The organism is Pseudomonas sp. lyk4-R2A-10, assembly GCF_030209075.1.
Lineage (GTDB): Bacteria > Pseudomonadota > Gammaproteobacteria > Pseudomonadales > Pseudomonadaceae > Aquipseudomonas > Aquipseudomonas glycinae.
Window position 1 is genome coordinate 115,195 of record NZ_JARVSR010000011.1, and the last position, 57,671, is coordinate 172,865.

At 60.7% G+C, this 57,671-nt stretch carries 46 protein-coding genes (2 of these 46 only partly in view); 20 read left to right on the forward strand and 26 right to left on the reverse strand.

Annotated features, from left to right (window positions below; genetic code table 11):
* Window positions 1-682: the 5' portion of a catabolite repressor/activator gene (gene cra / locus QRN46_RS17630; protein WP_074691885.1), read on the reverse strand. Its footprint begins 314 nt before the window's first position; 682 of the gene's 996 nt are visible here — the first part of the coding sequence; the start codon lies at window positions 680-682; its stop codon lies beyond the left edge, outside the window.
* 305 nt (window positions 683-987) lie between these two features.
* Here cra and ptsP point away from each other — a divergent pair, with 305 nt between their 5' ends.
* Genes ptsP through QRN46_RS17650 form a run of 4 tightly spaced genes read left to right on the forward strand, consistent with a single transcriptional unit; the run spans window position 988 to window position 8,136 of the window.
* Window positions 988-3,849 carry a phosphoenolpyruvate--protein phosphotransferase gene (gene ptsP, locus QRN46_RS17635; protein WP_201818996.1) on the forward strand — a complete coding sequence of 954 codons (2,862 nt, stop codon included), beginning with the start codon at window positions 988-990 and terminating at the stop codon, window positions 3,847-3,849.
* A complete protein-coding gene (gene pfkB, locus QRN46_RS17640; protein ID WP_201818998.1) occupies window positions 3,849-4,790 on the forward strand; it encodes a 1-phosphofructokinase in 942 nt (313 codons plus the stop codon). The genes ptsP and pfkB overlap by 1 nt, the downstream gene beginning before the upstream one ends.
* An 11-nt stretch (window positions 4,791-4,801) precedes the next feature.
* Window positions 4,802-6,535 (forward strand): PTS fructose-like transporter subunit IIB, encoded by a 1,734-nt coding sequence (locus QRN46_RS17645; RefSeq protein ID WP_201819000.1) that lies wholly within the window; start codon window positions 4,802-4,804, stop codon window positions 6,533-6,535.
* 59 nt (window positions 6,536-6,594) lie between these two features.
* A complete protein-coding gene (locus QRN46_RS17650; protein ID WP_201819002.1) occupies window positions 6,595-8,136 on the forward strand; it encodes an alkaline phosphatase D family protein in 1,542 nt (513 codons plus the stop codon).
* Between the two features lie 54 nt (window positions 8,137-8,190).
* Here QRN46_RS17650 and QRN46_RS17655 read toward each other — a convergent pair whose 3' ends face one another.
* Entirely contained in the window at window positions 8,191-10,719 is a 2,529-nt protein-coding gene (locus tag QRN46_RS17655) for a PepSY domain-containing protein (protein WP_201819004.1), read from the reverse strand.
* 132 nt (window positions 10,720-10,851) lie between these two features.
* Window positions 10,852-13,173, reverse strand: a complete 2,322-nt coding sequence (locus tag QRN46_RS17660) for a TonB-dependent receptor (protein WP_011332425.1) — start codon at window positions 13,171-13,173, stop codon at window positions 10,852-10,854.
* Window positions 13,174-13,380: 207 nt separating this feature from the next.
* On the opposite strand from QRN46_RS17660, the gene QRN46_RS17665 reads away from it, so the two are divergent.
* Both QRN46_RS17665 and QRN46_RS17670 read left to right on the forward strand, forming a co-directional pair.
* Window positions 13,381-14,061: a Fe2+-dependent dioxygenase gene (locus QRN46_RS17665; RefSeq protein ID WP_011332426.1), complete on the forward strand. Its 681-nt coding sequence runs from the start codon at window positions 13,381-13,383 to the stop codon at window positions 14,059-14,061.
* Complete coding sequence (locus tag QRN46_RS17670; RefSeq protein ID WP_285356250.1) at window positions 14,062-14,820, forward strand: tetratricopeptide repeat protein; 759 nt, start codon at window positions 14,062-14,064, stop codon at window positions 14,818-14,820.
* A 60-nt stretch (window positions 14,821-14,880) separates the two neighbouring features.
* Here QRN46_RS17670 and QRN46_RS17675 read toward each other — a convergent pair whose 3' ends face one another.
* Window positions 14,881-16,044, reverse strand: a complete 1,164-nt coding sequence (locus QRN46_RS17675) for a type III PLP-dependent enzyme (protein WP_007953693.1) — start codon at window positions 16,042-16,044, stop codon at window positions 14,881-14,883.
* Window positions 16,045-16,922: 878 nt separating this feature from the next.
* Here QRN46_RS17675 and QRN46_RS17680 point away from each other — a divergent pair.
* A complete protein-coding gene (locus QRN46_RS17680; RefSeq protein WP_181457906.1) occupies window positions 16,923-18,029 on the forward strand; it encodes a DUF3472 domain-containing protein in 1,107 nt (368 codons plus the stop codon).
* 156 nt (window positions 18,030-18,185) lie between these two features.
* Here the strand turns inward: QRN46_RS17680 and QRN46_RS17685 are convergent, their stop codons facing one another.
* From QRN46_RS17685 to QRN46_RS17700, 4 genes are read right to left on the reverse strand one after another with little or no spacing between them, the layout of a single operon-like run.
* The gene (locus tag QRN46_RS17685; protein ID WP_011332429.1) at window positions 18,186-19,346 is read right to left on the reverse strand and encodes an osmoprotectant ABC transporter ATP-binding protein OsmV; all 1,161 of its coding nucleotides are present in this window, start codon (window positions 19,344-19,346) and stop codon (window positions 18,186-18,188) included.
* A complete protein-coding gene (locus QRN46_RS17690; RefSeq protein WP_007953690.1) occupies window positions 19,343-19,996 on the reverse strand; it encodes an ABC transporter permease in 654 nt (217 codons plus the stop codon). Before QRN46_RS17690 ends, QRN46_RS17685 begins: the two co-directional genes overlap by 4 nt.
* Window positions 19,997-20,009: 13 nt before the next feature.
* Entirely contained in the window at window positions 20,010-20,903 is an 894-nt protein-coding gene (locus QRN46_RS17695) for a glycine betaine ABC transporter substrate-binding protein (RefSeq protein ID WP_085654604.1), read from the reverse strand.
* Window positions 20,904-20,924: 21 nt separating this feature from the next.
* Complete coding sequence (locus QRN46_RS17700; RefSeq protein WP_172667905.1) at window positions 20,925-21,614, reverse strand: ABC transporter permease; 690 nt, start codon at window positions 21,612-21,614, stop codon at window positions 20,925-20,927.
* Between the two features lie 357 nt (window positions 21,615-21,971).
* Here QRN46_RS17700 and QRN46_RS17705 point away from each other — a divergent pair, with 357 nt between their 5' ends.
* On the forward strand, window positions 21,972-23,555 hold the full coding sequence (locus tag QRN46_RS17705; protein WP_285356258.1) for a peptide chain release factor 3: 1,584 nt from the start codon (window positions 21,972-21,974) through the stop codon (window positions 23,553-23,555).
* 268 nt (window positions 23,556-23,823) lie between these two features.
* The gene (locus QRN46_RS17710; RefSeq protein ID WP_011332432.1) at window positions 23,824-24,084 is read left to right on the forward strand and encodes a hypothetical protein; all 261 of its coding nucleotides are present in this window, start codon (window positions 23,824-23,826) and stop codon (window positions 24,082-24,084) included.
* A 107-nt stretch (window positions 24,085-24,191) separates the two neighbouring features.
* On the opposite strand, the gene QRN46_RS17715 is transcribed toward QRN46_RS17710, so the two are convergent.
* The 9 genes from QRN46_RS17715 to QRN46_RS17755 all read right to left on the reverse strand — a co-directional run bounded on the left by QRN46_RS17715 (window position 24,192) and on the right by QRN46_RS17755 (window position 36,819).
* Complete coding sequence (locus QRN46_RS17715) at window positions 24,192-25,172, reverse strand: peptide ABC transporter ATP-binding protein (RefSeq protein ID WP_007953682.1); 981 nt, start codon at window positions 25,170-25,172, stop codon at window positions 24,192-24,194.
* Entirely contained in the window at window positions 25,172-26,140 is a 969-nt protein-coding gene (locus QRN46_RS17720) for an ABC transporter ATP-binding protein (RefSeq protein ID WP_011332433.1), read from the reverse strand. The genes QRN46_RS17715 and QRN46_RS17720 overlap by 1 nt, the downstream gene beginning before the upstream one ends.
* Before the next feature lie 10 nt (window positions 26,141-26,150).
* Window positions 26,151-27,077 (reverse strand): ABC transporter permease subunit, encoded by a 927-nt coding sequence (locus tag QRN46_RS17725; protein ID WP_011332434.1) that lies wholly within the window; start codon window positions 27,075-27,077, stop codon window positions 26,151-26,153.
* A gap of 11 nt (window positions 27,078-27,088) precedes the next feature.
* Complete coding sequence (locus tag QRN46_RS17730; RefSeq protein ID WP_007953665.1) at window positions 27,089-28,099, reverse strand: ABC transporter permease subunit; 1,011 nt, start codon at window positions 28,097-28,099, stop codon at window positions 27,089-27,091.
* 73 nt (window positions 28,100-28,172) lie between these two features.
* Window positions 28,173-29,768, reverse strand: coding sequence for an ABC transporter substrate-binding protein (locus QRN46_RS17735; protein WP_285356265.1), 1,596 nt, complete (start codon window positions 29,766-29,768; stop codon window positions 28,173-28,175).
* A gap of 78 nt (window positions 29,769-29,846) precedes the next feature.
* A complete protein-coding gene (locus QRN46_RS17740; RefSeq protein ID WP_011332436.1) occupies window positions 29,847-31,262 on the reverse strand; it encodes an OprD family porin in 1,416 nt (471 codons plus the stop codon).
* A gap of 177 nt (window positions 31,263-31,439) precedes the next feature.
* Window positions 31,440-33,038 carry an ABC transporter substrate-binding protein gene (locus QRN46_RS17745; protein WP_201819010.1) on the reverse strand — a complete coding sequence of 533 codons (1,599 nt, stop codon included), beginning with the start codon at window positions 33,036-33,038 and terminating at the stop codon, window positions 31,440-31,442.
* Window positions 33,039-33,331: 293 nt separating this feature from the next.
* On the reverse strand, window positions 33,332-34,957 hold the full coding sequence (locus QRN46_RS17750) for an ABC transporter substrate-binding protein (protein WP_285356270.1): 1,626 nt from the start codon (window positions 34,955-34,957) through the stop codon (window positions 33,332-33,334).
* A gap of 260 nt (window positions 34,958-35,217) precedes the next feature.
* A complete protein-coding gene (locus tag QRN46_RS17755; protein WP_285356272.1) occupies window positions 35,218-36,819 on the reverse strand; it encodes an ABC transporter substrate-binding protein in 1,602 nt (533 codons plus the stop codon).
* 970 nt (window positions 36,820-37,789) lie between these two features.
* Between QRN46_RS17755 and QRN46_RS17760 the strand changes: the two genes are divergently transcribed.
* Window positions 37,790-38,149 carry a DUF6124 family protein gene (locus QRN46_RS17760; RefSeq protein ID WP_011332439.1) on the forward strand — a complete coding sequence of 120 codons (360 nt, stop codon included), beginning with the start codon at window positions 37,790-37,792 and terminating at the stop codon, window positions 38,147-38,149.
* A 184-nt stretch (window positions 38,150-38,333) separates the two neighbouring features.
* Here the strand turns inward: QRN46_RS17760 and QRN46_RS17765 are convergent, their stop codons facing one another.
* Complete coding sequence (locus QRN46_RS17765; RefSeq protein WP_011332440.1) at window positions 38,334-39,050, reverse strand: SIMPL domain-containing protein; 717 nt, start codon at window positions 39,048-39,050, stop codon at window positions 38,334-38,336.
* A gap of 248 nt (window positions 39,051-39,298) precedes the next feature.
* On the opposite strand from QRN46_RS17765, the gene QRN46_RS17770 reads away from it, so the two are divergent.
* The 5 genes from QRN46_RS17770 to QRN46_RS17790 all read left to right on the forward strand — a co-directional run bounded on the left by QRN46_RS17770 (window position 39,299) and on the right by QRN46_RS17790 (window position 44,221).
* Window positions 39,299-39,487, forward strand: a complete 189-nt coding sequence (locus tag QRN46_RS17770) for a hypothetical protein (RefSeq protein ID WP_146615300.1) — start codon at window positions 39,299-39,301, stop codon at window positions 39,485-39,487.
* 216 nt (window positions 39,488-39,703) lie between these two features.
* Window positions 39,704-40,966: an ATP-binding protein gene (locus tag QRN46_RS17775; protein WP_011332442.1), complete on the forward strand. Its 1,263-nt coding sequence runs from the start codon at window positions 39,704-39,706 to the stop codon at window positions 40,964-40,966.
* Window positions 40,959-41,519: a response regulator transcription factor gene (locus QRN46_RS17780; protein ID WP_003221630.1), complete on the forward strand. Its 561-nt coding sequence runs from the start codon at window positions 40,959-40,961 to the stop codon at window positions 41,517-41,519. Before QRN46_RS17775 ends, QRN46_RS17780 begins: the two co-directional genes overlap by 8 nt.
* A gap of 96 nt (window positions 41,520-41,615) precedes the next feature.
* Window positions 41,616-43,343 (forward strand): ABC transporter ATP-binding protein/permease, encoded by a 1,728-nt coding sequence (locus QRN46_RS17785; protein WP_201819016.1) that lies wholly within the window; start codon window positions 41,616-41,618, stop codon window positions 43,341-43,343.
* A 131-nt stretch (window positions 43,344-43,474) separates the two neighbouring features.
* Window positions 43,475-44,221: a FadR/GntR family transcriptional regulator gene (locus QRN46_RS17790; RefSeq protein ID WP_181457905.1), complete on the forward strand. Its 747-nt coding sequence runs from the start codon at window positions 43,475-43,477 to the stop codon at window positions 44,219-44,221.
* Between the two features lie 4 nt (window positions 44,222-44,225).
* Here QRN46_RS17790 and QRN46_RS17795 read toward each other — a convergent pair whose 3' ends face one another.
* The 3 genes from QRN46_RS17795 to QRN46_RS17805 form a co-directional block, all read right to left on the reverse strand.
* Window positions 44,226-44,600: a hypothetical protein gene (locus QRN46_RS17795; protein ID WP_285356277.1), complete on the reverse strand. Its 375-nt coding sequence runs from the start codon at window positions 44,598-44,600 to the stop codon at window positions 44,226-44,228.
* Window positions 44,601-44,702: 102 nt separating this feature from the next.
* The gene (locus tag QRN46_RS17800) at window positions 44,703-44,894 is read right to left on the reverse strand and encodes a hypothetical protein (RefSeq protein ID WP_011332446.1); all 192 of its coding nucleotides are present in this window, start codon (window positions 44,892-44,894) and stop codon (window positions 44,703-44,705) included.
* Window positions 44,895-44,905: 11 nt separating this feature from the next.
* On the reverse strand, window positions 44,906-46,219 hold the full coding sequence (locus QRN46_RS17805; protein ID WP_201819020.1) for a phospholipase: 1,314 nt from the start codon (window positions 46,217-46,219) through the stop codon (window positions 44,906-44,908).
* A 233-nt stretch (window positions 46,220-46,452) separates the two neighbouring features.
* On the opposite strand from QRN46_RS17805, the gene kdgD reads away from it, so the two are divergent.
* The 5 genes from kdgD to QRN46_RS17830 all read left to right on the forward strand — a co-directional run bounded on the left by kdgD (window position 46,453) and on the right by QRN46_RS17830 (window position 52,933).
* Window positions 46,453-47,364, forward strand: a complete 912-nt coding sequence (gene kdgD, locus QRN46_RS17810) for a 5-dehydro-4-deoxyglucarate dehydratase (RefSeq protein ID WP_011332448.1) — start codon at window positions 46,453-46,455, stop codon at window positions 47,362-47,364.
* A 61-nt stretch (window positions 47,365-47,425) separates the two neighbouring features.
* Entirely contained in the window at window positions 47,426-48,865 is a 1,440-nt protein-coding gene (locus QRN46_RS17815) for an aldehyde dehydrogenase family protein (RefSeq protein ID WP_011332449.1), read from the forward strand.
* A gap of 99 nt (window positions 48,866-48,964) precedes the next feature.
* On the forward strand, window positions 48,965-50,329 hold the full coding sequence (locus QRN46_RS17820) for an MFS transporter (protein ID WP_041475503.1): 1,365 nt from the start codon (window positions 48,965-48,967) through the stop codon (window positions 50,327-50,329).
* An 11-nt stretch (window positions 50,330-50,340) separates the two neighbouring features.
* Window positions 50,341-51,894 carry a galactarate dehydratase gene (gene garD, locus QRN46_RS17825; RefSeq protein WP_007953621.1) on the forward strand — a complete coding sequence of 518 codons (1,554 nt, stop codon included), beginning with the start codon at window positions 50,341-50,343 and terminating at the stop codon, window positions 51,892-51,894.
* 97 nt (window positions 51,895-51,991) lie between these two features.
* A complete protein-coding gene (locus QRN46_RS17830; protein WP_011332451.1) occupies window positions 51,992-52,933 on the forward strand; it encodes an AEC family transporter in 942 nt (313 codons plus the stop codon).
* Window positions 52,934-52,942: 9 nt separating this feature from the next.
* On the opposite strand, the gene QRN46_RS17835 is transcribed toward QRN46_RS17830, so the two are convergent.
* From QRN46_RS17835 to gatA, 5 genes are all read right to left on the reverse strand, one after another.
* Window positions 52,943-53,323 (reverse strand): carboxymuconolactone decarboxylase family protein, encoded by a 381-nt coding sequence (locus tag QRN46_RS17835; protein ID WP_011332452.1) that lies wholly within the window; start codon window positions 53,321-53,323, stop codon window positions 52,943-52,945.
* The gene (locus QRN46_RS17840; RefSeq protein ID WP_011332453.1) at window positions 53,320-54,381 is read right to left on the reverse strand and encodes a calcium/sodium antiporter; all 1,062 of its coding nucleotides are present in this window, start codon (window positions 54,379-54,381) and stop codon (window positions 53,320-53,322) included. Before QRN46_RS17840 ends, QRN46_RS17835 begins: the two co-directional genes overlap by 4 nt.
* A 46-nt stretch (window positions 54,382-54,427) precedes the next feature.
* Window positions 54,428-54,802 (reverse strand): septal ring lytic transglycosylase RlpA family protein, encoded by a 375-nt coding sequence (locus QRN46_RS17845; protein ID WP_011332454.1) that lies wholly within the window; start codon window positions 54,800-54,802, stop codon window positions 54,428-54,430.
* A gap of 148 nt (window positions 54,803-54,950) precedes the next feature.
* A complete protein-coding gene (gene gatB, locus QRN46_RS17850) occupies window positions 54,951-56,396 on the reverse strand; it encodes an Asp-tRNA(Asn)/Glu-tRNA(Gln) amidotransferase subunit GatB (protein WP_285356286.1) in 1,446 nt (481 codons plus the stop codon).
* Between the two features lie 10 nt (window positions 56,397-56,406).
* On the reverse strand, window positions 56,407-57,671 hold the 3' portion of the coding sequence (gene gatA / locus QRN46_RS17855) for an Asp-tRNA(Asn)/Glu-tRNA(Gln) amidotransferase subunit GatA (protein ID WP_011332456.1). The gene runs 187 nt beyond the window's last position; the window shows 1,265 of its 1,452 coding nt (coding positions 188-1,452); the start codon falls outside the window, past its right edge; the stop codon is at window positions 56,407-56,409.

Consider the following 57,671-nt stretch of genomic DNA (forward strand, 5'->3'; position numbering starts at 1 on the left):
ACTGCTTGCCGCACTCGCGGCTGAAGGACTCGGCGTGTTCGATCAGCACTTCGCCCTTGAACCCGGCCAGGGCTTGTTTGAAACCGGCGGCACGTTCCTGGCTGATGCTCAGTTCCGGGCGGGCGCCCAGCAGCACGATCTGTTTCGGCTGCGGGTCGAGCAGGCTTTCGGTCAGGTGCAGGCTGGCTTCGCGGTCATCGCTGACCACCGAGCAGAAATGTTCGGCATCCATCACCCGGTCGATGGCAATGATCGGCAGGCCCTTGGCCTGCAACTGACGATAACTGTCGTCACCGGCCGGCAGGCAACTGGCGACGATCAACGCATCGCAGCGCCGGGCGCGGAACAGTTGCAGCAGCTGCCGTTCGCTGTCCGGCGCATCGTCGGAGCTGGCGATCAGCAACTGATAACCTCGCGCACGGGCACCTTGCTCCAGCAGTTTGGCGATTCGCGCGTAACTGGGGTTTTCCAGATCCGGCAGGATAAAACCCAGGGTCCGGGTGTGCCGACTGCGCAGCCCGGCCGCCTGTGGATTGGGGGTAAAGCCGTGCAGATCGACCACCGCCCGGACCCGCTCGACGGTGGCGGTGCTGATGCGTTGCTGTTCGGCCTTGCCGTTGATGACGTAGCTGGCGGTGGTCACGGACACTCCGGCCAACCGCGCGATATCACTGAGTTTCAACCCGGGATTTCCTTGTTTTTTCGAGCTTGCCGCGACATTTTCGCCAATCCTACCCGATTCAGGCAGGCGACCATTGTCTCAGCGCATCCGACAAGTTGGACTTCAAGGATGGGACATTATCGAGTAACGTGCCAATCAATCTAGATTAAACGTTTCAGCAAGCGTATTTTCTACGTTTTAGACGCCTTTGGCCGGTTCTGCCGTGAAACCGCCAAAACTGCCTCCTGAAGGGAAGCTGACAAGCGCCTAAGCTGCAACCATTCAAAACAATACCTGGCGTCACACGACGCCAAAAAGGAGATCGCATGCTCGAGCTCACTGTAGAGCAGATATCCATGGGCCAGTCGGCTGTGGATAAACCCGCCGCTTTGCAATTGCTGGCCAGTCATCTGGTCGCCGATGGTCTGGTCGCCGACGGCTACCTCTCCGGCCTGCAGGCCCGGGAGGCTCAGGGCTCGACCTTCCTCGGCCAAGGCATTGCGATCCCCCACGGCACGCCCGAAACCCGTGATCAGGTGTTCGCCACCGGCGTGCGCCTGATGCAGTTTCCCGACGGCGTGGACTGGGGCGACGGCCAGATCGTTTATCTGGCCATCGGCATCGCCGCCAAATCCGACGAACACTTGCGCTTGCTGCAACTGCTGACCCGCGCCCTCGGCGAGACCGATCTGGGCCAGGCCCTGCGCCGCGCCAGTTCGCCCGAAGCATTGCTGAAACTGCTGCAAGGCGCGCCGCAAGAGCTGGCGCTGGATGCACAGATGATCGGCCTCGGCGTATCGGCCGACGATTTCGAAGAGCTGGTCTGGCGGGGTGCGCGTCTGCTGCGCCAGGCCGATTGCGTGAGCAACGGTTTCGCCGGGGTATTGCAGCAGGTCGAAGCGCTGCCGCTGGGCGATGGCCTGTGGTGGCTGCACAGCGAGCAGACCGTAAAGCGTCCGGGGCTGGCATTCGTCACGCCGGACAAACCGATGCGTTACCTCGGCCAGCCGCTCAGCGGTCTGTTCTGTCTGGCCAGCCTCGGTGAAGCGCATCAGGCGTTGCTCGAGCGTTTGTGCGCGTTGCTGATAGAAGGTCGCGGCCATGAACTGGGCCGTGCCACCAGCAGCCGCAAAGTCCTTGAAGTGCTCGGCGGTGAGTTGCCCGCCGATTGGCCGAGTGCGCGTATCGCACTGGCCAACGCCCATGGTCTGCATGCGCGGCCGGCGAAGATCCTCGCGCAACTGGCGAAAAGTTTTGACGGCGAAATCCGTGTGCGCATCGTCGACGGTCAGGACAGCGCCGTATCGGTGAAAAGCCTGAGCAAATTGCTGAGCCTCGGCGCCCGTCGTGGCCAGGTGCTGGAAATCATCGCCGAGCCGAGCATCGCCGCCGATGCGTTGCCGGCGTTGTTGGCGGCGATCGAGGAAGGCCTCGGTGAAGAAGTCGAACCACTGCCCGCAGTCAGCCAACAGCGCGAAGTCATCGCCGACATCGCCGAAGTCCTGAGCGCCCCGGCCTCCGGCAGCCTGCTGCAAGCGATTCCCGCCGCCCCCGGCATCGCCATCGGCCCGGCGCACATTCAGGTCCAGCAAGCCATCGACTATCCGCTGCGCGGCGAGTCCGCCGCCATCGAGCGCGAGCGTCTCAAGCAAGCGCTGGCCGACGTGCGTCAGGACATTCAGGGCCTGATCGAACGCAGCAAGGCCAAGGCGATCCGCGAGATTTTCATCACCCACCAGGAAATGCTCGACGACCCGGAACTCACCGATGAAGTCGACACTCGCCTCAAGCAGGGTGAAAGCGCCGAAGCAGCCTGGATGGCCGTGATCGAGGCCGCCGCGAAACAACAGGAAGCGTTGCAGGACGCGCTGCTCGCCGAACGTGCCGCCGACCTGCGCGACATTGGTCGTCGGGTGCTGGCGCAACTGTGTGGCGTGCAGACGCCCGCCGAGCCTGAGCAACCGTACATTCTGGTGATGGATGAAGTCGGCCCGTCCGATGTGGCGCGTCTGGAACCGGCGCGGGTCGCGGGGATTCTCACCGCCCGTGGCGGCGCCACCGCGCACAGTGCAATTGTGGCTCGCGCACTGGGGATTCCGGCGCTGGTCGGTGCGGGCGCTGCCGTGTTGCTGTTGAAACCGGGCACGCCGTTGCTGCTCGACGGCCAGCGCGGTCGCCTGCATGTGGACGCGGATGCCGCTACCCTGCAACGCGCCAGCGAAGAGCGTGACACCCGCGAACAACGTCTGAAAGCCGCCGCCGAACAACGCCATCAACCGGCGCACACCACCGACGGCCACGCCGTGGAAGTGTTCGCCAACATCGGTGAAAGCGCCGGTGTGATCAGCGCGGTGGAGCAGGGCGCCGAAGGCATCGGCCTGCTGCGCACCGAACTGATTTTCATGGCCCATCCGCAGGCGCCGGACGAGGCGACTCAGGAAGCCGAATACCGCCGCGTCCTCGACGGCCTCGCCGGTCGGCCGCTGGTGGTGCGCACGCTTGATGTCGGCGGCGACAAACCGCTGCCGTATTGGCCGATCGCCAAGGAAGAAAACCCGTTCCTCGGTGTGCGCGGGATTCGCCTGACCTTGCAGCGTCCGCAGATCATGGAAGCGCAGTTGCGCGCCTTGCTGCGTTCGGCGGACAACCGTCCGTTGCGGATCATGTTCCCGATGGTCGGCAGCGTTGAAGAGTGGCGTCAGGCCCGCGACATGACCGAACGCCTGCGTCTGGAAATCCCGGTTCCCGATCTGCAACTGGGGATCATGATCGAAGTGCCGTCCGCCGCACTGCTGGCGCCGGTGCTGGCCAAAGAGGTGGACTTCTTCAGCGTCGGCACCAACGACCTGACCCAGTACACCCTGGCCATCGACCGGGGTCATCCGACCTTGTCCGCCCAGGCTGACGGCTTGCACCCGGCGGTGCTGCAGCTGATCGACATCACCGTGCGCGCGGCCCATGCCCATGGCAAATGGGTCGGTGTGTGCGGCGAACTGGCGGCGGATCCGCTGGCGGTGCCGGTGCTGGTCGGCCTCGGTGTGGATGAATTGAGCGTCTCCGGGCGCAGCATCGCCGAGGTCAAGGCACGCATCCGCGAACTCAGCCTGACCCAGGCTCAAACCCTTGCTCAACAAGCCCTGGCCGTGGGCAGCGCCAACGAAGTGCGCGCATTAGTGGAGGCCCTGTAATGGCCAAGATTCTCACCCTGACCCTCAACCCGGCGCTGGACCTCACGGTGCAGTTGCCACGCCTTGAGGCCGGTCAGGTCAACCGCAGCGACGAGATGCACACCCACGCCGCCGGCAAGGGCGTCAACGTTGCGCAAGTGCTGGCCGACCTCGGTCATCAACTGACGGTCAGCGGCTTTCTCGGCGAAGACAATCTGCAAGCGTTCGAAACCCTGTTCGCCAAACGCGGTTTCACCGATGCGTTTATCCGGGTGCCCGGCGAGACCCGCAGCAACATCAAGGTCGCTGAGCAGGATGGACGCATCACCGACATCAACGGCCCGGGGCCGGTGGTCGGCGTAGTGGCGCAACAGGCGTTGCTGGAGCGTCTGGTGCAGATCGCGCCGGGGCATGACGCGGTTGTAGTTGCGGGCAGTTTGCCGCGCGGGGTCAGTGCGCAGTGGTTGCGTGAACTGGTCGAGCGCTTGAAGGCGTTGGGCCTGAAAGTCGCCCTGGACACCAGCGGCGATGCCTTGCGTGTGGCGCTCAAGGCCGGCCCGTGGCTGATCAAGCCGAACACTGAAGAGCTGGCCGACGCGCTGGGCTGTGAAGTGCTGTCCCACGCGTCTCAGGCCGAAGCAGCCAATCGGCTGCACGCTCAGGGCATTGAGCATGTGGTGATTTCCCACGGCGCCGACGGTGTGAACTGGTTCAGCGTCGGCTCGGCGCTGCATGCGACACCGCCGAAGGTCAGCGTCGCCAGCACGGTCGGTGCCGGCGATTCGTTGCTGGCCGGCATGCTCCACGGTCTGCTCAGCGCCGACACGCCGGAGCAAACCCTGCGCACTGCTACGGCGATTGCGGCGCAGGCGGTGACCCAGATCGGATTCGGTATTCACGATGCTGCGCAACTGACGCAGCTCGAACAGGGCGTGCGCGTGCGCCCCCTGACAGAACAATAAGAGGGTTTGTCATGAAGTTAGCCATTGTCACGGCCTGCCCGAACGGCATGGTCACCAGTGTGCTGTGCGCCCGGTTGCTGGATGCCGCGGCCCAGCGTCAGGGCTGGAGCACCAGCGTCGAAGTGGTGGATGCGGCGCACCCGGAACGCGAGTTGTCGGCGGCCACCATCGAGGCCGCCGAGTGGGTGTTGCTGGTCGCCACCGGAACTGTGGACATGACCCGGTTCATCGGCAAGAAAGTCTTTCGGATCGCGCCGGCGCAAGCCCTGCAGGATGTCGAAGACGTGCTGCGGCGTGGTGCGGTCGAGTCCGAGGTATATGTCGCTGACGAAACGCCGTCCGTGGCTGCCAGCGCCAATGCGCCGCGTCTGGTCGCTGTCACCGCGTGCCCGACCGGCGTCGCCCACACCTTCATGGCCGCCGAAGCCTTGCAGCAAGCCGCCAAGCGTCTGGGCTACGACCTGCAGATCGAAACCCAGGGCTCGGTCGGCGCGCGAAATCCGTTGAGCGCAACCGCGATTGCCGAGGCTGACGTGGTGCTGCTGGCGGCTGACATCGAAGTCGCCACCGAGCGTTTCGCCGGCAAGAAAATCTATCGCTGTGGCACCGGGATTGCGTTGAAACAGTCCGAAGCCACGCTGAAAAAAGCCCTGGCCGAAGGTGTCGTGGAAAACGCTGCCGGCGACGCAAAAGTCCCGGCCAAGCAAGAGAAAAGCGGCGTCTACAAACACCTGCTGACTGGCGTGTCGTTCATGCTGCCAATGGTGGTGGCGGGCGGTCTGATGATCGCCTTGTCGTTCGTGTTCGGCATCACCGCGTTCAAGGAAGAAGGCACGCTGGCGGCGGCGCTGATGCAGATCGGTGGCGAGACCGCGTTCAAATTGATGGTGCCTTTGCTGGCCGGTTACATTGCCTGGTCGATTGCCGACCGTCCCGGACTCGCGCCGGGGATGATCGGCGGTTTGCTGGCGAGCACCCTGGGCGCCGGTTTCATCGGCGGGATCGTCGCCGGATTTATCGCCGGCTACGCGGCCAAGGCGATCAGTCGGTATGTGGCGCTGCCGCAAAGCCTGGAAGCGCTGAAACCGATTCTGATCATCCCGTTGTTCGCCAGTCTGTTCACCGGGCTGGTGATGATTTACGTGGTCGGCAAACCGGTGGCCGGGATGCTCGCGGCGCTGACGCATTTTCTCGACAGCATGGGCACCACTAACGCAATTCTGCTCGGTGTGCTGCTGGGCGGCATGATGTGCGTCGACCTCGGCGGGCCGATCAACAAGGCTGCCTATGCATTCTCGGTGGGGCTGCTCGCCTCGCAGAGTTACGCACCGATGGCCGCGACCATGGCCGCCGGCATGGTGCCGCCGATCGGTCTGGGCATTGCCACGTTCATCGCCCGACGCAAGTTCGCCCAGACTGAACGCGAGGCGGGTAAAGCGGCGCTGGTGCTGGGACTGTGCTTCATCTCCGAAGGGGCGATTCCGTTTGCGGCGAAAGACCCGTTGCGGGTGATCCCGGCGAGCATTGCCGGCGGTGCGTTGACCGGTGCGTTGTCGATGTATTTCGGCTGCAAACTGATGGCGCCCCACGGTGGCCTGTTCGTGCTGGCGATTCCGAATGCGATCAACCATGCGCTGTTGTACCTGCTGGCGATTGTCGCGGGCAGCCTGCTGACGGCGGTGGTGTACGCGCTGGTCAAACGACCGGAAGCCGTGGAACTGGCGCTGGAGCCCGCGAAGGCGTGAGGTGTCACACCCCTTTCATCTAGCAGTGCTTAAGTTTTCCTTTTTTCAGGGAGAACACCATGAGCGATTTCAATCCCGGTCGCCGGCGCGTGATGCAAGCCGTCGGTGCCGGACTGCTGATGCCGGGGCTGGCGCCGGCCGTGATCGCGTCGGTCAAGGATCGACCGCAACTCACTGACGGCGTGCAATCCGGCGACTTGCAGGGCGACCGGGCGATGATCTGGAGCCGCGCCGACCGCCCGGCGCAGATGGTGGTGGAGTGGGACACCCGCAGCCAGTTCCGTCATCCGCGCCGGGTCGTCTCGGCGCTGGCCGATGCCCGTAGCGATTTCACCGTCCGCGTCGAACTCACCGGGCTGCCCGCCGATCAGGCGATTTTCTACCGCGTGTATTTCAAGGACGCCCGCACCGGCGTCGCCAGTGAACCGTGGCTTGGCCATTTGCGCAGCGCACCGACGGCGCGGCGCAATATCCGTTTTGTCTGGAGCGGCGACACCGTCGGCCAGGGCTTCGGCATCAACCCCGATATCGGCGGCATGCGCATCTATGAAGCGATGCGCATGCGCCTGCCGGACTTCTTTATCCACAGCGGCGACACCATCTACGCCGACGGCCCGGTGCCGGCGCAACTGACCACCGAGGGTGGCCGGATCTGGCGCAACCTCACCACCGAAGCCAAGAGCAAGGTTGCCCAGACCCTCGACGATTATCGCGGCAATTACCGCTACAACCTGATGGACGAAAACGTCCGTCGCTTCAACGCCGAAGTGCCGCAGATCTGGCAGTGGGACGACCATGAAGTGGTCAACAACTGGTCGCCGGGCAAGCAGCTCGACGAGCGTTATCAGGAAAAAAATATCCACACCCTGGTCGGACGTGCGCGTCAGGCCTGGCTCGAATATTCGCCGATGCGTTTGCAGGCCGCCGATGGCGGCGGGCGTATCTATCGCAAGCTGAGTTATGGGCCGATGCTCGATGTGTTCGTGCTCGACATGCGCAGCTATCGCGGGGCCAACGACGACAATCTCGGGGCGGAAAAACCGTTCCTCGGGCGCGAGCAACTGAACTGGCTCAAGCGCGGATTGAAGGCGTCGAAAGCCCAGTGGAAAGTCATCGCCGCCGACATGCCGATCGGTCTCGGTGTGCCGGATGGCGAGGTCAGTCCCGGTGTTGCGCGCTGGGAAGCGGTGGCCAACGGCGATCCTGGCCCGGCTCAGGGGCGCGAACTGGAAGTGGCCGAATTGCTCGGGTTCCTGCGGGCACATCAGGTGCGCAATTTCGTGTTCCTGACGGCGGATGTGCATTACTGCGCGGCGCATCATTACCACCCGGATCGAGCGGCATTCCAGGATTTCGAACCGTTCTGGGAGTTTGTCGCAGGACCGTTGAACGCCGGCAGTTTCGGCCCCAACCCGCTGGACAAGACCTTCGGCCCGCAAGTGGTGTTTCAGAAAGCGCCACCGACGCAAAACGCTTCACCGTTTGCCGGTTTTCAGTTTTTCGGCGAGGTGAACATCGAGGGGCAGAGCGGGGAGATGAGCGTGGTGTTGCGGGATCTGGAGGGTGTTGCGGTGTTCGAGCAGAAACTGCAGCCCGTCTGAATCCAGTGCTGAACCTGTGGGAGCTTGGTTGCTCCCACAGGGGATTCAGGTGGATCAATAAACGTCGCGACGATAGCGACCCTGTTCGATCAGACGTTCGACTTCGGCGGCGCCCAGCACTTCATTGAGCACCTGACCCACGCCCGACGCCATGCCTTGAAGGCTGCCGCAGATGTAGATCACTGCACCGTCCGCCAGCCATTTCTTCAACTCGCCGGCCGATTCGCGCAGGCGATCCTGGACGTAAATCTTTTCGGCCTGATCCCTTGAGAACGCCAGATCCAGTCGTTCCAGATCGCCATTGATCAACCACTCTTCCAGCTCCGCACGACAGAGGAAATCGTGCTCGCGATTGCGCTCGCCAAACAGCAGCCAGTGACGCTGCTGATTGTCGGCGATCCGCGCCTTGAGCAAGCTGCGCAGCCCGGCAAGGCCGGTGCCGTTGCCCAGCAGGATCATCGGCACCGCAGCGTTCGGCAGATGGAAACCGCTGTTGCGGCGGACCCGCAGGCTGATGCTGCCGCCGACCGGAGCATGCTCGGTCAGCCAGCCGGAGCCAATGCCGAGGCTGCCGTCGGCATGCTGTTCCTGACGCACGATCAGTTCCAGCACGCCGTCGGCGGCAATCGAGGCGATCGAGTATTCGCGCATGGCCAGCGGCACCATCGCATCGACCAGCGCTTGAGCATGCAGGCCGACCAGATGGGCGCGGTGCTCGGGCAATTGGCGGCTGGCGAGGGCCACTTCCAGCGGCTCTTGCAGGCCGTTGACCTTGACGCTGGTTTCACCACGGATGCCGAGGCCGTCGAGGAAATGTTCGATGGCCCACGGGCAGTTGCGCGGCAGCACTTCCACCAGGTCACCGGCCAGCCAGCTGCGAGAAGTCGGCGCGGTCAGGCCGAGCAGGAAGACCGGGGCGCCGCTGCTGTCCGGATTCATCAGCTCACGGCGTACCAGCGTCCAGTTCTCGTAGCTCGGCGCCTGCCAGGTGTCGACCGGCGCTTGCCCGGTGATCAGGCCGAGCTGGGTTTGCCAGTGACGCAGCGCGTAAGGGTCGCCGCTATCGACTTCTACCGGGGCGAACAGGGTTTTGCCGCCGTGTTCGCCCAGCCATTGATGCAGGCGTCGGGCGAAACCGCAGAAGTGCTGATACTGACGGTCGCCGAGGCCGAGCACCGCGTAGTTGAGGCTGTCGAGGGTCGAGGCGTTCTTCAATACCTTGCGCTCGAAACCGCGAGCGCTGTCCGGCGCGTCGCCGTCGCCGAAGGTGCTGACTACGAACAGCGCGTTGTTCGATTCGCGCAGATCCTGCTCGCTGACATTCGCCAGCGGCTGCACCTTCACCGGCAATCCGGCGGCCTGCAACTGGCCGGCGGTCTGCCACGCCAGTTGCTCGGCAAAACCGCTCTGGCTGGCGAAGCCGATCAGCCACGCGGGGGTATCGCCAGCCGGTTGGTCGAGGCCTTTGCGCGCATCCTTGATCTGCTTTTTCTTGCGGCGGCGATCCAGGTACAGCAGCCAGCCGGTGATGAAGAACAGCGGCATCAAGACGGCTGCGACGGTCACGATGATCCGCCCGACCAGCCCGAAATAGCTGCCGACGTGCAGCGCGTAAATGCTGGTCAGCAATTGCGCCTTGAAGCTCTTGTCGGCGTAGCGGTCGACCCGTTTGACGACGCCGGTGGCCGGGTCGAGGGTGATCTGGTTCAGTGCGCGGTCATGGGGCGAGCTGTCGAGCAGGTAGAACACGGTCGCCGGTTGGCCGGCCACCGGCGGCATGCGGATGTTGTAGGAAGCGAGGCCCGGGCCTGCGGTGCTGTAGATGCTGACCCACATGGCGGCGTAATCGGCAGTCGGCGCCGGACCTTCGGGGGCCGGGCCACGACCGCCGCGCACGCGCTCGTTTTGCGGCGCGTCGGAAAGCAATTTGGTCAGGCCTTTGTTGTACCACTCGTAGGACCAGGAGAGTCCGGTCAGCGCCAGCAACAGGTAAACCAGCATGCACCAGGTGCCGAACACCGAGTGCAGATCCCAATTGAAGCTGCGACCCTTTTTCTTCCAGTCGAGGGTCAGCCACACGCGCCAGCTGTTCCACTGGCGCGGCCACCGCAGGTACAGGCCGGACAGGCAGAAGAACAGCAGCATCAGGGTGCAGGCGCCGGTGATGTTGCGACCGGTATCGCCCATGGCGAGGAACCGGTGCAGTTGCAGCATCAGGCCGAAGAAGTCCTGGCCGGTGGCCTCGCCCTTGAACTCGGCGGTGTAGGGATCGAAGTAGCGCATCTCGCCCCGGCGCTCGCCTTTGGGCGGGGTGAACCAGACGCGCCCGGCGCTGCCGCTTTCGGTCTCGACCGAGAGCATCGAGACTTTCTTGCCCGAGGCGGCTTCGATCTGCGCCACCAGATCGGCGGGTGGCAGGACGCCGGCGACCTGTTTCTCGACCTGCAACACGGAGGGGTTGAGGGCTTTGAGAATTTCGTCCTGAAACGAATAGGCAGCGCCGGTGATGCCCATCAGGGCCAGCACCAGCCCGGCAGTGATGCCAAAAAACCAGTGCAACTGGAACAGGGTTTTCTTCAACACGTTGCTTGCCTTGTCCGTTCGGAGGTTGTGTTCACGGCGTGCATTATGCCGTGGCCTATCGAGAAACGTTCTTTATTACGCACAAAAGCCCCGCTCAAATGAATGAACGGGGCCCGGTGCTTCCGGCTTCTATCAGAAGTGGAAGTTGGTGCTCAGCAATGCCGTACGGCCCGCCGCCTGGTTGGCGAAGTGGGTCGAGAAGGCCTTGTCGTAGTAGGTCTCGTTGGTCAGGTTCTGCACGTTCAGTTGCAGGTCGACGTTCTTGCTCAGCTTGTACGCCGCCATCGCGTCGTAGCGAACGTAGGAATCGACCATGGTGGTGTTGGCCACGTTGCCGAACACGTCATCCACGTAGAACGCACCGCCACCGATGGTCAGCTTCGGCGTGACCTGGTAAGTGGTCCACAGGCTGGCGCTGTTTTTCGGCGTGTTGGGCAGCTCGTTACCGTTGTTGGCCTTGTTGGCCGGCAGGTCACCACCGTCCACTTGCTCGCTGTCCATGTAGGCGTAACCGGCGAACACTTGCCATTTGTCGGTGATCTTGCCGCTGGCCGACAGCTCGATACCTTGAACGCGGGTCTTGCCGGCGTTTTCGTACGAGGTGGTATCGACTTGGACACGCGCGTTTTCTTTCTCGGTGCGGAAGATGTCGGCGGTCAGCGACAGGCGATCGTTCAGCAGATCCCACTTGGTACCGATTTCGTAGTTCTTGGTGGTTTCCGGCTCCATGTCGCTCTTGAGCAGGTTTCCGTTGCGATCCGGCGTGCCGCCCAGCGGGTTGCCTTCCTGACCTTCACCCAGGGTGTTGCCCGGCGGTGTGGCGGAAGTTGCGTAGGACGCATAGATGCTGCCGTTCTCTGCCGGCTTGTAGACGATGCCGAACTGGCCGGTGACGAATTCGCTGGTATCCGAACCTTTGGAGGTGGTGGTGCCAGCGTTGGTGTAAGTCTTGTAGCCGGTTTCGAAGTGGTCGTAACGCAGGCCCATGTTCACCAGCCATTGCTCAGACAGCTCCAGGGTGTCGAACGCATACAGCGCGTAGGTATCGGACTGGGTGTCGGTGCCGGCGTAGTTGCGCGAGATTGCGCCGTTCCACGGATCGTTCGGGTTCGGGTTCGACAGCGAGGTGCAGTTGTAGCCGCTGGCAGCACCGATCAGGCCCGGGTTGCAGTTGGTGGTCACGGCCGAGGTGCGCGGCGTGGTGTCGGTGTTGACGTTGTAAGAGGATTTGCTGCTTTCCTCACGGGTGTATTCGACACCGGTGGAGAAGCTGTTCTTGAAGCCGGCAACGTAGAAGTTGCCGAACAGGTCGGTCTGGTTGGTGGTGGTCTCGGTGTTGCTCACGCGAGTGTTCGCACGACGCCAGACGCTGCCGTTGTTGACGTTGCCCTTGCTGTCGTCCGGCTGGGTCAGGATGTAATCCTGCATGCTGGTGCCGTGACGCAGGGTGTTCTTGATGGTCAGCGAGTCGCTCAGGTCATGCTCGATGGCGAAGGTCGCGGTGTCGGTGCGGCCCTTGCGGAAGTCGCGGTCCAGACCGTAGAAATTGCTGTGATCGCCGCCGGCGTACGGCTTGTCCGGGTTGGACTTGGTGCGCACCGCCGAGCCGCCGGCAGGGATGGTGTAAGGAATGCCCGAATCCGGGGTGTCATTGCTTTCGAGATGGTAGTAGTCGAGGTTGACGCGGGTGTCGGTGCCCAGGCCGAAGGCCAGGGACGGCGCGATGCCCCAACGGTCGTAGTCGACCTTGTCGCGACCGGCGACGTTGCTCTCGTGGCTCATCAGGTTCAGACGACCGGCAGCGGTGTCGCTGAACTGGTAGTTGCCATCCATGGTGTAGCGCTGGGTCTGGTCGGAGCCCCAGGTGAAGCCACCGTCGAACGAATTGCCCAGGTGCGCTTTCTTGCTCACCAGGTTGATGCTGCCGCCCGCCGCGCCGCGACCGCCGATGGCGGAGTTCGGGCCCTTGCTGACTTCGATGTTTTCCACGGCGAAGATTTCGCGGCTCTGGGAGCCGGTGTCGCGCACGCCGTCGAGGTAAGTGTCGCCCTGGGCGTCGAAACCGCGGATGAACGGACGGTCGCCCTGCGGGTTGCCGCCTTCACCGGCACCGAAGGTGATGCCCGGCACGGTGCGCAGTGCGTCCTGCATGTTCAGGGCGCCGGTGTCTTTGAGTACCTGTTGCGGAATGACGGTGACCGAGCGCGGCGTGTCGACCAGCGGCGCGGTGTACTTGGGCGAGGAGGCTTTCTCGACCTGGTAGGACGTCGAGTCCTGGGCTTCGCCGGTGATGGCGGTGGCGTCCAGGGCGATGGCATTGCCGGTGGCTTTACTGTCGGTTTTTTCGGCGGCGAACACCATGTGGCCTGCGGAGCCGGCGGTAATTGCCACGCCGATGGCGGAAGCGAGCAGACGCGGTGAACTGACCGGTAATTGTGCGGGTTGACGTGCCATTTTTATTCCCCTCCCCAAGGATTTGAGGCGGCGAAATATAGGGTAAACAGGTATTCGTATCAATTGCGAAACATTGTTATTCGCACTGAATTTACATTCTTTACAATTTAACCTTACGGTTTTTGCCAGTTCATTCGTCTAGCGGGTTTTACACAGCCAATAAGAATCAATACCATTGGCATCCTTTTGTCATCTGGTGACGTCGCCATGCTCCTGCACATCCCCGCTCTGTTTGAGAAAGACGAAGTGCGGCGCATCCGCGAGGCTCTGGAACAAGCCGACTGGGCTGATGGAAAGATCACCGCCGGCTATCAATCGGCCAAGGCCAAGCACAATCTGCAGTTGCCGGAAGGCCATCCACTGGCCAAAGAGATTGGCGCGGCGATGCTTGAGCGCCTGTGGAAAAATCCGCTGTTCATGTCCGCCGCGCTGCCGCACAAAGTGTTCCCGCCGTTACTCAACTGCTACACGGCGGGCGGCAGTTTCGATTTCCACATCGACAACGCCGTGCGCCAGCCCAAGGGCAGTATCGAGCGCGTACGCACCGACCTGTCCGCCACGCTGTTTTTCAGCGAGCCCGAGGACTACGACGGCGGCGAACTGGAAATCCAGGACACTTTCGGCACCCAGCGGGTGAAACTGCCCGCCGGCGACATGGTGCTGTACCCCGGCACCAGCCTGCACAAGGTCAACGCGGTCACTCGTGGTGCGCGTTATGCCTCGTTCTTCTGGACCCAGAGCCTGGTGCGAGAGGACAGCCAGCGCGCCTTGCTGTTCGAGATGGACGGTGCGATCCAGCAACTGACCCACGACATGCCCGATCACCCTTCGCTGATCCGCCTTACCGGCACCTATCACAACCTCTTGCGCCGCTGGGTCGAGGTGTAAGTGGCGGACTTTCGGTTGCGTCGCGAAGAAGTCCTCGACGGCGAACGCCTCACGGCCATGCTCGAAGAAAGTCCTGCCCGCGCGGCTCAGGCAATTCTGCTGGCGGCGGGTGAGGGCGTGCTGGAGGCGCAGGCGCTGCTCGGGCAGATCCTGCTCGATGGCCACGGGATTGCTCAGGATCAGCCGTTGGCATTGCGCTGGTTTGAGATTGCTGCAGGGCAAGGTCATCTGATGGCGCGCAACATGCTCGGTCGCTGCCATGAACACGGATGGGGTTGTGTGGCGGACGCAGCAGTTGCCGCCAGGCATTATCGCGTTGCAGCAGATGAAGGGCTGGATTGGGCGATGTACAACTTCGCCAATCTGCTCGCAACCGGACGCGGTGTAGCGGTCGATCATCTTCAGGCCATGGCGTTGTATCAACGCGCTGCCGAGGCCGGTCATGCCAAGTCGATGAACTTGCTCGGGCGTTATCTGGAGGAAGGGCAAGTGTGCCCGTCGGATCCGGCAGCGGCCCGTGACTGGTATCGACGTTCGGCCGAAGGCGGAGACTTTCGCGGGCAGTTCAGCCACGCGGCAGTACTGGCGGCGGAGGGGCGCGTTGATGATGCGTTGGTCTGGCTGAAGAAAGCGCTGACCGGCGGCAACCTGAACTTCCTGCGAGTGGCCAGCCAGACGTTGGCAAGCGCAACCGATCCGCGAATCCAGGCACTGGCGCAGGCCTACGCTCGTCGTTGCGCCGAGTTACAGAACACCTGAATCGCAGCCACAAAAAAGCCCATGACACGTCATGGGCTTTTTGCATTACGCCAGCATCGCTTACACGTAGAACGACTTCAGCGGCGGAAAGCCATTGAACTCGACGGCGCTGTAGCTGGTGGTGTACGCACCGGTCGACAGCCAGTACAGGCGATCACCGATCGCCAGGTTCAGCGGCAGGCCGTACTTGTAGTTTTCGTACATGATGTCGGCGCTGTCGCAGGTCGGGCCGGCGATCACGACTTCTTCCATCTCGCCTTTCTTCTCGGTCCAGATCGGGAACTTGATCGCTTCGTCCATGGTTTCGATCAGGCCCGAGAACTTGCCCACATCGGTATAAACCCAACGCTCGACGGCGGTGCGGGATTTACGGGCGACCAGCACCACTTCACTGACCAGGATACCGGCGTTGGCGATCAGCGAACGGCCTGGCTCCAGAATGATTTCCGGCAGGTCATCACCGAAGTCTTCCTTGAGGAAGCGGATGATTTCTTCGGCATAGGTTTCCAGGCTGTTGGTGCGGGTGATGTAGTTGGCCGGGAAGCCTCCGCCCATGTTGATCAGCTTCAGGTGGATGCCGTCTTCTTCTTTCAGGCGCTCGAAAATCACTTTGACCTTGGCGATCGCCGCGTCCCAGACGCTGATGTCACGCTGTTGCGAACCAACGTGGAACGAGATGCCGTACGGCACCAGGCCCAGGTCACGGGCGAGGATCAGCAGGTCCATGGCCATGTCGGTCTGGCAGCCGAATTTGCGCGACAGTGGCCAGTCGGCCGTGGTCGAGCCTTCGGTCAGGATGCGCACATAGACTTTGGCGCCCGGTGCGGCCTTGGCGATGTTGCGCAGGTCGGCTTCCGAGTCGGTGGCGAACAGACGCACGCCCTTCTCATAGAAGTAGCGAATGTCCTTGGATTTCTTGATGGTGTTGCCGTAGCTGATCTGATCCGCGCTGACGCCACGGCTCAGCACTTTGTCCAGCTCATAGATCGAGGCGATGTCGAAGCTCGAACCCTTCTCTTTGAGCAGGTCGATGATCTCGACGGCCGGGTTGGCCTTGACCGCGTAGTAGACCTTGGCGAATTCGAAACCGGCGCGCAGGTCATCGTAAGCCTGGGCGATCATCGCGGTGTCGATCACCACGAACGGGGTTTCCTGTTTGTCGGCGAACGCCTTCATTTTCTGAAAGGTTTCGCGCGCGAAATAGTCTTCGACCTGGATCGACATACTTGGGACTCCTAGTGGCAAACGTCGTTAATCAATGGGTGCAAATGAACGTCCTCCGTATCCCCACTTTGGTTCGCCTACTTCCCAAGGCATGTCGCCGAAAGCAAAAAGGCCATGGGAAATGTAGTCTTTCTTTCCCTTGGCCTTGCTGTCTCGTCGTCAGTACTTGAGCCGGATGGATCGTTTCCAGCATGGACGTTCGGCGCGAACTTTAGGGCGTGAGGGGCCTGAGATCAACTAAAAATGTCGCGTTTTTGCACGCTTCTGACGTACGTCGCGGATATCACTCTTTGTACCCGACCGAGATGACGGCCAGATGTTCCGCAATAAATTTCAGGTGTTAAAAATACCTGCACGTTCGAAGCTGATGAGTGCCAAATCAAGGGTAAGTGTGATCGCTTCAATATCGGCGACGTTGGCTGCTAGAGAAGGATCAGGGGTGGTTTTTGGTAGTTTGGTAAGGCTCGTTTGAGGAGGTTCTGCGGGCGCTGCTGTTGAGATTTTTTTCCGCTCTGTGAGGGGAACGAAACCAGACAGTTCTTTGGGGAAGCGAGCTTGCTCGCGAAGATATTTTCACCGTCGGCGTCATTGCTAAATGACATTTCGTCTTCGCGAGCAAGCGCTCGCTCCTATAGGGCCGCGTTTTACCTCTCCACAGTCTCCACGGGCAAGACGATATTGATCTTCGTCCAACGTGAACGACTCGAACTCGGATACACGAGCAGGCAGCGACCTCGAGCCCGTGCAGGCAACCAAGAAATAATCCTTGATAAATAAGCAGTTATATATTTCTGCGATTTCGACTGTCAGAGTTGACAGGTGGCAGTCGAGGTGGTGTGGAGTACGTTATGTTCTCAGCTACTTCGGAGACTCAGATAATGAACGTGAATATGAAAGGAAATGAAACAGTAACGGCGCAACGCAATCCAGACTTTCCAGATGATGGACCACATGTCAGTGCAGTATTTTCAGCACCTATGGCTGAGCTGATATATATGGAGCAGGAAGTTGCGGCAGGTAGAGATTATCCTGGCATTTATTGGTGTGGGAGTAACTTTAGGTTAGGGCGCTGGGGAGGGTATTTTGGGTTGCAAACTAATGGTGGTGCTGTCATTGGTGGTGTGCCTTATTATAATAATAATATTTGTTCCGTTTGGGGTGTGGGGGGGGTCAATCCTGAGCTGGAGTATGGGGTTGAGGGATTGTACAGTGACATTTTTACGGGGGAGGGAGTAGGTCTGCATACTTCTCATGCGATGCCTTGGAAAGCTGGCTATGTGTATGCGACAGTTTTGCGCAGATGGTATCGGCCAGGAGACAGCTTTACGCGAGTTGCGACGTTTATGTATTCCTACGAAACAGGGAAGTGGACGCACTTTTCAACTATTAAGATTCCAGAGGGAAATGTGTCATTTGTGAATCCTACTACTGCGGGATTTCTAGAACGGTTTGGTGGAAGTGCTACGCGTTATGATGGCTTTTGGGGACCGTCCTACCGCATGAGTGCTGATGGGGTGTGGGAAAAACCGCTTTACTTCGAGGGGGCAGCAGGAGGTAATAGGCCTTGGACGTGGGATATTGTTCCTGATGGGGATCAGGCACTAGGTCGAGTGCAGGTGGTATGTGGTGGGACTAATTCAAATACTGAAAACTACAAAAAGGTCAACGTGCAGCCACACAGTGACAAGCCGGCTCCTGTGGATAATAAAATTGCTGTTATGGGGATGAATGCCCGCTATCAAAATGATGGAGTTTATGTCGAATGGGTAACTGATGATGGCCGAACCCCACAGTTTAGTCACTTGTTGCGGGTGCATACGGGCAGTGCGACAGGTCCTGTAATAGCAAGTAATACTGACTTTTTTCCGGAAAAGCGCTCTGCTGCATTTGCTATGGGCAAACCACAAGAGGAGTGTTATGTAAGTCTGGTGTTGACCGATATTTTCAATCAGCAATCGAACTATGGGTATACGAAATTATTGTAGTTTTCGGGGTTTCCTGTATTTGAGGTTTAAAGTAATTTGCTGGGTTTCGGGGTTTTTCGGTGTCGATACGCCGAAGATATTTCTTTGGTCGTAACCAATTTGGATGTTCTAAATGTATCGCCGCTCACTCGGCGAAGTGGCGGCGATATTTCTATATCAGGCTATTGCAGTGTCGGCTGGGGAAACAATACTGGTCTTTCCCACGCCACGTGATTTACCGGAACTCAGGTAAGCCGCAATCGACTCCTGAGTCACCTCGCCGAGGAATACTCGCTCGGCATCCATCACCGGCAACCACGCACGATTGAACTCGTACATGCGCGACAACAGGATGCGCAAATGCTCGTCGTAGGCAGCCGTGGCGTTGAACTCGCGCAGGAACTGCGCACAGGTGCCGGTCTGACGGTGCAGGTCACGACGGCGCACATAACCCAGTGCCTTGTTCTCGGCGTCAGTGACGACGACATAGCGACGGTCATGTTCGTCCATCAATTCCAGCGCATCGGCCACTGGCGTTTCAGGGCTGACCGACGGCGCATTGTCCGCGGCGTCCTCGGCTTTCACCAGCAGCAGACGTTTGAGAGTGCTGTCCTGGCCGACGAAGTTGCTGACGAAGTCATCTGCCGGATGGGCGAGCAGAGTGTCCGGATGGTCGATCTGCAGCAGCTTCCCGGCGCGGAAGATCGCGATCTTGTCGCCGAGCTTGATCGCTTCGTCGATGTCGTGGCTGACCATGATCACGGTCTTGTTCAGCGCGCGCTGCATCTCGAAGAACTCGTTCTGGATCATCTCGCGGTTGATCGGGTCGACCGCGCCGAACGGTTCGTCCATCAGCAACAGCGGTGCATCCGCCGCCAACGCACGGATCACGCCGATCCGTTGCTGCTGGCCACCGGACAGTTCGCGCGGGTAGCGATGCAGATACTGCTTGGGCTCAAGCTTGATCATGCTCATCAGTTCGCGGGCGCGGTCGTGGCATTTCTGTTTGTCCCAGCCGAGCAGTTTCGGCACCACGACAATGTTCTCTTCGATGGTCATGTTCGGGAACAGACCGATCTGCTGGATCACGTAGCCGATGTTGCGACGCAGGGTCACTTCGTCGAGGTCGGTGGTGTCCTCGCCGTTGATCAGGATCTTGCCCGAGGTCGGCTTGATCAGGCGGTTGATCATTTTCAGCGTGGTGCTTTTGCCGCAACCCGATGGCCCGAGGAACACACAGATTTCGCCTTCATTGACGGTCAGGCTTACCGAGTCCACGGCTTTCACATCTTTGCCGTTGCTTTGGAAGGTCTTGCTGAGGTTTTGAAGTTCGATCATTTGAGGAGTCCTTTTGGAGTCAGCGAACGTTGCAGCCACTGCAAAATGAGGTCGGCGAAGATCGCCAGAAGACTGACCAGCAGCGCGCCGACGATGAGCATCGACATGTCGCTGCGGCTGATGGAGGCGAGGATCAGCACGCCGAGACCACCGGCGCCGATGGTCGCGGCGATGGTCATCACACCGATGTTCATCACCACCGCAGTGCGCACGCCGGCGAGGATCACCGGCACGGCGATCGGCAACTCGACCATGCGCAGGCGCTGGCCGAAGGTCATGCCGATGCCGCGTGCGGCTTCACGGATGCCCGGCTCGACGCCGGTCAGGGCGAGGTAGGTGTTGCGCATGATCGGCAGCAATGAATAAAGGAACACGGCGGTGATCGCCGGCATCGGGCCGAGGCCCTGGCCGAATTTCGAGTAGAACGGCAGCAGCAGGCCGAACAGGGCAATCGACGGCACGGTCAGCAGCACCGTGGCGCTGGCCTGCAAGGGACCGGCGAGGCTCGGGAAGCGTGTCATCAGGATGCCCAGCGGCACGCCGATGAGAATCGCCAGGCTGACGGCGATGCCGACCAGGGTGATGTGCTGCCAGGTCAGGTGCATCACCTGCTGCCAGTCGAGGTGGGAAAAGGCGTTCAAAAATTCCATGACTTTTCCTCCTTTAGTTCAGTGGATGCTGGCGCAGGAAATCGGCAGCGACTTTCGACGGGCTCTCGTGATCGACATCGACCCGCGCATTGAGCTGGCGCATGGTTTCGTCATCGAACAGCTCGGCCAGCGGCTTGAGTTGCTCGGCCAGTTGCGGGTGCGCGTCGAGGTAGGCCTGACGCACGACCGGCGCTGCGGTGTAATCCGGGAAGTAATGCTTGTCGTCTTCCAGCAGCTTCAGACCGAACGCGTTGAGGCGGCCGTCGGTGGTGTAGACCAGACCGGCGAACACCTGGCCGTTACGCAGCGCGGTGTAGACCAGGCCCGCGTCCATCTGCCGGATGTTCTTGCGGGTCAGGTTCATGTCGTAGAGCTTGACCATGCCGTCCAGACCGTCGGAACGGTTGGCGAATTCGGTGTCCAGCGCGACCAGGTGATTGGTTTTGGCTTCAGCCTTCAACACGTCGTTCAACTGGCTGATGGTGTGGATTTGCGGATATTCCTCAGCCACTTTTTTCGGCAGGGCGAGGGCGTAGGTGTTGCTGAATTTCGACGGTGTCAGCCAGACCAGGCCTTTTTTCGCGTCGAGTTCTTTGACCCGGGCGTAGGACTGTGCGCTGTCGAGTTTTTCAGTCACGTGGTTGTAGGCCACCAGCGACACACCGGTGTATTCCCAGAGCATGTCCAGTTGTCCGGTTTCGTGGGCGCTGCGGGCCAGGTTGCTGCCCAGGCCTCCGGTGATCTGCGCGTCGTAGCCTTTGCTGCGCAGGTATTGCGCGGTGATTTCCGCGAGCAGGGTCTGCTCGGTGAAGACCCGGGCGCCAAGGCGAATCACCGGTTTGTCGGCGGCTTGGGCGATACCTGCGAAGAGCAGCACGCAGCCCAGAATCAAGCTAAGTCGTTTCATATTCATTCCTTCGCAAAAGCCTCAAGACGGGCGCAAACCGCGTTCCAGCCAGAGACGGCTGGCGAGGGTGACCACGCCATCGAGCAGCAGGGCCAGGAGCGCGGTGCACGCGGCGCCAAGCAGCAGTTGCGGCTGATTGTTCAGGGCGATGCCGGGAAAGATCAGGCTGCCGAGGCTGTTGGCGCCGATCAGGAAGGCCAGCGGCGCGGTACCGACGTTGATCGCCAGCGCGACCCGCACACCGCCGACGATGATCGGCACGGCGTTGGGCAATTCGACTTTCCACAGCACCTGACGCGGGGTCATGCCGATGCCGACGGCGGCTTCTTTCAGCGAGCCCTGGACGTTTTTCAGGCCTTCATAGGTGTTGCGCACAATCGGCAACAGCGAGGCGAGGAACAGAGCGAAGATCGCCGGACCGCTGCCGATGCCCAGAATCCCCAGGGCAATTGCGAGCACGGCCAGCGGTGGCACGGTGTTGCCGATGTTGAAGATCTGCATGAAGCGTTCGGCGCGTCCGACCATGGTCGGGCGGCTCAGGAAAATACCGGCGGGAATGCCCACGACCAGGGCGGCCAGCATTGAAGCGAGGACGAGAATCAGATGAGCTTGCAGGTAAAACAACAAATCGTCGCGGTAGTGTTCGATCGTGTTGATGCCGATCCAGTGGACCAGCAGGGCCAGGAGCGCGATCACCACCGCACCTCCCATCAGCCCTTTGCCATAGCGGATAGCCACAGGCGGACTCCTTTTTTTTAGTCGGCGAACGCAGTCCCGTGTGGCATGCCAAGCCTTGGCTGCCGGGACAGTCGTTCGCGAGAAGCAGCTTTTTTTCAGCCCGGCAAAAGCGGTCTGAAAGCGAGCCATGAGCGCAGCCTCGTCAGGCTAACTTGCTGATTTTTCAGCCCCTGACGAATTGTCGTAACAGGGGATGGACGTCTCCGTGCTTTAAAAGGTTCCCATCCGAGGCAGCATTTGGCCACCCTTAATGTGCTCAACGGTTCGGTTATTGAATCGAGTTGGGCTATAATCGCCGCCCTTTTTTGAATCACCGCCAGGCGATTTCCCATGACCAGACAGGCCGCCGAAGTCGCGAAACGCCGCACTTTCGCCATTATTTCCCACCCCGATGCCGGTAAAACCACCATCACCGAAAAGCTCTTGCTGATGGGCAAGGCGATTGCCGTGGCCGGTACGGTGAAATCCCGTAAATCCGACCGCCACGCGACATCCGACTGGATGGAGATGGAAAAGCAGCGGGGCATCTCGATCACCACGTCGGTCATGCAGTTCCCGTATCGCGAACACATGATCAACCTGCTCGACACCCCGGGCCACGAAGACTTCTCCGAAGACACCTACCGCACTCTGACTGCGGTGGACTCGGCATTGATGGTCCTCGACGGCGGTAAAGGTGTAGAGCCACGGACCATCGCCCTGATGGACGTCTGCCGTCTGCGTGACACGCCGATCGTCAGCTTCATCAACAAACTCGACCGCGACATCCGCGACCCGATCGAACTGCTCGACGAGATCGAAGCCGTCCTGAAGATCAAGGCTGCGCCGATCACCTGGCCGATCGGTTGCTACCGCGACTTCAAGGGTGTGTACCACCTGGCGGACGACTACATCATTGTCTACACCGCCGGTCACGGTCACGAACGCACCGAAACCAAGATCATCGAGAAGCTCGATTCCGACGAAGCACGCGCGCACCTGGGCGACGAGTACGAGCGTTTCCTCGAACAGCTGGAACTGGTGCAGGGCGCCTGCCACGAGTTCAACCAGCAGGAGTTCCTCGACGGTCAACTGACCCCGGTGTTCTTCGGTACCGCACTGGGCAACTTTGGTGTCGATCACGTACTCGACGCTGTGGTCGACTGGGCCCCGCGCCCGCTGCCACGCGTAGCCAACGAGCGCACCGTTGAGCCGGTGGAAGAGAAGTTCTCGGGCTTCATCTTCAAGATCCAGGCAAACATGGACCCGAAACACCGCGACCGCATCGCCTTCATGCGTATCTGCTCCGGCAAGTACGAGAAAGGCATGAAGATGCGCCACGTGCGTACCGGCAAGGATGTGCGTATCGGCGACGCCCTGACGTTCTTCTCCTCCGAGCGTGAACAGCTGGAAGAAGCGTACGCCGGCGACATCATCGGTCTGCACAACCACGGCACGATCCAGATCGGCGACACCTTCAGCGAAGGCGAAACCCTGGGCTTCACCGGTATCCCGCACTTCGCCCCGGAACTGTTCCGCCGCGTACGCCTGCGCGACCCGCTGAAATCCAAGCAACTGCGCCAGGGCCTGCAACAGCTCGCCGAAGAAGGCGCGACCCAGGTGTTCTTCCCGGAGCGCAGCAACGACATCATCCTCGGCGCCGTCGGTGTGCTGCAGTTCGATGTGGTCGCCAGCCGCCTGAAAGAGGAATACAAGGTCGAGTGCTCCTACGAGCCAATCACCGTGTACTCCGCGCGCTGGATCGAATGCAACGACAAGAAGAAGCTCGAGGAATTCTCCAACAAGGCGGTGGAAAACCTGGCACTGGACGGTGGCGGTCACCTGACCTACCTCGCGCCGACCCGGGTCAACCTGGCCCTGATGGAAGAGCGCTGGCCGGACGTGAAATTCCGTGCGACGCGCGAGCATCACTAAGCGCTGAGTTGCTCTATCCAAAGCCCCCGATGCGCAAGCCTCGGGGGCTTTTTGTTGGCTGCAGAAACGGTTGCTCACCAGGCGTCCGAGAGTGGCGACCTCGCTTAGCCGATCCGGTTATGAGTGTTATTCGAAAGCGGTCTGTCCACGCATGGCATTTCCGGGCAGTGGTTAGCGTCCTATCTGGTGAACCCGGCGGATCGGAACTAGATTTCAATCAGCGTCAGGTCAGCATGAATTTCTCACCTGGAACAGGATGGACTCGGCTATGAAAAACAGGTTGCTACGGGTTTTGCTGCTGTTGAAAGTGATGGTGATGCTGTCCCTCGGCACCGCGACGGCCTGGGCCGAGTGCGAGGATCACGATACCCAGGCATCGAGCGGGCAGGAGGGGCACAGCGCGCTGATGCTGGCCAAGTCCGAGTCCGAGCCGGGCGATCAGGGCCAGGGTGGCAGCGCCGACGATGACGATTCGACCACCGATGAGCCGGACTCCGACGATGCGGACGAAGGCGATAGCCAGACGTAGATTCCGCGCAAAAGAAAACCCCTTCTTTCCCGATCGATGCGCAATCGGGGCAGAAGGGGTTGGGTCAACACATCAACAACCCGCCCCGGGAAACGGGGCGGGTTTTTTCATGCCGCGCCGTCGAGGAATTGCTCGGCGTAGTGGCATGCAACCTGACGCGTGTCGAGCTGGCGCAGGGCCGGCTCCTCGCTGCTGCAACGTGCGGTGGCGTACGGGCAGCGCTTGTGGAACGCGCAGCCAGGTGGCGGGTTCAGCGGGTTGGGCAGCTCGCCGACGATCTTGATTTTCGGCTTGTCCGGATCCGGGTGGATGGTCGGGGTCGCCGACAACAGCGCCTGGGTGTACGGGTGCAGAGGACGGGCATAGATGTCGTGCTTCGGACCGATTTCCACCGGGCGACCGAGGTACATCACCATCACGTCATCAGCCACGTGCTGCACCACCGCCAGGTTGTGCGAGATGAACACGTAACCGGTGTTGAACTCCTGCTGCATGTCCATGAACAGGTTCAGCACCTGCGCCTGGATCGACACGTCCAGCGCCGAGGTCGGTTCGTCCGCCACCAGCACTTTCGGTTGCAGCATCATGGCGCGCGCCAGTGCGATACGCTGACGCTGACCGCCGGAGAACATGTGCGGATAACGCTGGTAGTGCTCGGGACGCAAGCCGACCTGCTTCATCATCGCCTGGACTTTCTCGCGACGCTCGGCGGCCGACAGGTTGGTGTTGATCAGCAGCGGCTCGGCCAGTTGATCGCCGATTTTCTGCCGTGGGTTCAACGATGCGTATGGGCTCTGGAACACCATCTGCACGTCTTTGCGCAGTTGTTTGCGCTGAGCCTTGTCGGCGCCGGCCACTTCTTGCCCGGCGATTTTCAGCGAGCCGGACGACGGCTCTTCGATCAGGGTCAAGGCGCGGGCGAGGGTGGATTTGCCGCAGCCGGATTCACCGACGACGGCGAGGGTCTTGCCGGCTTCCAGCTCGAACGACACGCCGTTGAGGGCGCGCACGGTGGCGTGGCCCTTGAACAGGCCACGGGAGACTTCGTAGTGACGGGTCAGGTCGCGGGCGGTAAGTACGACGGCCATTACGCCACCTCCTGGTTCAACGGATAGAAGCAGCGGGCGAGGCTGTGGCTTTTCGGGTCAAGGGTCGGACGTTGCGCGCGGCAGCTGTCCTGCACGTACGGGCAGCGCGGCGACAGCAGGCAGCCTTGCGGGCGGTCGTAACGGCCGGGAACGATGCCCGGCAGAGTGGCCAGACGCTCGGCCCCTTGGCTGTGTTCCGGAATCGCCTTGAGCAGCGCTTCGCTGTACGGGTGCGCCGGGATGTCGAACAGTTGCGGCACCTGACCGACTTCAACGGCTTGACCGGCGTACATCACGCACACGCGCTGGGCGGTTTCGGCCACCACGGCGAGGTCGTGGGTGATCAGCACCAGGCCCATGTTCTGCTCTTTCTGCAACGCCAGCAGCAGGTCCATGATCTGCGCCTGAATCGTCACGTCGAGTGCGGTGGTCGGTTCGTCGGCGATCAGCAGTTTCGGCTCGCCGGCAATCGCCATGGCAATCGCCACACGCTGGCTCATGCCGCCTGACAGTTGGTGCGGATAGGCGTCCATACGGCTGGCCGCACCCGGGATTTCGACTTTTTCCAGCAGTTCGATCGCACGCTTGCGCGCTTGCTTGCCGGACATTTTCAGGTGCAGGCGCAGCACTTCTTCGATCTGGAAACCGACGGTGTAGCTCGGGTTCAGCGCGGTCATCGGGTCCTGGAACACCATCGCCAGGTCTTTGCCGACGATCTGCCGACGCTGGCGGTTGTTCAGCTTGAGCATGTTCTTGCCGTCGAAGCTCAGCGAGTCGGCGGTGACGATCCCCGGGTGCTCGATCAGGCCCATCAGCGCCATCATGGTCACGGACTTGCCGGAACCCGACTCGCCCACGATCGCCAGGACTTCGCCCTTGTCGACTTTCAGGTCGAGGCCGTCGACGACCGGGGTGGCGTTCTTGTCGCCGAAGCGAACGTTGAGATTCTTGATTTCTAACAGTGACATGGGAATCTCCTCAGGCGGCGTTCTTGAGTTTCGGGTCCAGCGCATCGCGCAGGCCGTCGCCCATCAAGTTGATTGCCAGCACGCTGAGCAAAATGGTCAAACCAGGCAGACTCACTACCCACCAGGCGCGTTCGATGTAGTCGCGGGCCGAAGCCAGCATGGTGCCCCACTCAGGGGTTGGCGGCTGGACGCCGAGGCCGAGGAAGCCCAGAGCGGCGGCATCGAGAATCGCCGAGGAGAAGCTCAAAGTCGCCTGAACGATCAGCGGTGCCATGCAGTTAGGCAGCACGGTGATGAACATCAGACGTGGCAGACCGGCACCGGCCAGGCGCGCGGCGGTCACGTAGTCGCGGTTCAGTTCACCCATCACGGCGGCACGGGTCAGACGCACGTAGGACGGCAAGGACACCACGGCAATCGCGATCACGGTGTTGATCAGGCCTGGGCCGAGGATGGCGACGATCGCCACGGCCAGCAGCAGCGACGGCAGGGCCAGCATGATGTCCATCAGACGCATGATGGTCGGGCCGACCACTTTCGGGAAGAAACCGGCGAACAGACCCAGCAGGATCCCCGGGATCAGCGACATCACCACCGACGACAGGCCGATCAGCAGCGACAGGCGCGAACCCTGGATCAGACGCGACAGCAGGTCGCGGCCCAGCTCATCGGTGCCGAGCAGGAATTGCATCTGCCCGCCTTCGAGCCACGCCGGCGGCGTCAGCAGGAAGTCGCGGTATTGCTCGCTCGGGTTATGCGGGGCGACCCACGGCGCGAAGATCGCGCAGAAAATCACCAGCAGCATGAACAGCAGGCCGGCGACGGCGCCCTTGTTCTTGGCGAAGGCCTGCCAGAACTCTTTGTACGGAGACGGGTACAGCAGACTTTGATCCACGGCGGTGGCAGCGGTGGCTACTGAGGAAGTTGGAGTGCTCATGGGTATTGACCTCAGCGCTGATGACGGATGCGTGGGTTGGCAAAGCCGTAGAGGATATCCACCACGAAGTTGACCAGAATCACCAGGCAGGCGATTAACAGGATGCCGTTTTGCACAACCGGGTAGTCCCGGGCGCCTATGGCTTCGATCAGCCATTTACCGATGCCGGGCCAGGAGAAGATGGTTTCGGTCAGGACCGCACCGGCCAGCAGGGTGCCGACTTGCAGGCCGACCACGGTCAGCACCGGGATCAGCGCGTTGCGCAGGCCGTGCACGAACACCACGCGCGACGGCGACAGGCCTTTGGCCTTGGCGGTACGGATGTAGTCCTCACGCAGCACTTCGAGCATCGACGAACGGGTCATCCGCGCGATCACCGCCAGCGGAATGGTGCCCAGCACGATGGCCGGCAGGATCAGGTGGTGCAGGGCATCGAGGAACGCGCCCATGTCATCGGCCAGCAGGGTGTCGATCAGCATGAAACCGGTGCGCGGCTCGATGTCGTAAAGCAGGTCGATCCGCCCGGACACCGGGGTCCAGCCCAGGCTCACCGAGAAGAACATGATGAGGATCAGGCCCCACCAGAAGATCGGCATCGAATAACCCGCGAGGGAGATGCCCATCACCCCGTGGTCGAACAGGGATCCTCGCTTGAGGGCCGCGATCACCCCGGCCAGCAGGCCCAGGATGCCGGCGAACAGCAGGGCGGCCATGGACAGTTCCAGGGTCGCCGGGAAGAGGGAGGTGAACTCGGTCCATACGCTCTCACGGGTGCGCAGGGATTCGCCGAGGTCGCCGTGGGCCAGTTTGCCGATGTAGTCCAGGTACTGGGCGTACAGCGGTTTGTTCAGACCGAGGCGTTCCATTGCCTGAGCGTGCATTTCGGGGTCGACCCGACGTTCGCCCATCATCACTTCCACGGGGTCGCCGGGAATCATGCGAATCAACGCGAAAGTCAGCAAGGTGATGCCGAAAAACGTGGGGATCAATAACCCCAGTCGGCGGGCAATAAAACTAAACATCGTGTGTGGTACCTCATCAGCCGGTTAGGCGTGCCCGGCGCCCCTGGGGTCAGGGGCGCCGGGAGTTTCTTATCTACTTCACCTGGGTGGTGGCGAAGTTATTGGTTGTCAGAGGGCTGATGTGATAACCCTCTACGTTGTTGCGCATTGCGGTGAACATGCGGGTGTGGGCCATGCTGATCCACGGTTGGTCCTGATTGAAGATCACCTGGGCTTCTTCATACAGTTTGGCGCGTTCGGCCGGATCTACTTTAGCCCGTGCTTCGTCGAGCAGGGCCTGGAATTTCTCGTTGCACCAGCGCGCGTAGTTTTCGCCGTTCTTGGCGGCTTCGCAACTGAGCATAGGCGTCAGGAAGTTATCCGGGTCGCCGTTGTCGCCCGCCCATCCGGCCGAAACCATGTCGTGCTCGCCGGCCTTGGCGCGTTTGAGCATCTCGCCCCATTCCATCACGCGGATGTCGATCTTGATCCCGACTTTCGCCAGGTCAGCCTGCATCATCTGCGCACCCAGCATCGGGTTCGGGTTGGTCGGGCCGCCGCCGTTGCGGGTGAACAGGGTGAAGGTGGTGCCTTCCGGTACGCCGGCTTCCTTGAGCAGGGCGCGAGCCTTGTCGAGGTCACGTGGCGGGTTTTTCAGCTCGTGGTTGTAGCCCAGCAGGGTCGGCGGGTACGGGTTGACCGCAACGGTCGCGTTGCCTTTGCCGAACAGGGCGTTGACGTAGACTTCCTTGTCGAAGGCGATGTCGATCGCTTTGCGCACCCGCACGTCGCTGATGTACTTGTGCTGGGTGTTCATGGCGATGTACGAGACGGTCATCGCATCCAGTTCATCGACTTTCAGGTTGCTGTCTTTCTTGATGCTCGGGATGTCATCCGGTTTCGGGTACAGCGCGATCTGGCACTCGTTGGCCTTGAGCTTCTGCAGACGCACGTTGTTGTCGGTGGCAATCGCCAGGATCAGCGCGTCAGCCGGGGCCTTGCCGCGGAAGTAGTCCGGGTTGGCCTTGAAGCGAACCTGGGCGTCCTTGGCGTAACGCTGGAAGATGAACGGGCCGGTGCCGACCGGTTTGTTGTTCAGGTCGCCAGTCTTGTTGGCCTTGAGCAACTGGTCGGCGTATTCGGCCGGATAGATCGAGGAGAACGCCATGGCGATGTCGGCCAGGAACGGCGCTTCGCGGCGGGTCAGGGTGAACTTGACGGTGTTGTCGTCGACTTTCTCGACGCTTTTGAGCAGTTCCTTGAAGCCCATGCTTTCAAAGTACGGGAAGCCAACGCTCGACAGCTTGTGCCAAGGATGATTCGGGTCCAGCTGACGCTGGAAACTCCAGACCACGTCGTCGGCGTTCATGTCGCGGGTCGGCTTGAAATATTCGGTGGTGTGAAACTTGACGCCTTTGCGCAGATGGAACGTGTAGGTCAGGCCGTCTTCGCTGATGTCCCAGGACTCGGCCAGCGCCGGAATCACTTCGGTGGTGCCGGGCTTGAAGTCCGCCAGACGGTTGAAGATGGTTTCGGCCACCGCGTCGGCAGTGACTGCAGTCGTGTACTGGACCATATCGAAGCCTTCCGGACTGGCTTCGGTGCAGACCACCAAGGGTTTGGCCGAGACGCCGACAGCGACACTCAGCAACGCAGCCGCGATGGCCGCACGTAGGGGAAGCATTTTCATCAAGAACCCTCTGCAATCGGTTGAAGACAAAAAGCCGAACGGCCGACTCGTCACTGAGTCAGCCGTCGGCTGGCGTTTTTACAGGATGTTGAACGGAACGGTGGTCACCAGACGGAACTCGTTGATGCTGCCGTCAGCCTGGTTTTCGCTGGCGCGGTGCGCGGTGTAGGTCGCACGAACGGTAGTGGCTTTCAGAGGACCGCTCTGTACGGCATAAGAGGCGCCGATGCCGTATTCATAGTGGTGCTCGCCGTCCATCGACTGCACGCCGTCGTAGCCGCCACCCTTGTAGTGAGTGCCGTCGATGCCCCAGCCGCGGGCCTGGTAGATGTTGAACTTCAGGCCTGGCACGCCGTATTCGGCCATGTTCAGACCGTAGGCCACCTGGAAGGATTTCTCGTTCGGGCCGTTGAAGTCCGACAGCAGGGAGTTGGCCAGGTAGATGCCGTTGGTTTCGTGCAGGTAGTCGAAGTACTCGTTACCGTTCACTTCCTGGTAGGAGAAGGTCAGGGTATGCGCCTGGTGAGTCAGGCCGAACGACAGGGAGTAGGTGTCGTTGTCGATTTCACCGAGTTTTTTCTTACCTTCGTCCACGGTCTTGTAGTAGTTCAGACCGGTGGTCAGGGCCAGAACCGAGCTGTCACCCAGCACGTGGGTGGCGCCGAAGTAGTACTGGTTCCACAGGTCTTCGGCCTGGGTGCCCCACAGGCTAGTGGTCAGGCTGGCGAACGGCTGATACGAGATGCCGCCGGTGTGAACGTGGTCGGCTTCGGCATCGATCGCGCCATATTCGGAGCGGAATTTGCTCAGGCTTTCTTCGGTTCGCGGCGAAACGCGGTCGAACGAGGCCAGGTCGAAGGACAGGTTGTTCAACTCTTCGCTGTGGATCGCGATACCTTCGAAGCTCGATGGCAGCGGACGGTTGCCGATCACGTCGACCTGCGGGCTGCTGAAGTTCATGCGGCCGGCGGTCAGGGTGGTGTTGGAGATACGCGCCTTGACGTTGGCCAGGCCGACTTTGCTCCACTGGCCCTGGGCTTCGCCGCCTTCACGGGTCAGGGTACGGTTGTTGCCTGCGCCTGGACGGGTGCCCGGTGCGCCACCGTTATTGGACGCCAGGTTCTCGCGGTCACGCTCCAGCGCGATGGCGTTGTACGCCGCCACTTCGGTGCTGAAACCGACGGTGCCTTCGGTGAAGCCCGAGTTGTACTTGACGATGGTGCCTTGCACCCAGTTGATACGACGATCGGTCGGGGTGGCCACGCCATCCTTGCGATAGGTGAACTTGCCGCCGCGTTTCAGTTGTTCGTTGGCGTACCAGTTACGGGTCGAGCCGCTGATCGACTGACCTTCGAGGAAGCCGGTGGCTTCAGCCTGGGCGCTCTTCTCGTTGACGGTCACCGGAGTGAACGCCTGGCTTTGGGTTTCCGCGTAAGCCGTGGCGGTGATGCTGCTGATGGCCAAGGCCAGTATCGCGGTATTGCTCAGTTTCATGGGTGAAGCTCCTTTACTTTCTTTTTATGCCGGCTTTTTTGGGTTGGCCGGTTATTGGTTTAGAACTCATTCACACATCGCAAACGTTTGCAAAAGGCCAGATTGGCGAATTTCGGCAAAGCGCTTGCGTGAGGGGGTAGACGGCCCCCTCAGCATTGCGGCTAATCGGTTGTTTGTTTAATCGATGCTGACACCCGAAAACACGTTGCGACCGAACGGGCTCACCTTGAACCCTTCGACTTTGGCGCTCAGCGGCTGGTTGACCGTCGAGTGGGCGACAGGCGTGATCGGCACTTGCTGCTTGAGCAGTTGCTGGGCCTGTTTGTAGAGCACGGTGCGCTGGTCACGGTCGGTGACGACCTTGGCCTGTTTGATCAGCTTGTCGTAAGCCGGATCGCACCACATGGAGTAGTTGTTGCCGCCGATGGCGTCGCAGCTGTACAGCGTGCCGAGCCAGTTGTCCGGGTCCCCGTTGTCACCGGTCCAGCCGATCAGGCTGATGTCGTGCTCGCCATTCTTGGTGCGCTTGATGTACTCGCCCCATTCGTAGCTGACGATCTTCACTTTCAGACCGATCTTGGCCCAGTCCGCCTGGAGCATCTCGGCCATCAGTTTGGCGTTCGGGTTGTACGGACGTTGTACCGGCATCGCCCATAAGGTGATCTCGGTGCCTTCCTTGACGCCGGCAGCCTTGAGCAGCTCTTTGGCTTTTTCCGGGTTGTAGGCGGCGTCCTTGATGGTGTCGTCGTAGGACCATTGGGTCGGCGGCATGGCGTTGACGGCCAGTTGGCCGGCGCCTTGATAAACAGCGTTGAGAATCCCCTGTTTATTTACTGCCATATCCAGCGCCTGACGCACTTCGAGCTGGTCGAACGGCTTGTGACGGACGTTGTAGGCGATGTAGCCAAGGTTGAAGCCCGGCTTCTCGATCAATTGCAGTTTCGGATCGTTCTTCAGTGCCGGCACATCGGCAGGGCGCGGGTGCAGGGTGATCTGGCATTCGCCGGCCTTGAGCTTTTGCACGCGCACCGAGGCGTCGGTATTGATCGCAAAAATCAGGTTCTTCAGCTTCACCCGGCTCGGATCCCAGTAATGCGGGTTGCCGGTGTAACGGATGTTCGAATCTTTCTGGTAGCTCTTGAACACGAACGGGCCAGTGCCGATCGGCTTCTGGTTGATGTCGCTCGGCTTGCCTTCGGCCAGCAGCTTGTCGGCGTATTCGGCAGACAGGATGGCGGCGAAGCTCATGGCAATGTTCTGGATGAACGCGGCGTCGACGCTGTTGAGCGTGAACTGCACGGTCAGCGGCCCGGTCTTTTCGACCTTGGCGATGTTCTTGTTGAGGCTCATCCCATTGAAATACGGAAACTCGGTCGGATAAGCCTTACGGAATGGCTGTTGCGGATCGAGCATGCGGTTAAACGTGAACAGCACGTCGTCGGCGTTGAAATCGCGCGTAGGTTTGAAGTACGGCGTTGTATGAAATTTCACACCTTCGCGCAGGTGAAAGGTGTACTTGAGACCATCCTCGGAAATATCCCAGCTGGTTGCCAGGCCCGGTACGACATTGGTCGCGCCTTTTTCAAACTCGGCCAGTCGGTTGTACAACGGTTCGGCGGCGTCGTTATCGGTCGCCGTCGTGTACTGCGCGGTATCGAAACCGGCCGGACTGCCTTCGGAGCAGAACACCAGACTGTTGCTGGCGGCGTAACTGGCAGACGTGGCGGCCAACAGGCCGGCGCCCAGCAATGCGGAAAAAACCAAGGTATGGCGCATGACGCTCCCTCTTTTTTTAGTGTTTTTCAATGCGCCGCGATCCCGTCCAGGGACGTTGTGGCCGCATTGAGCTCAAACCAACAGCAAACCGATAGCCCACGCAGTCACTGGTCAGAACCCGACGGTAGGGGCCGTGGGTCTGGCAGTAAATGCGCTGAGTCCTAAAGACTCGTAGGAAAAGGCAACGCGTCCTAACCCAACCTAGTAAGACTGGTTAGAAAGGGCTGTAGGCAAATTCCTGACTTCTCGGCAAAAAAACAGCGGCGACGCTGAAAACGTCGCCGCTGCTTCTTTTATTTGCTGACGCTGACGCCGTAGAAGGAGTTCAAGCCGAATGGGCTGATCTTGAAGTCCTGCACGTTGGCGCGCATGGGTTGATACACCGTCGAGTGAGCGATAGGTGTCATAGGGACTGCATCTTTGAGGACGTGCTGCGCCTCTTTGTAGAGTTCGGTGCGCTTGGCCTGGTCAGTGGTGCGCTTGGCTTCTTTCACGAGGCCGTCGAATTTCTTGTCGCACCATTTGGAGAAGTTGTTGCCACTCAGGGAGTCGCAACCAAACAACACGTTGAGCCAGTTGTCCGGATCACCATTGTCACCGCTCCAGCCAATGATCATCGCCTGGTTCTCGCCGCCTTTGGAGCGCTTGATGTACTCGCCCCACTCGTAGCTCTGAATCTTCACGTTCAGACCGATTTTCTTCCAGTCGGACTGGAGCATTTCGGCCATCAGTTTGGCGTTCGGGTTGTACGGACGCTGAACCGGCATCGCCCACAGAACGATCTCGGTACCTTCCTTGACGCCGGCTTCCTTGAGCAGCTGTTTGGCTTTCTCAGGATCGTACTTGGCGTCCTTGATGGTGGTGTCGTAGGACCACTGGGTCGGCGGCATGGCGTTGACGGCCAGTTGGCCTGCGCCCTGGTAAACCGAATCGATGATCTGTGGCTTGTTGACCGACATGTCCAGCGCCTGGCGAACGCGCAGGTCGGCCAGCGGGTTGGCTTCGTTGCTGCCCTTGACCTTGTCCATCACGTTGTAGGCGATGTAGCCCAGGTTGAAGCCGGCCTGGTCAGGCATCTTCAGCGCAGGATCGGCTTTCAGTGCCGCGAGGTCGGCCGGACGCGGGAACAGGGTGACCTGGCACTCGTTCTTCTTCAGCTTCTGGATACGTACCGACGGGTCGGTGGTGATGGCGAAGATCAGGTTGTCGATCTTCACGTCTTCAGGCTTCCAGTAGTCCTTGTTGCCGGTATAGCGGATGTTGGAGTCTTTCTGGTAGCTCTTGAACACGAAAGGACCAGTGCCGATCGGCTTCTGGTTGATGTCGGCAGCCTTGCCTTCTTTCAGCAGCTGGGCTGCGTACTCGGCGGACTGGATCGACGCGAAGCTCATGGCCATGTTCTGGATGAACGCGGCATCGACTTCTTTCAGGGTGAACTTGACGGTGTGGTCGTCGACTTTATCGATCTTGGTGATGTTGGTGTCCATCCCCATGTCGGTGAAGTACGGGAATTCGGTCGGGTACGCCTTACGGAACGGGTCATCCTTGTTAATCATGCGATTGAAGGTGAACAGCACGTCGTCGGCGTTGAACTCACGAGTCGGCTTGAAATACGGGGTGGTGTGGAACTTGACGCCTTCGCGCAGGTGGAAGGTGTAAGTCAGGCCGTCATCCGAGATGTCCCACTTGGTCGCCAGCCCAGGAATCACGGCGGTACCGCCACGCTCGAACTGGGTCAGACGGTTGAACATGGTTTCGGCTGAGGCGTCGAAGTCGGTTCCGGTGGTGTACTGGCCTGGATCGAAACCGGCCGGGCTGCCTTCGGAGCAGAACACCAGGTTAGTCGCAGCGGTGGCGAAAGGTGCGGAGGCTAACAAGCCTGCGCCGACTAAAAACGGAATGACCGCGTGTTTAAGCATGTTGGCCTCATGATTTGTTGTCATTTTTTAGTAGTGAGGTACGACCTCGTGAGTCGTGCCTGCGGATACTTATGCAGGGCCCATACCCAATGCAAGATCCAGAGCGCTCGGCGGCCTCAAAGCGTGGCACGAACGTACCTTAATGTCGCATCCGTATAACTTCTGACGCATTTGACCGTTTGCGACCGGTTTTTACGGTGCAAATGGAGCCCCAAAACGGTGCGTTGGTCACGCTGTGCGCGCCGGATTGGGGCCGGGTGTTACTTATTTATACCCACGCCATAGAAGGGGGTTAGACCGAACGGGCTGATCTTGAAGTCGCTGACTTCCTTGCGCAGTGGCTGGAACACCGTGGAGTTGGCGATCGGCGTGATCGGCACCTGCTGTTTAAGGATCAGTTGCGCCTGTTGATACAGTTTTACCCGTTGCGATTTATCGGTGGACACCTTGGCCTGCTGTACCAGCTTGTCGTAGGCCGGATCGCACCATTTGGCGTAGTTGCTGCCGTTCACCGCCGCGCAGCTGTAAAGCACGCCCAGCCAGTTGTCCGGGTCGCCGTTGTCACCGGTCCAGCCGTAGATCATCGCGTCGTGTTCGCCGTTCTTGGCGCGCTTGATGTACTCGCCCCATTCATAGCTGACGATGTTGGCCTTGATGCCGATCTTCTCCCAATCCTGCTGGATCATCTGTGCCGACATCCGCGCATTCGGGTTCGAGGCGCGCTGCACGGTCATGGCCCAGAGGTTGATGGTTGTACCCGGTGCAACCCCGGCTTCCTTGAGGAGCGCCTTGGCTTTTGCCGGGTCGTGCGGCGCGTCTTTTATGTTCGGATCAAATGACCATTGCGCTGGCGGCAAGGCGTTCTGCGCCAGCTGCCCGGCACTCTGGTAAACCGCCTTGATGATCGCTGGTTTGTCGATGGCCATGTCCAGCGCCTGGCGCACTTTGAGCTGATCCAGCGGCGGATGGGTGGTGTTGTAGGCGAGGAAGCCGAGGTTGAAACCGGGCTGCTTCAACACCCGCAGGTTCGGGTCTTTTTCCATCACTTCGATATCGGCGGGGCGCGGGTAACCGCTGACCTGGCATTCGCCGGTCTTGAGCTTTTGCAGGCGTACGGCGGCGTCCGGGGTGATCGAGAACACCAGGTTATCGAGCTTCACGTCCTCGGGTTTCCAGTAGTCCTTGTTCGCCGCGTAGCGGATCTGCGCGTCCTTCTGGTAGCGCTTGAACACGAACGGGCCGGTGCCGACCGGTTTCTGGTTGAGGTCGGCGGCGTGGCCTTCCTTCAGCAGTTGGGCTGCGTATTCGGCCGATTGCACCGAGGCGAAGCTCATGGCGAGGTTTTGCACGAACGCGGCGTCCACGTTGTTGAGATTGAAGCGCACGGTGTTGTCGTCGAGTTTTTCCACGGATTTGATCGTGGTGTTCAGGCCCATGTCGGTGAAGTACGGGGATTCGGCGGGGTAGGCTTTGCGGAAGGCGTTCTCCGGGTCGAGCAGGCGCTGGAAGGTGAAGAGGACATCGTCGGCGTTGAAGGTTCGGGTCGGAGTGAAGTAGTCGGTGGTGTGGAATTTTACGTTTTGGCGCAGGTGGAAGGTGTACTGGAGGCCGTCCGGGCTTACGTCCCATTTGGTCGCCAGACCGGGTTCGACTTCGGTGCCGCCGCGTTTGAATTGGGTGAGGCGGTTGAAGACGGTTTCGGCGGAGGCATCGAAGTCGGTGCCGCTGGTGTATTGGCTGGGGTCGAAGCCTGCGGGGCTGACTTCGGAGCAGTAGACGAGGGTTGTGGCTGCGTTGGCGATTGGGGTTATGGCGGTCAGGGCCAGGGTTATTAGAAGTGGTTTGAGGGTGAATCGATCCATGGAGTCCCCGGGTGTATTGGAGGTAGTTGTGGGGAGGAGGGTAGCCGGGGTTTCGGTGGGCGCGGAAATATCGTTTTTCTAGGTGAGGTGTCTATCTCGGTATATCTGGGGTGATTGTGTGCATATCCGATGCTGCGGTAACGGCTTCTTATGGTTCCGCCCTTACGGCGGGTCACTTTTTACAAACGCCTAAAAAGTAACCAAAAACGCTTGCTCCTACGTTCGGCCCCTCGCTAAGGCTCGGGGTTCCTTCGCTCCGGGATTCATCCGGGGGGCATCGCCTACGGTTTGCTTCGCTGCACCTCCTCTCGATGTGTTTGGCTTCGCCAAACGGTCGCTGCGCTCCCACCCCCGGACAAATCCCTCCACTCAGCCTTCCGACGTCGCCCGTGGATCAAGATCAAAAGCTGCAGCCGAGCTAACGCTCATCCTGTTGAGTGGTGGTGGGGCAACAGCTAGAGCGGTTTGTGTGCTTTTCGGATTTTGAATTCACCTTCGATATCTCACGTCGGCGTATTTCATTTAAACGACGCGGTCAGTCCCCTCTCCCTCCGGGAGAGGGCTAGGGTGAGGGCAGCTTTTGATCGTTCCCACGCTCCGCGTGGGAATGTAGCCGGGACGCTCCGCGTTCCATTTTCGAATGTTTAAAGATGTGTGGGATTCACCGAACCTTCCCACAAGGTTTTCAGGTTGTCCGTCGGAAGCGCGATCCCTAGTCTTTGGTTGTCGCAGAAGACTCTGCGATCGGGAGGTGAGATTCCCGGTTACTGAATTTGGAAACCAGAGCAAGCCGCCCCATAATCGCCGCCAGTTCATGCTGTCGGCAGTTCTTTATGGCGGCTATGTACGGGCGGACTTCGGTCCGGCCGGGTTGGTTTCCTTACCGGTAATCTCACTCCGTACATAGTTGCCACCTCATTTCTCGAGTGAGATCGGAAATGAGTGGCGCAAATTCATAAGGAAATGCTCCATGAACAAGCCCGTACCCGACCCACCCCTCGAATCACCAACGCCCCTCGAAGAAGCCATGCGCGCCGAAGACCTCGCCCGCAACCGCGAAGCCATCAAACGCGCCCTCGACTATTACCTGTGCCCCAACCCTTCCAAACCGCGCCCGAGCACGATGTATATGGTCACGCCCAACGTCGACACCGAAAGCCTGCTGGCCAACGCCTGCGAATCCCTGGCCTCGGCCAATACCATCGCCAGCAATTTCGCCAACGAACTCAGCGGCCCGCAGCGCAGTACGGCGCTCGGCATCCAGCAGATCGTCATGCTGGCTGAGCTTGCAGTGAACCGCGCGCTGGATCGGGTTGATCCGCAAGCTTGAGACCGCGTCATCGTTCATCGCGGGCAAGCCCGCTCCCACAGGGTCGTGCGCGATTTCAATAAATCCGCAGAACTGGTGGGAGCTGGCTTGCCAGCGATGACGGCAGAGCTGACAACTCAAATCCCGAGCATAAAAAAACCGGCGATCATCACTGATCGCCGGTTTTCATTCAGCCGTTACTCAATCACGGCATCAACACTTCAATCGAGCCATCGGCCGTCAGGCTGACCTGGCTGGTGCCGGCTTCGACTTCAGGCGTCACGGGTGCCGAATCCATGCCGGCAGCTTTCATCATCATCGGGGCGCGCATGTACGGTTGTGGGAAGCCGTTGCTGTTGAGGTTCAGGTTGACGATTTTGTAACCCTTGCCGCCCAGGGCGTCGGTGGCCAGTTGGGCGCGGGCCTTGAAGGCGGTGACGGCTTCTTTCAGCAGTTTGTCTTCGCTGGCCTTGCGGGTCGGGTCGGCGATGGCGAAGTCCATGCCGCCCATTTTCAGGTCGGTCAGCAACTCGCCGGTGAGTTTGGACAGGGCGGCGAAGTCGGCGCTTTCCAGGCGCAGTTCGGCGCGTTCGCGCCAGCCGGTGATTTTCTGGCCTTTGGTGTCGTAGATCGGGTAGCTGTTGCGGCTGCCCTGGCGCAGGGTGATGTCTTTGACTTGCTTGGCCTGGGCCAGGGCCTTGTTCATGGTGGTGCTGACGTCGGCGGCGAGTTTGGCCGGGTCAGTGTTTTGCTCTTCGGTGTAGAGAGTCACGATCATCAGGTCGCGGGCCACTTCCTGGCTGACTTCGGCGCGCAGGGAAATCTGGTTGTAGTGCAGCTCGTCGGCGGCCAGGGCCGGAAGGCTGGCGACGCTGCCGACGGTCAGGGCGAGAAGGGCGGCGCTGCGGCGAAATGTGTGCATGAAAGCTCCTTGATGAGGGCGCAGGTGATGGTTCGGGGGCCTGCGTGAAACCATCAGACTCTAGCTTTTATGATCCGGTTCGCCCAGTTACAACTTCTATACAGATACGAGAGTGCGCCGTCCGTCGTATAGGACGGGATACCTGTTGGTTCTGACAGTAGACGGATTTCGTCGGCGGATTGAGCATGTTTGTGAATCGCCATTTCACTCGGCTTCACACACGACAATTACGAATAAGGAAATCTGAGATGAACGCACAAGAACAAGCCGATGCAACAAGTCGAGGTTATTCAGTTCAGCTCCAGGAACGGGTTCCCGGCAGTTGGTCGTATTGGGTTTACTTCAATAGCAATGAGGTGGGTGGCCCCTTTGGTTCAGAGAATGAAGGGTGGAATTGCGTGCAGGGATTGATCAATCAACAAACATACGGGATATGAATTCGACTGATCGTGAAAACCGGTAATCGTGAAGATCGCCGGTTTTTTGAGTATCAGATCGCCGTGCGCAACGCCGGTGACCGCCCGTAGCGAAGACGCCCCTATAGCCGCAGAAAATCTTTGCGCCATGTGGTCGTTTGCCGCACTTTCGCCTCTCAAGCCCGCGCCTTGGTTATACTCCGTGCGATCCGCCTGGAGCGCTCATCAGGAGAGCTCATGCTCGCCCCCGTACAACTGACTTCCGCCACTCGCCAGAACCTCTGGCGGCTGACTTTCATCCGCACCCTGGTGCTCGCCGCGCAGGCCGGCTCCGTGGGCCTGGCTTACTGGCTGGACCTCTTGCCGTTGCCGTGGGTGCAACTGGTGATGACCCTCGGCTGTTCGATTCTGCTGTGTGTGTTCACCGCCGTGCGTTTGCGCACTTCGTGGCCGGTGACCGAGCTCGAATACGCGCTGCAACTGGCCTGCGATCTGGTTATCCACAGTGCCTTGCTGTATTTCTCCGGTGGTTCGACCAACCCGTTCGTTTCGTATTATCTGGTGCCGCTGACCATCGCTGCGGTGACGCTGCCGTGGCGTTATTCGGTGGTGCTGTCGGGCATTGCGCTGGCCTTGTATACGCTGATGCTGACGCACTTCTATCCACTGGAAACCCTGCCGGTGGCCCGGGAGAACCTGCAGATCTACGGCATGTGGCTGAGTTTTGCCCTCGCGGCAGCAGTGATCACCTTCTTCGCCGCGCGGATGGCCGAAGAGCTGCGCCGGCAGGAAGAGTTGCGTGCGATCCGCCGCGAAGAAGGCCTGCGCGATCAGCAATTGCTGGCCGTGGCGACTCAGGCCGCCGGTGCCGCTCATGAACTGGGTACGCCGCTGGCGACCATGAGCGTGTTGCTCAACGAAATGCAGCAGGATCATCACGACCCGATGCTTCAGGAAGACCTGAAGGTGTTGAAGGATCAGGTGAAGCTCTGCAAGGAGACCCTCCAACAACTGGTGCGCGCCGCCGAAGCCAACCGCCGGATGGCGGTGGAGATGCAGGACGTCACCGAGTGGCTCGACGAAGCGCTCAACCGCTGGCACCTGATGCGCCCGGAAGCCAGTTACCGCTTCCAGCGTCTGGGCCAGGGCCCGTTGCCGCGTGTGGCGCCGCCGCCGGATCTGACTCAGGCCTTGTTGAATCTGTTGAACAACGCCGCCGATGCCTGCCCGGAAAACCTTCAGGTGACCCTGGACTGGACCGCCGAAGACCTGACCATCAGCATCCGCGATCATGGCGCCGGTGTGCCGCTGGCCATCGCCGAGCAGATCGGCAAACCGTTTTTTACCACCAAGGGCAAAGGTTTCGGCCTGGGCCTGTTTTTGAGCAAGGCCAGCGTGACACGCGCCGGCGGCTCAGTGAAACTCTATAGTCATGAGGAAGGCGGCACGCTCACCGAGCTGCGCCTGCCCCACGGCGCCCGAGGAGAGCAACATGAGTGACGAAATCCAAGTCGAAGGCGAAGAACTGCCGCATTTGCTGCTGGTCGACGATGACGCGACCTTCACCCGGGTGATGGCCCGTGCCATGGCCCGCCGTGGTTTCCGCGTCAGCACCGCCGGTTCCGCCGAGGAAGGCCTGACCATCGCCCAGGCCGATCTGCCGGACTACGCCGCGCTGGACCTGAAAATGGACGGCGACTCCGGTCTGGTGCTGCTGCCAAAACTGCTGGAGCTGGACCCGGAAATGCGCGTGGTGATCCTCACCGGTTACTCGAGCATCGCCACGGCGGTTGAAGCGATCAAGCGCGGCGCCTGCAATTACCTGTGCAAACCGGCCGACGCCGACGATGTGCTGGCAGCGCTGCTGTCCGAACACGCCGACCTCGACAGCCTGGTGCCGGAAAACCCGATGTCGGTAGATCGCCTGCAGTGGGAGCACATCCAGCGCGTGCTGACCGAGCACGAAGGCAACATCTCCGCCACGGCCCGCGCCCTGGGCATGCACCGCCGCACCCTGCAGCGCAAATTGCAGAAGCGCCCGGTTCGTCGCTGAACCTGCGCTGAACGACCATCGCCAGCCCTCGCGATAAGGCGCACCGATCATCTATGATCGGTGCGTGTCTGTTCTTTTCTTTATCGAGCCTTTTTCATGAATCAGAACGCTGAATATTCCGCGGTCAACGATACTGTGCGCGGGCAGTTTTTTCGCAAGGTGTGGGCCATGACCACGCCTTACTGGCGCAGCGAAGAGAAGGGCAAGGCCTGGACGTTGCTGATTGCCGTGATTGCGCTGACGTTGTTCAGCGTGGCGATCTCGGTGTGGATCAACAGTTGGTACAAGGACTTCTACAACGCCTTGCAGAAGAAGGACGAGGCGGCGTTCTGGCAACTGATCCTGTATTTCTGCGGCATTGCGGCCGTGGCGATCCTCGGCGCGGTGTATCGCCTGTACCTGACGCAGATGCTGACCATCCGCTGGCGGGCATGGCTCACCGAGAACCATTTCAAGCGCTGGCTCGGGCACAAAAACTATTACCAGCTGGAGCAGGGCGGCTACACCGACAATCCTGACCAGCGGATTTCCGAAGACCTCAACACCTTCACCAGTAATACCTTGAGTCTGGCTCTGGGGTTGATCCGCACGGTGGTCAGCCTGGTGTCGTTCTCGATCATTCTGTGGGGTGTGTCCGGCAGCATCGAGGTCTTCGGCGTCGAGATTCCCGGCTACATGTTCTGGTGTGCGCTGCTGTATGCGGCGGTCGGCAGCTGGCTGACGCACCTGATCGGTCGACGCCTGATCGGCCTGAACAACCAGCAACAACGCTTCGAAGCCGACCTGCGTTTCTCCATGGTGCGGGTACGTGAGAATGCCGAGAGCATTGCGTTGTACAACGGCGAACCGAACGAGAATCGTCGTTTGAGCAATCGCTTCGGTCTGGTCTGGCACAACTTCTGGGACATCATGCGGGTGTCCAAGCGCCTGACGTTCTTCACCTCGGGTTACGGCCAGATCGCAATCATCTTTCCGTTCATCGTCGCGGCCCCGCGTTACCTGACCGGCAAGATCGAGCTGGGTGAGCTGATGCAGATCAACTCGGCGTTCGGAAACGTGCAGGAGAACTTCAGCTGGTTCATCAACGCCTATTCGGATCTCGCTGCGTGGCGCGCCACGTGTGATCGTCTGCTGAGTTTCCGCCAGGCGATGACCGACAACGAAGAACGGGCACCGGCCATCGACGTGCAGAATCAGGGCGATGAGCTGACAGTGCACAACCTCGGCCTCGATCTGGCCGACGGTCGTCACCTGCTGACCAATGCCGACATGACCGTGGAGGCGGGCGAGCGGGTGATGCTCAGCGGTCGTTCCGGCAGCGGTAAATCCACTCTGTTACGGGCGATGGGACATTTGTGGCCGGCGGGGCACGGCAGCATTCGCTTGCCGGCCTCGCGTTATCTGTTCCTGCCACAGAAACCGTATCTGCCGATCGGCACCCTGCGCGACGCCTTGAGTTATCCACAACCGGGCGACACCTACGCGCCCGAGCGTTATGCACAAGTGCTGGAAACCTGCCGCTTGCCACATCTGGTGGCTCGACTGGACGAAGCCAACCACTGGCAGCGCATGTTGTCGCCGGGTGAACAACAACGTCTGGCCTTCGCTCGAGCGCTGCTATACGCGCCGCAATGGCTGTACATGGACGAAGCAACCTCGGCGATGGATGAGGAAGACGAAGCCACGCTGTATCAGGCGTTGATCGACCAGTTGCCGGGCCTGAGCATTGTCAGCGTCGGCCATCGCAGCAGCCTCAAGCGCTTCCATCCACGGCATGTGCGGATCGACAGTGGTCACCTGGTTGAGCAGAACGTGACCGCCTGATATATCCACACAAACCCTGTGGGGGCTGGCTTGCCGCCTCCCACAGGGTTTGTGTGGAAACGGAAAGTGATCGTACAACCCGCTTGAGCTATGATGCCCACAAGCCGAATTTTCGAGACAAGATGCAAACCATGGAAAACACGATCGACACCCCGCGTCTCCCTCGCAAGCGCCGCAGCCTGGCTCAGGAACTGGTGACGGTGCTGACCGAGCAGATCCGCGACGGTCTGCTCAAGCGCGGCGACAAGTTGCCGACCGAGTCGGCGATCATGGAGGCCCATGGCGTCAGCCGCACCGTGGTGCGCGAGGCGATTTCCCGTTTGCAGGCGGCGGGGCAGGTGGAAACCCGTCATGGCATCGGCACCTTCGTGCTCGACACCCCGAGCCCGAGCGGTTTCCGGATCGACCCGGCCACCGTGGTCACCCTGCGTGACGTGCTGGCCATTCTCGAACTGCGTATCAGCCTCGAAGTCGAATCCGCCGGCCTCGCCGCACAGCGCCGCAGCGCCGAGCAACTTGCTGCGATGCGCGCGGCCCTTGATGCGCTGAATGACAGCGTGGCCCACGCCAGCGATGCAGTGGCGTCGGACTTCCAGTTCCATCTGCAAATCGCGCTGTCCACCGGCAACCGCTATTTCACCGACATCATGACCCACCTGGGCACCAGCATCATTCCGCGCACTCGCCTGAATTCGGCGCGCCTGGCCCATGACGATCAGCAGCACTACATGAATCGCCTGAGCCGCGAACACGAAGAAATCTACGACGCCATCGCCCGTCAGGATTCCGATGCCGCCCGTGCGGCCATGCGCCTGCACCTGACCAACAGCCGCGAACGGCTGCGTCAGGCGCATGAAGAGGCGCAGGCGCAGGGGTGAGAAATCAGGCTTCGATGTAGAGTTTCAGTGGTTCCGAACACGGCTCCAGACTGGCCTCATCAGCAAACTTGTAACGCAGTTCGACGGTGCTGTTCAGGTACTTTTCCAGCTCGAATCTGGGGATGCTCAGTTCGATCCCGGTCAGGCCGACCATATCGTCGAGTGCGTCATCCCAGACGCCGGTCGGCTCCGACAAACCCTGCCATTCAGGCTCTTCAGGATCGTCACCGAGGATCGGGTACACATCCCAGTTCGGCGGTGTGTTCTGGCCATCGGGTACACGAACGATCAGGTCGTCATCCAGGCTCGATAACCGCAGGATGATCGAGTCGCTGGCGTGATCGGGAAATTGCGGAAGGTGTGCAGCGGCAAACGTCATGGTTCGTTCTCCTTGAAAGATCTGCCGCGATCCTTCGCGGCAGTCGTTGCACTTTACCCGGCGAATTCGTGAGGCGCGCCGGGGCAATCTTGTCCGGGCATTTCAGCTGTGGGGCAGAATCGAACGATCCACCCTGACCGCGAGTTTGCCGGGGCCGGGGCTGACGTCGAACGTCGCGTGGCCCTCAGCGTCCACCGACGCCCGAGCGATGGCCACACCGTCGCGCAGCAATTGCAGCGGCGCACCTTTCAACGATTGGCCCGAGGCCAGTTCCAGTTTCAATTTGATGCTCATCGAATCGCTCCTTAATTCGTATTGCCGGCTGGGTGATAGTCCTTGAGCAGCAGGTAAGTGCTCCAGCCCCACCAGTCGTCGACGGTGGCGGTGTCGTTGAGGTTGTTGACGTCCTTGCGCCGCAGGACTTTGTTGCCCTGGACGCGGAACAGTGGTGAGAAGTTGTTCTCCACTTTGTGCACATCATCGAGATCCGGCAGGTGCTTCAGCGCGGCGAAATCGGACTCATCAGGGCGCTTGCCACTGAGGTAGGCGTCGAACACTTCGTCGGCGGAGGCCTGGGTAGCCTGTTTGACATGGGACTGGTTGGCGAACTGTTCCTCGTCAGGGATGAGGTCGAAGTAGCGTTTGTCGCCAAAAGTGCGCCAGTGCTCGCTCAGGCTGTTGCGCACCTTGAGGCCAAACTGGTTGTCTTCGTCGTGCATGAAACGAGAAATCAGCGAACCCAGATCGCCGGGTGTCACCACCGCCGCCAGCTCACGGCGCGGAACGCGCAGGTGACCGGAGGCAAACAGGTCGGTGAGGAAATGATCGGCGAAGGCATTCATGGCGTAGGCCAGTTCCAGGGCCGCGGTGTCCTGCGTCCCATGGGCGGCGACGGCCTGTTTGAGTGCTGCCGAGTGGCCGGCGATATAGGCGCGTTTTGCCCATTTGCCAAAATGGTCGGGGTTGTTGGCCGCGAGTTTCAGATAGCGACCCAGTGGAAAAAGGGCGGAGACAAAACTTCCGCCGCCGGTGATTTTATTCCACTCTTCGGACAACGTATCACCCAGTTTCTCGTACGCCTCATGCGCGGGCTTGCCCTCGTGGATGGCTTGTTCGACCGCCGCAGCCTCTTGTTTGGCGACCTCGAGAATCTTGCCTGCCTCAGCTTTCGCAGAAGATGCGGTTGCCAGGGAATTGAACGCAGCAGTAAAGCGCTGAAGGCGCTCGGCGGCTGTCGCGCCGTCGCAGATCGGTTGCTCGGGGATCCCATAGAAATCGCCACCCAAGCCCAATATCTGACCGTAGGTCAGTGCCAATCCATTGGGCAGATGCAGGGGAACCTTGCTGGCCGGTCTTGGTGGCGTTGTTGTGTCCTGACGCAGCAGCACATTGTCGCCGATGGCCGTGTGTTCAAGTATTTCGTAATACAGCCCGATCCCTTTGCTTGCCCTTGGTTTACCCGGGTTGGGAGGCGGGGGCTCGATGTGCGAATCGGTCGCCAGCAATATGAGGTGAGACTGTTCGCCGTCGATCTCGATCCCCGTTTCGCTAAACAACTCCTCGAACCGGGCAATGAGCGGGACCGGCGGTTGTTGTGGATCGTTTTGTGGATCTGACATTTCTTGCTCCTTGATATGCCATCCGTAAAAATATTTAACTGTACTTATATACAGTAATCGGCAGCCTAGCCCAGAAGTTTCCTACGTCAAGGTAAGCAGAGTCCCACGCAGGAGGAGGCGAAGACGATGAAATGCAGTTGACGGTTATATTTTAAGTTGTACGATGACCTACAACTTCGGCGAAGGCTGAACGGTCCACTCACAAAAAACGTTGCTACCAGGGTGTTCGAATAATGAATCCACAAGAACTGAAGTCCATCCTCTCCGCCGGCCTGCTGTCGTTCCCGGTGACCGATTTCAATGCCCAGGGCGATTTCAACCGCGCTGGCTACATCAAACGCCTGGAATGGCTGGCCCCGTACGGTGCTTCAGCCCTGTTCGCCGCCGGTGGCACCGGTGAATTCTTCTCCCTGGCTGCCAGCGAATACTCGGAAATCATCAAGACTGCCGTCGACACTTGCGCCAGCAGCGTGCCGATCCTCGCCGGTGTCGGCGGTTCGACCCGTCAGGCCATCGAATACGCTCAGGAAGCCGAGCGTCTGGGCGCCAAAGGCCTGTTGTTGCTGCCGCACTATCTGACCGAAGCCAGCCAGGACGGCGTTGCCGCCCACGTTGAAGCGGTGTGCAAATCGGTCAACATCGGCGTGGTGGTCTACAACCGCAACGTCTGCCGCCTGACCGCGCCGCTGCTGGAGCGTCTGGCCGAGCGCTGCCCGAACCTGATCGGTTACAAGGACGGTCTGGGCGATATCGAACTGATGGTGTCGATCCGTCGTCGCCTCGGCGATCGCTTCAGCTACCTCGGTGGTCTGCCGACCGCCGAAGTCTACGCCGCTGCCTACAAGGCCCTGGGCGTGCCGGTCTACTCGTCGGCGGTGTTCAACTTCATCCCGAAAACCGCGATGGACTTCTACCACGCCATTGCCCGCGAAGATCACGCCACCGTCGGCAAGATCATCGACGACTTCTTCCTGCCGTACCTCGACATCCGCAACCGCAAGGCCGGTTACGCCGTGAGCATCGTCAAGGCTGGCGCCAAGATCGCCGGTTATGACGCCGGCCCGGTGCGGGCGCCGCTGACCGACTTGACCGGCGAAGAGTACGAAATGCTCGCTGCGCTGATCGACAAGCAAGGTGCGCAGTAACACACCTCTATAAACAAGGCCGCTGAGCAATCAGCGGCTTTTTGCGTCAGGAGAATGATTCGTGACCAAGCGCTATGACAACTACATCAACGGTGAATGGGTCGCCGGCAACGATTACTCGGCGAACATCAACCCGTCCGAACTGAGCGATACCATCGGCGATTACGCCAAGGCTGACCTGGCTCAAGTCAATGCCGCCATCGACGCCGCTCGCGCTGCATTCCCGGCGTGGTCGACTTCGGGCATTCAGGCCCGTCACGACTCGCTGGACAAAGTCGGCACTGAAATCCTCGCCCGTCGCGAAGAGCTCGGCACTTTACTGGCCCGGGAAGAGGGCAAGACCCTGCCCGAAGCCATCGGCGAAGTGACCCGCGCCGGCAACATCTTCAAGTTCTTCGCCGGTGAATGCCTGCGTCTGTCCGGCGACTACGTGCCGTCGGTGCGTCCGGGCGTCAACGTTGAAGTCACCCGCGAAGCCCTCGGCGTGGTCGGTCTGATCACCCCGTGGAATTTCCCGATTGCCATCCCGTCGTGGAAAATCGCCCCGGCCCTGGCCTACGGCAACTGCGTGGTGTTGAAGCCGGCGGATCTGGTGCCGGGCTGTGCCTGGGCGCTGGCCGAAATCATCTCCCGCGCAGGCTTCCCGGCCGGCGTGTTCAACCTGGTGATGGGCAGCGGTCGCGTGGTCGGTGAAGCACTGGTCAACAGCCCGAAAGTCGACGGCATCAGCTTCACCGGCTCCGTCGGTGTGGGCCGTCAGATCGCGGTCAATTGCGTGTCGCGTCAGGCCAAGGTTCAGCTGGAGATGGGCGGCAAGAACCCGCAGATCATTCTCGACGACGCCGACCTCAAGCAGGCGGTCGAGCTGTCGGTGCAGAGCGCGTTCTACTCCACCGGCCAGCGTTGCACGGCATCGAGCCGTCTGATCGTCACCGCCGGCATTCACGACAAGTTCGTCGAAGCCATGGCCGAGCGCATGAAGTCGATCAAGGTCGGTCACGCGCTGAAGGCCGGCACCGACATCGGTCCGGTGGTCTCGCAAGCGCAGCTTGAGCAGGACATGAAGTACATCGACATCGGTCAGTCCGAAGGTGCGCGTCTGGTCAGCGGCGGTGGTTTGGTGACGTGTGACACCGAGGGCTACTTCCTCGCGCCGACCCTGTTTGCCGACAGCGAAGCCTCGATGCGCATCAGCCGCGAAGAGATCTTCGGCCCGGTGGCCAACATCGTCCGCGTGGCCGATTACGAGGCTGCACTGGCCATGGCCAACGACACCGAATTCGGTCTGTCGGCGGGCATCGCCACCACGTCGCTGAAGTACGCCAACCACTTCAAGCGTCATTCCCAGGCCGGGATGGTGATGGTCAACCTGCCGACCGCCGGTGTCGATTATCACGTTCCGTTCGGTGGCCGTAAGGGTTCATCCTATGGCTCACGTGAGCAAGGCCGCTATGCACAAGAGTTCTACACGGTCGTGAAGACCAGCTACATCGGTTCGTAAATCGCTGCACCCGCGCCGGGCCTTCGCCTGAGGCCCAGCGCGGCACAAGACCAAAGAATGTTTTACCCGCATAAAAATAATCAGTGGGAGTACATCTACATGCAATCGTCCAAGCCGACTCACGTCCGCTATTTGATCCTGCTCATGCTGTTCCTGGTGACCACGATCAACTACGCCGACCGTGCCACCATCGCGATCGCCGGTTCCAGTTTGCAAAAAGACCTCGGCATCGACGCGGTCACCCTCGGCTACATCTTCTCTGCTTTCGGTTGGGCCTACGTGGCCGGGCAAATTCCCGGCGGCTGGCTGCTCGATCGCTTCGGCTCGAAAAAAGTCTATGCCCTGAGCATCTTCACCTGGTCGCTGTTCACCGTGCTGCAAGGCTTCGTCGGTGAGTTCGGCATGTCCACGGCCATCGTCGCGCTGTTCATGCTGCGCTTTCTGGTCGGTCTGGCCGAGGCGCCATCGTTCCCCGGTAACGCACGCATCGTCGCGGCCTGGTTCCCGACCGCTGAGCGCGGCACCGCTTCGGCGATCTTCAACTCGGCGCAATACTTCGCCACCGTGCTGTTCGCACCGCTGATGGGCTGGATCGTGTTCTCCTTTGGCTGGGAGCACGTGTTCATCGTCATGGGCCTGCTCGGCATCGTGTTCTCGCTGGTCTGGCTCAAGGTTATCCACAGCCCGCGCCAACACCCGATGGCCAACGAAGCGGAAGTGAAGTTCATCGCCGACAACGGCGGCATGGTCGACATGGACCAGAAACAAGGCAAAAAGGCTGACGGCCCGAAATGGGATTACATCCGGCAGTTGCTGACCAATCGCATGATGCTCGGCGTTTACCTGGGCCAGTACTGCATCAACGGCATCACCTATTTCTTCCTGACCTGGTTCCCGGTGTACCTGGTGCAGGAGCGCGGCATGACCATCCTCAAGGCCGGTTTCATTGCCTCGTTGCCGGCGATCTGCGGCTTTATCGGTGGCGTGCTCGGCGGGGTGATTTCCGATTACCTGCTGCGCAAGGGCCATTCGCTGACCTTCGCCCGCAAGGCGCCGATCATTGCCGGTCTGCTGGTTTCGAGCAGCATCGTGGCCTGCAACTATGTCGACGTTGAATGGATGGTGGTCGGCTTTATGGCCCTGGCATTCTTCGGCAAAGGCGTGGGTGCACTGGGCTGGGCGGTGGTCTCCGACACCTCGCCGAAACAGATTGCTGGTCTGAGTGGCGGCCTGTTCAACACCTTCGGCAACATCGCGTCGATCACCACCCCGATCGTCATAGGCTACATCATCAGCTCCACCGGTTCGTTCAAATGGGCACTGGTGTTCGTCGGCGCCAACGCACTCGTGGCGGTGTTCAGCTACCTGGTGATCGTCGGCCCGATCAAACGTGTGGTACTTAAAGAGCCGCCAACCAATGGCGGTTCCGAAGCCACCGGCAAATTGTCTCAAGCGCATTCCTGAGGAGCGGCGTCATGCAGTTGATTGAACATTCCGACTCGCCGCGCTACATCCGCCTGCACGAGCGGGACAACGTAGTGGTAGTGGTCAACGACCAGGGCGTGCCGGCCGGCACCGCATTTGCCGATGGCCTGGTGACGGTGGATTTTGTACCGCAGAGTCACAAGGTCAGCCTCGTGGATATTCCCGAGGGCGGCACGGTGATTCGCTACGGCCAGATCATCGGCTACGCGTTGCAGCCGATTCCCCGTGGCAGTTGGGTCAAGGAAGATCAACTGCGCATGCCGACCGCGCCGCCGCTGGACAGCCTGCCGCTGTCCACCGATGTGCCGGCCGCCCAGGCTCCGCTGGAAGGCTTCACGTTCGAGGGTTACCGCAACGCCGACGGTACGGTCGGCACGCGCAACATCCTCGGGATCACCACTACCGTGCAATGCGTCACCGGGGTGCTGGATCACGCGGTGAAGCGGATCAAGGATGAACTGTTGCCGAAGTACCCGCACGTCGATGACGTGGTGGCGCTGACCCACAGTTACGGTTGCGGCGTGGCCATCACGGCCACCGACGCCTACATCCCGATCCGCACGGTGCGCAATCTGGCGCGCAACCCGAACCTCGGTGGCGAGGCGCTGGTGATCAGTCTGGGCTGCGAAAAATTGCAGGCCGGGCAGGTGATGCATGAAGACGATGCTTCGGTGGATCTGAGCGAGCCATGGCTGTATCGCTTGCAGGATTCCAGTCACGGTTTCACCGAGATGATCGAGCAGATCATGGAGCTGGCTGAAGTCCGACTGAAGAAACTCGACCAGCGCCGCCGGGAAACCGTGCCGGCGTCCGAGTTGATCCTGGGCATGCAGTGCGGCGGCAGCGATGCGTTTTCCGGGATCACCGCCAACCCGGCGCTTGGTTATGCCTCGGACTTGCTGCTGCGTGCGGGGGCGACGGTGATGTTTTCCGAAGTCACCGAAGTGCGCGACGCGATTTACCTGCTGACCTCACGGGCCCAGACCAAAACCGTTGCCGAGGAACTGGTGCGCGAGATGGACTGGTACGACCGTTACCTGGCCAAGGGTGAAGCGGATCGCAGCGCCAACACCACGCCGGGCAACAAGAAGGGCGGGTTGTCGAACATCGTCGAGAAGTCGCTGGGCTCGATCGTGAAGTCCGGCAGCAGTGCGATCAGCGGCGTGCTCGGCCCCGGGGAGCGCTTCAAGCAGAAGGGTTTGATTTTTTGTGCGACGCCGGCGAGTGATTTTGTCTGCGGTACGTTGCAACTGGCGGCGGGGATGAACCTGCATGTGTTCACGACCGGTCGTGGCACGCCTTACGGGTTGGCGATGGCGCCAGTGGTGAAGGTTTCGACCCGTACGGAGCTGGCGCAGCGCTGGCCGGATCTGATCGACATCGATGCCGGGCGGATTGCTACCGGGCGTGCGTCCATCGAGGAGTTGGGCTGGGAGTTGTTCCACTACTACCTGGATGTGGCGAGCGGCAAGCAGCAGACGTGGGCGGAGAAGCACAAGCTGCATAACGACATTACGTTGTTCAATCCGGCGCCTATCACCTGAGTCTGTTGATCGTTCCCACGCATAGCGTGGGAACGAACGGGGTGAAAGTGGCTTATCATTAGCCCCCTAACGACGCTCACCTCCAAGGCTCCCCGGCATGCTGGCAATCTTCCTCGAAACCCTGAACATCACCGCGCCGGTGTTTGCCATGCTGTTTCTGGGGGTGCTGCTCAAGCGCATCGACTGGATCAACGACAACTTTATCCACACGGCCTCGTCGCTGGTGTTCAACGTCACCATGCCGGCGCTGCTGTTTCTCGGCATCCTGCACGCCGACCTGCACGCCGCGCTGCAACCGGCGCTGCTCATCTATTTCGCCCTTGCCACGCTGGTCAGTTTTGCCCTGGCCTGGGGCTGGGCGATTTTCCGCTGCCCGCGTGAAGACCGGGGCATCTACACCCAAGGCGCGTTTCGCGGCAACAACGGGGTGATCGGCCTGGCGCTGGCGGCGAGCATGTATGGCGACTACGGGATTTCCCTCGGGGCGATTCTCGCGGCGCTGGTGATCCTGTTCTACAACACCCTGTCGACCATCGTGCTGGCGGTGTACAGCCCGGTGATCAAGTCCGATCCGTGGAGCATCTGCAAAAGCGTGGTCAGCAATCCGTTGATCATCAGCGTGATCGCGGCGGCGCCGTTCGCTTATTTCAAGATCGGTCTGCCGGGGTGGCTGGAAACCTCCGGCCAGTACCTGGCGCAAACCACGCTGCCGCTGGCCCTGATCTGCATTGGCGGTACGCTGTCGCTGGCGGCGCTGCGCAAGAGCGGCAACATGGCGCTCAGTTCGAGTCTGGTGAAGATGGTCGGTCTGCCGGTGATCGCCACGCTGGGCGCGTGGCTCTGGGGCTTTCGCGGGGCGGAGCTGGGAATTCTGTTTCTGTACTTCGGCAGCCCGACCGCCGCCGCCAGTTTCGTCATGGCCCGTGCGGCACAGGGCAACCATGAACTGGCGGCGGCGATCATCGTGCTGACCACATTGATGGCAGCGATCACCACCAATATCGGGATCTTCTTCCTGCAGTGGGGCGGGTGGATCTGAGGCCGGCGGTTACTCGGGCTTCTGGTAGCTGTCGATCACTTCCTGCGCCGCGCGGAACGCATCGATCGCCGCCGGTACGCCGGCGTACACCGCGCAATGCAGCAGCGCTTCACGGATCTCATCGACCGTGCAGCCATTGTTCAACGCACCGCGTACGTGACCCTTCAATTCCTGCGGGCACTTCAACGCGGTCAGCGCGGCGAGGGTGATCAGGCTGCGAGTCTTCAGCGGCAAACCTTCGCGATTCCACACGCCGCCCCAGGCGTGTTCGTTGACGAAGTCCTGCAAGGGTTGAGTGAACTCCGTGGCATTGCCCAGCGCGCGGTCGACAAACGCGTCGCCCATTACCTGACGGCGGACTTCAACCCCGGATTTCTTCGATTCGGTCATGGCATATCCCTCTTGTGGTGTTGGCGGCGCCAGGCGCGCACGGACGTGAAAAACAGAAACGCCAGCAGCGTCGGCAGCACATAAAACAGCATCAATCGCTCGAGTTTGCCGGCCAGTGGCATGCCGGTGGTGAACGACACCACGTGCAGCCCGTACGCCAGGTACAAACCCAGCAGCAACAGGCCTTCGGCCCGGGTCACGCGGTAACCGGAATAGAACACCGGCAGGCACAGCGCGGCGACGCCGAGCATCACCGGCAGGTCGAAATCCAGTGCGTTCGGCGAGACCGACAGCGGCGTCGGCGCGATCAGTGCGGTGAGGCCCAGCACCCCAAGCAGGTTGAACAGGTTGGCACCGATCACGTTGCCCACGGCGATGTCCCGCTGACCGCGCAACGCAGCGATCAGCGAGGTGGCGAGTTCCGGCAGCGAGGTGCCGACCGCGACCACGGTCAGGCCGATCACCCGCTCGGAGAACCCCAGGTCGGTGGCCACCACCACGGCCGCCCCCAGTAGCAGATGCCCGGCGAACACCAGCATGCCCAGACCGCCGACAATCATCAGCAGGCTGGTGAACCATGGGGCCTGCGGATCGTGGGGTTGATCGGAGTGCGGGCGGGCCGAGTGCCGCGACTGGCGCAGCAATAATCCGAGATACAGGGCGAGGGCGCCGAGCAACAGAATGCCGTCGAAGCGCCCGAGCTCTTCATTCCATGCCAGGACGAACACCAGCAGGCTGGCACCGATCATCAGTGGAATGTCGAGGCGCACCAATTGCCGCGATACCCGCAGCGGAATGATCAGCGCCGACAGGCCGAGGGTGACGAGAATGTTGAAAATGCTGCTGCCGATCACGCTGCTGACGGCGATGTCCGGCGTGTGCGCCTGTACGGCTTGCAGGCTGACGGCCATTTGCGGAGCGCTGCTGCCGAGGGCGACGATGGTCAGGCCGATGATCAGCGGTCGGACATGCAGACGCGCGGCCAGGCGCACGGCGGCGCGCACCATCAGCTCGGCGCCGGCGATCAGCAGGAACAGCCCGCTGAGCAATTCGATCACACTGATCAGGGGTAAGTCGGTCAGTCCGAAAATAGTGGACGCTCCATCAGTCGTCGAGGGCCTGGACCCGAACGCGGGCGGTTCCACTGCGCAGCATACCGAGCTGTTCGGCCGCCGCACGTGAAACATCGATCAGGCGACCACGGGTGTGCGGGCCGCGGTCGTTGATGCGGACCACGACGGATTCATCGTTTTTCAGGTTGGTGACCTTCACCCGGGTGCCGAACGGCAACTGGCGGTGGGCGGCTGTCAAAGAATTCTGGTTGAACGCTTCGCCGCTGGCGGTGCGTTTACCGTGGTGCTTGGCACCGTAATAGGAGGCGACGCCGGTCTGGTCGTAACCGTGCGGGTCGATGACATCGGTGCTGGCGCAACCGGCCAGCAAGGAGAGCAGGGCGCAGGCGCCGAGCAGACGTTTCATTCGAAAGCTCCCAAATAACAATGTGGGAGCGAGCTTGCTGGCGAAGGCGATCCGTCAGTCACTTTTGCAGTGTCTGAAATTGCGCTGTCGCGAGCATGCTCGCTCCCACAGGGAATGGAGCCAGGCTTTGGATCTGGCTCCATTGTGGTCAGCCTTCGAGCTTGCTTTTCAGCAGTTCGTTCACTTGCTGCGGGTTGGCCTTGCCTTTGGAGGCTTTCATGGCCTGGCCGACGAAGAAGCCGAACATCTTGCCGCGCTTGGCTTCGTCTGCCGCACGGTATTGCTCGACCTGCTCGGCATTGGCCGCGAGCATTTCGTCCAGCACCGCCGAGATCGCGCCGCTGTCGGTAACCTGCTTCAGGCCGCGCTTTTCGATGATCTCGTCTGCGCTGCCTTCGCCGTTGGCCATCGCTTCAAACACCACCTTGGCGATCTTGCCGGAGATGGTGTTGTCCTTGATGCGCTGCAGCATGCCGCCCAGTTGTTCGGCCGAAACTGGCGAATCCTCGATGTCCAGGTTCTGCTTGTTGAGCAGGCTGCCCAACTCGACCATCACCCAGTTCGCCGCCAGTTTGGCGTCGCCGCCGATGCTGGCGACTTTCTCGAAGTAGTCCGCCTGCTCACGGCTGGTGGCCAGCACGTTGGCGTCATAGGCCGACAGACCGAACGCACTCTGGAAGCGCTCGCGCTTCTGCGGTGGCAGTTCCGGCAGGGTGGCGCGCACGTCATTGAGGAACGAGTCCTCGATGACCACCGGCAGCAGGTCCGGATCGGGGAAGTAACGGTAGTCGTTGGCTTCCTCTTTGCTGCGCATCGGACGGGTTTCGTCCTTGTTCGGATCGTACAGACGGGTCTGCTGGATCACTTTGCCGCCGTCTTCGATCAGGTCGATCTGACGCTGGATCTCGGAGTTGATCGCCTTCTCGATGAAGCGGAACGAGTTGACGTTCTTGATTTCACAGCGGGTGCCGAACTCGGCCTGGCCTTTCGGACGGATCGACACGTTGCAGTCGCAACGCAGCGAGCCTTCGGCCATGTTGCCATCGCAGATGCCCAGGTAACGTACCAGCGCGTGGATCGCCTTGACGTAGGCCACGGCTTCCTTGGCGCTGCGCATGTCAGGCTCGGACACGATTTCCAGCAGCGGCGTGCCGGCACGGTTCAGGTCGATGCCGGTGGCACCGCTGAATTCTTCGTGCAGGCTCTTGCCGGCGTCTTCTTCCAGGTGCGCGCGGGTGATGCCGACGCGTTTGACCGTGCCGTCTTCCAGAGCGATGTCCAAGTGGCCCTTGCCGACGATCGGCAACTCCATCTGGCTGATCTGGTAGCCCTTCGGCAGGTCCGGGTAGAAGTAGTTTTTACGGGCGAACACGTTGTGCTGACCGATCTCGGCGTCAATCGCCAGACCGAACATCACCGCCATGCGCACCGCTTCCTGGTTGAGCACCGGCAGCACGCCGGGCATGCCCAGGTCGATCAGGCTGGCCTGGGTGTTCGGCTCGGAACCGAACTGGGTGGAACTACCGGAAAAGATTTTCGACCGGGTGGTGAGCTGGGTGTGAATCTCCAGCCCGATCACGACTTCCCATTGCATGTGTGTCTCCTCAGAAGCCGGTTGGGGTGCGAGTGTGCCAGTCAGTGTTCAACTGATACTGGTGCGCAACATTGAGCAAACGGCCTTCCTGGAAATACGGAGCGAGCAGTTGCACGCCGACCGGCAGGCCGTCGACAAAACCGGCCGGCATCGACAGGCCCGGCAGGCCCGCGAGGTTGGCGGTGATGGTGTAGACGTCTTCCAGGTAGGCAGCGACCGGGTCGCTGTTCTTGGCACCGAGTTTCCAGGCCGGGTTTGGCGTGGTCGGGCCGAGGATGATGTCGACTTCATTAAAGGCAGCCATGAAGTCGTTCTTCACCAGGCGACGGATCTTCTGCGCTTTCAGGTAGTAGGCGTCGTAGTAACCGGCGGACAGCGCGTAGGCACCGACCATGATCCGGCGCTGCACTTCAGGCCCGAAGCCTTCGCCACGGGAGCGCTTGTACAGGTCTTCCAGGTTCTTCGGGTCTGCGCAGCGGTGGCCGAAGCGCACGCCGTCGAAACGCGACAGGTTGGAGGAGGCTTCTGCCGGGGCGATCACGTAGTACGCAGGGATCGCGTGCTGCATGTTCGGCAGGCTGATTTCCTTGATCACAGCACCGAGCTTCTGCAGCTCCTTGATGCTGTTCTGGATCAGGTCGGCGATGCGCGGGTCGAGACCGGCACCGAAGTATTCCTTCGGCACGCCGATACGCAGTCCTTGCAGCGAACCATTCAGGCCGGCGGCGTAGTCCGGCACTGGCTCATCGATGCTGGTGGAGTCGTTCGGATCGAAGCCGGCCATACCTTGCAACAAAATCGCGCAGTCTTCGGCGGTGCGAGCCAGCGGGCCGCCCTGATCGAGGCTGGAGGCGTAAGCGATCATGCCCCAGCGCGACACGCGACCGTAGGTCGGTTTCAGGCCGGTGAGGTTGGTGAATGCTGCTGGCTGACGGATCGAACCGCCGGTGTCGGTGGCCGTTGCGGCAGGCAACAGACGAGCGGCAACCGCGGCAGCCGAACCACCGGACGAACCGCCCGGCACGTGTTCCAGGTTCCACGGGTTTTTCACCGCGCCGTACCAGCTCGACTCGTTGGCCGAACCCATGGCGAATTCGTCCATGTTGGTCTTGCCCAGGGTCACGGTGCCGGCGGCGGCCAGCTTCGACACCACGGTGGCGTCGTATGGAGCCTTGAAGTTGTCGAGCATCTTCGAGCCGCAGCTGGTGCGGATGCCCTGGGTGCAGAACAGATCCTTGTGGGCGATCGGCGCACCGAGCAGGGCGCCACTCTCAC

Excerpts from the sequence above, each read along its gene's own strand:
- QRN46_RS17830 (WP_011332451.1), top strand. The coding sequence starts at position 51,992 with ATGCTGGCAATCTTCCTCGAAACCCTGAACATCACCGCGCCGGTGTTT.
- QRN46_RS17720 (WP_011332433.1), bottom strand. The coding sequence starts at position 26,140 with ATGTCACTGTTAGAAATCAAGAATCTCAACGTTCGCTTCGGCGACAAG.
- QRN46_RS17845 (WP_011332454.1), bottom strand. The coding sequence starts at position 54,802 with ATGAAACGTCTGCTCGGCGCCTGCGCCCTGCTCTCCTTGCTGGCCGGT.
- QRN46_RS17745 (WP_201819010.1), bottom strand. The coding sequence starts at position 33,038 with ATGCGCCATACCTTGGTTTTTTCCGCATTGCTGGGCGCCGGCCTGTTG.
- QRN46_RS17710 (WP_011332432.1), top strand. The coding sequence starts at position 23,824 with ATGAAAAACAGGTTGCTACGGGTTTTGCTGCTGTTGAAAGTGATGGTG.
- QRN46_RS17735 (WP_285356265.1), bottom strand. The coding sequence starts at position 29,768 with ATGAAAATGCTTCCCCTACGTGCGGCCATCGCGGCTGCGTTGCTGAGT.
- QRN46_RS17835 (WP_011332452.1), bottom strand. The coding sequence starts at position 53,323 with ATGACCGAATCGAAGAAATCCGGGGTTGAAGTCCGCCGTCAGGTAATG.
- QRN46_RS17650 (WP_201819002.1), top strand. The coding sequence starts at position 6,595 with ATGAGCGATTTCAATCCCGGTCGCCGGCGCGTGATGCAAGCCGTCGGT.
- QRN46_RS17705 (WP_285356258.1), top strand. The coding sequence starts at position 21,972 with ATGACCAGACAGGCCGCCGAAGTCGCGAAACGCCGCACTTTCGCCATT.
- QRN46_RS17780 (WP_003221630.1), top strand. The coding sequence starts at position 40,959 with ATGAGTGACGAAATCCAAGTCGAAGGCGAAGAACTGCCGCATTTGCTG.
- QRN46_RS17765 (WP_011332440.1), bottom strand. The coding sequence starts at position 39,050 with ATGCACACATTTCGCCGCAGCGCCGCCCTTCTCGCCCTGACCGTCGGC.
- QRN46_RS17660 (WP_011332425.1), bottom strand. The coding sequence starts at position 13,173 with ATGGCACGTCAACCCGCACAATTACCGGTCAGTTCACCGCGTCTGCTC.
- QRN46_RS17750 (WP_285356270.1), bottom strand. The coding sequence starts at position 34,957 with ATGCTTAAACACGCGGTCATTCCGTTTTTAGTCGGCGCAGGCTTGTTA.
- QRN46_RS17675 (WP_007953693.1), bottom strand. The coding sequence starts at position 16,044 with ATGTCGATCCAGGTCGAAGACTATTTCGCGCGCGAAACCTTTCAGAAA.
- QRN46_RS17645 (WP_201819000.1), top strand. The coding sequence starts at position 4,802 with ATGAAGTTAGCCATTGTCACGGCCTGCCCGAACGGCATGGTCACCAGT.
- QRN46_RS17725 (WP_011332434.1), bottom strand. The coding sequence starts at position 27,077 with ATGAGCACTCCAACTTCCTCAGTAGCCACCGCTGCCACCGCCGTGGAT.
- QRN46_RS17770 (WP_146615300.1), top strand. The coding sequence starts at position 39,299 with ATGAACGCACAAGAACAAGCCGATGCAACAAGTCGAGGTTATTCAGTT.
- QRN46_RS17695 (WP_085654604.1), bottom strand. The coding sequence starts at position 20,903 with ATGAAACGACTTAGCTTGATTCTGGGCTGCGTGCTGCTCTTCGCAGGT.
- QRN46_RS17820 (WP_041475503.1), top strand. The coding sequence starts at position 48,965 with ATGCAATCGTCCAAGCCGACTCACGTCCGCTATTTGATCCTGCTCATG.
- QRN46_RS17795 (WP_285356277.1), bottom strand. The coding sequence starts at position 44,600 with ATGACGTTTGCCGCTGCACACCTTCCGCAATTTCCCGATCACGCCAGC.
- QRN46_RS17730 (WP_007953665.1), bottom strand. The coding sequence starts at position 28,099 with ATGTTTAGTTTTATTGCCCGCCGACTGGGGTTATTGATCCCCACGTTT.
- QRN46_RS17785 (WP_201819016.1), top strand. The coding sequence starts at position 41,616 with ATGAATCAGAACGCTGAATATTCCGCGGTCAACGATACTGTGCGCGGG.
- QRN46_RS17800 (WP_011332446.1), bottom strand. The coding sequence starts at position 44,894 with ATGAGCATCAAATTGAAACTGGAACTGGCCTCGGGCCAATCGTTGAAA.
- QRN46_RS17690 (WP_007953690.1), bottom strand. The coding sequence starts at position 19,996 with ATGGAATTTTTGAACGCCTTTTCCCACCTCGACTGGCAGCAGGTGATG.
- QRN46_RS17715 (WP_007953682.1), bottom strand. The coding sequence starts at position 25,172 with ATGGCCGTCGTACTTACCGCCCGCGACCTGACCCGTCACTACGAAGTC.
- QRN46_RS17790 (WP_181457905.1), top strand. The coding sequence starts at position 43,475 with ATGGAAAACACGATCGACACCCCGCGTCTCCCTCGCAAGCGCCGCAGC.
- ptsP (WP_201818996.1), top strand. The coding sequence starts at position 988 with ATGCTCGAGCTCACTGTAGAGCAGATATCCATGGGCCAGTCGGCTGTG.
- QRN46_RS17760 (WP_011332439.1), top strand. The coding sequence starts at position 37,790 with ATGAACAAGCCCGTACCCGACCCACCCCTCGAATCACCAACGCCCCTC.
- garD (WP_007953621.1), top strand. The coding sequence starts at position 50,341 with ATGCAGTTGATTGAACATTCCGACTCGCCGCGCTACATCCGCCTGCAC.
- QRN46_RS17685 (WP_011332429.1), bottom strand. The coding sequence starts at position 19,346 with ATGATCGAACTTCAAAACCTCAGCAAGACCTTCCAAAGCAACGGCAAA.
- pfkB (WP_201818998.1), top strand. The coding sequence starts at position 3,849 with ATGGCCAAGATTCTCACCCTGACCCTCAACCCGGCGCTGGACCTCACG.
- QRN46_RS17805 (WP_201819020.1), bottom strand. The coding sequence starts at position 46,219 with ATGTCAGATCCACAAAACGATCCACAACAACCGCCGGTCCCGCTCATT.
- QRN46_RS17740 (WP_011332436.1), bottom strand. The coding sequence starts at position 31,262 with ATGAAACTGAGCAATACCGCGATACTGGCCTTGGCCATCAGCAGCATC.
- QRN46_RS17665 (WP_011332426.1), top strand. The coding sequence starts at position 13,381 with ATGCTCCTGCACATCCCCGCTCTGTTTGAGAAAGACGAAGTGCGGCGC.
- QRN46_RS17680 (WP_181457906.1), top strand. The coding sequence starts at position 16,923 with ATGAACGTGAATATGAAAGGAAATGAAACAGTAACGGCGCAACGCAAT.
- kdgD (WP_011332448.1), top strand. The coding sequence starts at position 46,453 with ATGAATCCACAAGAACTGAAGTCCATCCTCTCCGCCGGCCTGCTGTCG.
- QRN46_RS17700 (WP_172667905.1), bottom strand. The coding sequence starts at position 21,614 with ATGGGAGGTGCGGTGGTGATCGCGCTCCTGGCCCTGCTGGTCCACTGG.
- QRN46_RS17755 (WP_285356272.1), bottom strand. The coding sequence starts at position 36,819 with ATGGATCGATTCACCCTCAAACCACTTCTAATAACCCTGGCCCTGACC.
- QRN46_RS17775 (WP_011332442.1), top strand. The coding sequence starts at position 39,704 with ATGCTCGCCCCCGTACAACTGACTTCCGCCACTCGCCAGAACCTCTGG.
- gatB (WP_285356286.1), bottom strand. The coding sequence starts at position 56,396 with ATGCAATGGGAAGTCGTGATCGGGCTGGAGATTCACACCCAGCTCACC.